This is a genomic window from Acidobacteriota bacterium, from assembly GCA_035529075.1.
GTDB lineage: Bacteria > Zixibacteria > MSB-5A5 > GN15 > FEB-12 > DATKXK01.
Genome location: DATKXK010000003.1, coordinates 1 through 57671, shown reverse-complemented (window position 1 = coordinate 57671; position 57671 = coordinate 1). Strand labels below are relative to the sequence as shown.

General features: G+C 58.1%; 49 protein-coding genes, 1 other RNA gene, 1 pseudogene and 1 riboswitch (1 of these 52 running past the window's edge). Of the genes and pseudogenes, 34 read left to right on the top strand and 17 right to left on the bottom strand.

The window, feature by feature from the left end; all coding sequences use genetic code 11:
• Positions 1 to 39 carry the final stretch of an ABC transporter ATP-binding protein gene (locus VMY05_00605; protein ID HUV29576.1) on the top strand. It extends 1014 nt beyond the left edge of the window, so only the last 39 of its 1053 coding nucleotides appear in the window; its start codon lies beyond the left edge, outside the window; it ends in the stop codon at positions 37 to 39.
• A gap of 31 nt (positions 40 to 70) precedes the next feature.
• Here the strand turns inward: VMY05_00605 and mutM are convergent, their stop codons facing one another.
• From mutM to nadC, 4 genes are all read right to left on the bottom strand, one after another.
• The gene (gene mutM, locus VMY05_00600) at positions 71 to 925 is read right to left on the bottom strand and encodes a bifunctional DNA-formamidopyrimidine glycosylase/DNA-(apurinic or apyrimidinic site) lyase (protein HUV29575.1); all 855 of its coding nucleotides are present in this window, start codon (positions 923 to 925) and stop codon (positions 71 to 73) included.
• 18 nt (positions 926 to 943) lie between these two features.
• On the bottom strand, positions 944 to 1318 hold the full coding sequence (locus VMY05_00595; protein HUV29574.1) for an iron-sulfur cluster assembly scaffold protein: 375 nt from the start codon (positions 1316 to 1318) through the stop codon (positions 944 to 946).
• A gap of 79 nt (positions 1319 to 1397) precedes the next feature.
• Positions 1398 to 2396: a biotin--[acetyl-CoA-carboxylase] ligase gene (locus VMY05_00590; protein ID HUV29573.1), complete on the bottom strand. Its 999-nt coding sequence runs from the start codon at positions 2394 to 2396 to the stop codon at positions 1398 to 1400.
• Positions 2393 to 3286, bottom strand: coding sequence for a carboxylating nicotinate-nucleotide diphosphorylase (gene nadC, locus VMY05_00585; GenBank protein ID HUV29572.1), 894 nt, complete (start codon positions 3284 to 3286; stop codon positions 2393 to 2395). Before nadC ends, VMY05_00590 begins: the two co-directional genes overlap by 4 nt.
• A gap of 45 nt (positions 3287 to 3331) precedes the next feature.
• On the opposite strand from nadC, the gene ilvC reads away from it, so the two are divergent.
• The 11 genes from ilvC (at position 3332) to greA (ending at position 17078) form a co-directional block, all read left to right on the top strand.
• On the top strand, positions 3332 to 4279 hold the full coding sequence (ilvC, locus tag VMY05_00580; protein HUV29571.1) for a ketol-acid reductoisomerase: 948 nt from the start codon (positions 3332 to 3334) through the stop codon (positions 4277 to 4279).
• A gap of 184 nt (positions 4280 to 4463) precedes the next feature.
• On the top strand, positions 4464 to 6740 hold the full coding sequence (locus tag VMY05_00575; protein HUV29570.1) for a TonB-dependent receptor: 2277 nt from the start codon (positions 4464 to 4466) through the stop codon (positions 6738 to 6740).
• 36 nt (positions 6741 to 6776) lie between these two features.
• Positions 6777 to 7835: an HmuY family protein gene (locus VMY05_00570; GenBank protein HUV29569.1), complete on the top strand. Its 1059-nt coding sequence runs from the start codon at positions 6777 to 6779 to the stop codon at positions 7833 to 7835.
• A 417-nt stretch (positions 7836 to 8252) separates the two neighbouring features.
• The gene (locus VMY05_00565; protein ID HUV29568.1) at positions 8253 to 10253 is read left to right on the top strand and encodes a HEAT repeat domain-containing protein; all 2001 of its coding nucleotides are present in this window, start codon (positions 8253 to 8255) and stop codon (positions 10251 to 10253) included.
• The gene (locus tag VMY05_00560; GenBank protein ID HUV29567.1) at positions 10250 to 11068 is read left to right on the top strand and encodes a hypothetical protein; all 819 of its coding nucleotides are present in this window, start codon (positions 10250 to 10252) and stop codon (positions 11066 to 11068) included. Before VMY05_00565 ends, VMY05_00560 begins: the two co-directional genes overlap by 4 nt.
• On the top strand, positions 11058 to 11558 hold the full coding sequence (locus tag VMY05_00555) for an adenosine-specific kinase (protein HUV29566.1): 501 nt from the start codon (positions 11058 to 11060) through the stop codon (positions 11556 to 11558). The genes VMY05_00560 and VMY05_00555 overlap by 11 nt, the downstream gene beginning before the upstream one ends.
• Positions 11559 to 11612: 54 nt before the next feature.
• A complete protein-coding gene (locus VMY05_00550) occupies positions 11613 to 11813 on the top strand; it encodes a transcriptional coactivator p15/PC4 family protein (GenBank protein ID HUV29565.1) in 201 nt (66 codons plus the stop codon).
• Between the two features lie 80 nt (positions 11814 to 11893).
• Positions 11894 to 12361, top strand: coding sequence for an SRPBCC domain-containing protein (locus tag VMY05_00545; GenBank protein ID HUV29564.1), 468 nt, complete (start codon positions 11894 to 11896; stop codon positions 12359 to 12361).
• Positions 12362 to 12474: 113 nt separating this feature from the next.
• Positions 12475 to 12571: riboswitch (TPP riboswitch) on the top strand.
• An 87-nt stretch (positions 12572 to 12658) separates the two neighbouring features.
• On the top strand, positions 12659 to 15181 hold the full coding sequence (locus VMY05_00540) for a TonB-dependent receptor (GenBank protein HUV29563.1): 2523 nt from the start codon (positions 12659 to 12661) through the stop codon (positions 15179 to 15181).
• A 6-nt stretch (positions 15182 to 15187) separates the two neighbouring features.
• A complete protein-coding gene (locus VMY05_00535) occupies positions 15188 to 16579 on the top strand; it encodes a sodium:solute symporter family protein (GenBank protein ID HUV29562.1) in 1392 nt (463 codons plus the stop codon).
• Positions 16580 to 16601: 22 nt separating this feature from the next.
• On the top strand, positions 16602 to 17078 hold the full coding sequence (gene greA, locus VMY05_00530) for a transcription elongation factor GreA (protein HUV29561.1): 477 nt from the start codon (positions 16602 to 16604) through the stop codon (positions 17076 to 17078).
• 25 nt (positions 17079 to 17103) lie between these two features.
• Here the strand turns inward: greA and VMY05_00525 are convergent, their stop codons facing one another.
• On the bottom strand, positions 17104 to 17277 hold the full coding sequence (locus tag VMY05_00525; protein ID HUV29560.1) for a hypothetical protein: 174 nt from the start codon (positions 17275 to 17277) through the stop codon (positions 17104 to 17106).
• A 434-nt stretch (positions 17278 to 17711) separates the two neighbouring features.
• Here VMY05_00525 and VMY05_00520 point away from each other — a divergent pair, with 434 nt between their 5' ends.
• Together VMY05_00520 and VMY05_00515 are read left to right on the top strand one after the other, a co-directional pair.
• Entirely contained in the window at positions 17712 to 18743 is a 1032-nt protein-coding gene (locus tag VMY05_00520) for a cysteine synthase family protein (GenBank protein ID HUV29559.1), read from the top strand.
• A 2-nt stretch (positions 18744 to 18745) separates the two neighbouring features.
• Positions 18746 to 19918 carry a PLP-dependent aspartate aminotransferase family protein gene (locus VMY05_00515; GenBank protein ID HUV29558.1) on the top strand — a complete coding sequence of 391 codons (1173 nt, stop codon included), beginning with the start codon at positions 18746 to 18748 and terminating at the stop codon, positions 19916 to 19918.
• 29 nt (positions 19919 to 19947) lie between these two features.
• Here VMY05_00515 and bshB1 read toward each other — a convergent pair whose 3' ends face one another.
• The 3 genes from bshB1 to VMY05_00500 are packed head-to-tail and all read right to left on the bottom strand — an operon-like array spanning position 19948 to position 23577.
• Positions 19948 to 20688, bottom strand: coding sequence for a bacillithiol biosynthesis deacetylase BshB1 (gene bshB1 / locus VMY05_00510; protein HUV29557.1), 741 nt, complete (start codon positions 20686 to 20688; stop codon positions 19948 to 19950).
• Between the two features lie 52 nt (positions 20689 to 20740).
• Positions 20741 to 22084: an alpha/beta hydrolase-fold protein gene (locus VMY05_00505; protein HUV29556.1), complete on the bottom strand. Its 1344-nt coding sequence runs from the start codon at positions 22082 to 22084 to the stop codon at positions 20741 to 20743.
• Between the two features lie 11 nt (positions 22085 to 22095).
• Positions 22096 to 23577 (bottom strand): outer membrane protein transport protein, encoded by a 1482-nt coding sequence (locus VMY05_00500; GenBank protein HUV29555.1) that lies wholly within the window; start codon positions 23575 to 23577, stop codon positions 22096 to 22098.
• Between the two features lie 644 nt (positions 23578 to 24221).
• On the opposite strand from VMY05_00500, the gene VMY05_00495 reads away from it, so the two are divergent.
• The 8 genes from VMY05_00495 (at position 24222) to VMY05_00460 (ending at position 33325) form a co-directional block, all read left to right on the top strand.
• Entirely contained in the window at positions 24222 to 26570 is a 2349-nt protein-coding gene (locus VMY05_00495) for an SLBB domain-containing protein (protein HUV29554.1), read from the top strand.
• A 328-nt stretch (positions 26571 to 26898) separates the two neighbouring features.
• Positions 26899 to 27963 carry an aminotransferase class I/II-fold pyridoxal phosphate-dependent enzyme gene (locus VMY05_00490; GenBank protein HUV29553.1) on the top strand — a complete coding sequence of 355 codons (1065 nt, stop codon included), beginning with the start codon at positions 26899 to 26901 and terminating at the stop codon, positions 27961 to 27963.
• Positions 27964 to 28125: 162 nt separating this feature from the next.
• Positions 28126 to 29733: a sugar transferase gene (locus VMY05_00485; GenBank protein HUV29552.1), complete on the top strand. Its 1608-nt coding sequence runs from the start codon at positions 28126 to 28128 to the stop codon at positions 29731 to 29733.
• 63 nt (positions 29734 to 29796) lie between these two features.
• On the top strand, positions 29797 to 31260 hold the full coding sequence (locus tag VMY05_00480) for a capsule assembly Wzi family protein (protein HUV29551.1): 1464 nt from the start codon (positions 29797 to 29799) through the stop codon (positions 31258 to 31260).
• A 205-nt stretch (positions 31261 to 31465) separates the two neighbouring features.
• Complete coding sequence (locus VMY05_00475) at positions 31466 to 31885, top strand: OsmC family protein (protein HUV29550.1); 420 nt, start codon at positions 31466 to 31468, stop codon at positions 31883 to 31885.
• 82 nt (positions 31886 to 31967) lie between these two features.
• On the top strand, positions 31968 to 32357 hold the full coding sequence (locus tag VMY05_00470; GenBank protein ID HUV29549.1) for a DUF302 domain-containing protein: 390 nt from the start codon (positions 31968 to 31970) through the stop codon (positions 32355 to 32357).
• 199 nt (positions 32358 to 32556) lie between these two features.
• Positions 32557 to 32757, top strand: a complete 201-nt coding sequence (locus VMY05_00465; GenBank protein ID HUV29548.1) for a zinc ribbon domain-containing protein — start codon at positions 32557 to 32559, stop codon at positions 32755 to 32757.
• 46 nt (positions 32758 to 32803) lie between these two features.
• On the top strand, positions 32804 to 33325 hold the full coding sequence (locus tag VMY05_00460; GenBank protein HUV29547.1) for a thioredoxin fold domain-containing protein: 522 nt from the start codon (positions 32804 to 32806) through the stop codon (positions 33323 to 33325).
• On the opposite strand, the gene VMY05_00455 is transcribed toward VMY05_00460, so the two are convergent.
• Positions 33322 to 34086: a class I SAM-dependent methyltransferase gene (locus VMY05_00455; protein ID HUV29546.1), complete on the bottom strand. Its 765-nt coding sequence runs from the start codon at positions 34084 to 34086 to the stop codon at positions 33322 to 33324. The two genes, VMY05_00460 and VMY05_00455, sit on opposite strands and share 4 nt — an antisense overlap.
• Positions 34087 to 34254: 168 nt before the next feature.
• Here VMY05_00455 and VMY05_00450 point away from each other — a divergent pair, with 168 nt between their 5' ends.
• The 6 genes from VMY05_00450 (at position 34255) to VMY05_00425 (ending at position 40005) form a co-directional block, all read left to right on the top strand.
• Positions 34255 to 34707 carry an NfeD family protein gene (locus tag VMY05_00450; GenBank protein ID HUV29545.1) on the top strand — a complete coding sequence of 151 codons (453 nt, stop codon included), beginning with the start codon at positions 34255 to 34257 and terminating at the stop codon, positions 34705 to 34707.
• On the top strand, positions 34707 to 35663 hold the full coding sequence (locus VMY05_00445) for an SPFH domain-containing protein (protein HUV29544.1): 957 nt from the start codon (positions 34707 to 34709) through the stop codon (positions 35661 to 35663). The genes VMY05_00450 and VMY05_00445 overlap by 1 nt, the downstream gene beginning before the upstream one ends.
• Positions 35664 to 35874: 211 nt before the next feature.
• Complete coding sequence (gene amrB, locus VMY05_00440) at positions 35875 to 37323, top strand: AmmeMemoRadiSam system protein B (protein ID HUV29543.1); 1449 nt, start codon at positions 35875 to 35877, stop codon at positions 37321 to 37323.
• 98 nt (positions 37324 to 37421) lie between these two features.
• Positions 37422 to 38414 (top strand): SDR family NAD(P)-dependent oxidoreductase, encoded by a 993-nt coding sequence (locus VMY05_00435; protein ID HUV29542.1) that lies wholly within the window; start codon positions 37422 to 37424, stop codon positions 38412 to 38414.
• The gene (locus VMY05_00430; protein ID HUV29541.1) at positions 38414 to 38833 is read left to right on the top strand and encodes a hypothetical protein; all 420 of its coding nucleotides are present in this window, start codon (positions 38414 to 38416) and stop codon (positions 38831 to 38833) included. The genes VMY05_00435 and VMY05_00430 overlap by 1 nt, the downstream gene beginning before the upstream one ends.
• A gap of 11 nt (positions 38834 to 38844) precedes the next feature.
• Positions 38845 to 40005 carry an aminotransferase class V-fold PLP-dependent enzyme gene (locus tag VMY05_00425; protein HUV29540.1) on the top strand — a complete coding sequence of 387 codons (1161 nt, stop codon included), beginning with the start codon at positions 38845 to 38847 and terminating at the stop codon, positions 40003 to 40005.
• Here the strand turns inward: VMY05_00425 and VMY05_00420 are convergent.
• Positions 40002 to 40988, bottom strand: a complete 987-nt coding sequence (locus VMY05_00420; protein ID HUV29539.1) for a zinc-dependent alcohol dehydrogenase family protein — start codon at positions 40986 to 40988, stop codon at positions 40002 to 40004. The two genes, VMY05_00425 and VMY05_00420, sit on opposite strands and share 4 nt — an antisense overlap.
• Positions 40989 to 41284: 296 nt before the next feature.
• Here VMY05_00420 and VMY05_00415 point away from each other — a divergent pair, with 296 nt between their 5' ends.
• Entirely contained in the window at positions 41285 to 42331 is a 1047-nt protein-coding gene (locus tag VMY05_00415; GenBank protein ID HUV29538.1) for an NAD-dependent epimerase/dehydratase family protein, read from the top strand.
• Between the two features lie 312 nt (positions 42332 to 42643).
• On the opposite strand, the gene VMY05_00410 is transcribed toward VMY05_00415, so the two are convergent.
• On the bottom strand, positions 42644 to 43675 hold the full coding sequence (locus tag VMY05_00410; GenBank protein HUV29537.1) for a fibrobacter succinogenes major paralogous domain-containing protein: 1032 nt from the start codon (positions 43673 to 43675) through the stop codon (positions 42644 to 42646).
• A 524-nt stretch (positions 43676 to 44199) separates the two neighbouring features.
• Between VMY05_00410 and ssrA the strand changes: the two genes are divergently transcribed.
• Positions 44200 to 44557: a transfer-messenger RNA gene (gene ssrA / locus VMY05_00405) on the top strand.
• Positions 44558 to 44686: 129 nt separating this feature from the next.
• On the opposite strand, the gene VMY05_00400 is transcribed toward ssrA, so the two are convergent.
• Positions 44687 to 45901, bottom strand: a complete 1215-nt coding sequence (locus VMY05_00400; protein ID HUV29536.1) for a serine hydrolase domain-containing protein — start codon at positions 45899 to 45901, stop codon at positions 44687 to 44689.
• Positions 45902 to 46640: 739 nt separating this feature from the next.
• Here VMY05_00400 and VMY05_00395 point away from each other — a divergent pair.
• Positions 46641 to 48107: a serine hydrolase gene (locus VMY05_00395; protein HUV29535.1), complete on the top strand. Its 1467-nt coding sequence runs from the start codon at positions 46641 to 46643 to the stop codon at positions 48105 to 48107.
• 553 nt (positions 48108 to 48660) lie between these two features.
• A complete protein-coding gene (locus VMY05_00390; protein HUV29534.1) occupies positions 48661 to 52569 on the top strand; it encodes a protein kinase in 3909 nt (1302 codons plus the stop codon).
• Here VMY05_00390 and VMY05_00385 read toward each other — a convergent pair.
• Together VMY05_00385 and VMY05_00380 are read right to left on the bottom strand one after the other, a co-directional pair.
• Entirely contained in the window at positions 52533 to 52694 is a 162-nt protein-coding gene (locus VMY05_00385; protein HUV29533.1) for a hypothetical protein, read from the bottom strand. The genes VMY05_00390 and VMY05_00385 overlap by 37 nt on opposite strands.
• Positions 52695 to 52743: 49 nt before the next feature.
• Complete coding sequence (locus tag VMY05_00380; GenBank protein ID HUV29532.1) at positions 52744 to 53229, bottom strand: hypothetical protein; 486 nt, start codon at positions 53227 to 53229, stop codon at positions 52744 to 52746.
• Positions 53230 to 54453: 1224 nt separating this feature from the next.
• On the opposite strand from VMY05_00380, the gene VMY05_00375 reads away from it, so the two are divergent.
• Together VMY05_00375 and VMY05_00370 are read left to right on the top strand one after the other, a co-directional pair.
• Positions 54454 to 54987, top strand: a complete 534-nt coding sequence (locus VMY05_00375) for a DUF4185 domain-containing protein (protein HUV29531.1) — start codon at positions 54454 to 54456, stop codon at positions 54985 to 54987.
• A gap of 166 nt (positions 54988 to 55153) precedes the next feature.
• Entirely contained in the window at positions 55154 to 56119 is a 966-nt protein-coding gene (locus VMY05_00370; protein ID HUV29530.1) for a hypothetical protein, read from the top strand.
• Between the two features lie 109 nt (positions 56120 to 56228).
• On the opposite strand, the gene VMY05_00365 is transcribed toward VMY05_00370, so the two are convergent.
• The 3 genes and pseudogenes from VMY05_00365 to VMY05_00355 all read right to left on the bottom strand — a co-directional run bounded on the left by VMY05_00365 (position 56229) and on the right by VMY05_00355 (position 57671).
• Positions 56229 to 56732, bottom strand: coding sequence for a TspO/MBR family protein (locus VMY05_00365; GenBank protein HUV29529.1), 504 nt, complete (start codon positions 56730 to 56732; stop codon positions 56229 to 56231).
• A gap of 76 nt (positions 56733 to 56808) precedes the next feature.
• Positions 56809 to 57531, bottom strand: coding sequence for a hypothetical protein (locus VMY05_00360; protein ID HUV29528.1), 723 nt, complete (start codon positions 57529 to 57531; stop codon positions 56809 to 56811).
• A 68-nt stretch (positions 57532 to 57599) separates the two neighbouring features.
• Positions 57600 to 57671 (bottom strand): annotated as a pseudogene (locus VMY05_00355) (integrase catalytic subunit).

Below are 57671 nucleotides of genomic sequence, written 5' to 3'. Positions count from 1 at the left end.
TTTGACCCTGATACCGGCCGCAATCTCCTGTGGGCCTGAGTTTCCTGACCGAGAGGGTCCGGCTTGGTCGTTACCGCAACCGCTGGCAGCGGGGACAAAAAGACGCCGACCGTGACCCGATCTTCTCCCGCACGATCGTCGTGCCGCATGAGCGGCACGGCTCGCCCTCGTTGCCGTATACTTTCAAGTATCTCTGGAATCCCCCGGGTTGACCGTCGACGCCTGCGTAGGTGTCGACGGAGGTGCCCATCAGCCGGATGGCTTTGTGCAGCAGTCTCCGGATCTGGCCGTGTAATGTCATGAGCTTTCTCCGGGATACGGAGGTGATGAGGCGCCGGGGATGGATTCGGGCATGATAGAGTGACTCATCGGCATATATGTTGCCGAGGCCGGCAATAAACGACTGGTCGAGCAGGGCGGGCTTGATCATGCGGGCACGGCGATGGCACAACCGGACGAATTGCTCAGCGGAAATCTCCAGTGGTTCCGGCCCGAGTTCCTTAAGCCCCTTCTGCTTGAACAGTTCCTCGTCCGGGAAGAGGCGCAGGCGGCCAAAGCGCCGATAGTCGTTGAAGCGCAGATGCATGCGAGCATTGGACGAACTGTCCCTCTCAAAGTCGAACAGGACCAGGTCGTGCCGGCCCGGCGGTGTGCCGGCCGGAACCCACGTCAGGCGGCCCGTCATCTTCAGATGGATCCAGAGGGTGATGTCGCCCGTCAGGGAGACCAGTATGTTCTTGCCCCGGCGGGTTACGGCGCGGACGGTCCTGCCCGGCAGCAGGGAATCGAAGCGCACCGGCCCCAGCGAGGGGCTGACCACGATTGACGACGGCGGGGCGTGCAGGGTGACGCGCTCGATGGTCTTTCCGGTGATCGTTGCCCGCAGTCCGCGGACGGTCGTTTCTACTTCGGGGAGTTCAGGCATAGGTGGCAGGCGGAGGGCTCAGGGTTGCGTACTCTGTGCCCGGTAGTCTTCTATGGCCGCGCGGACGGCATCCGGTGCCATGTTGGAGCAGTCCATTTTGTCCGGCGGGATACCGTCAAGTGCCCGGGAGACGTCCTCCCTGGTCATGGCGGCAGCCTCGTCCAGCGTCTTGCCGATAATCATCAGCGTGGCCATGGAACTGACCGCGATGGCCACGGCGTTGCCAAACGTCTTATGCCGTGCCTCGGTGATCCGGCCGTCGGCGATCTTGATGTACATTTTCATGACGTCGCCGGTTTCCGGGTTGCCCGCCTGGCCGATACCGTCGGCCTCTTCGATTTCACCCACGTTGCGCGGGTTGTGGAAATGTTCCATGATGCTCTCGTTGTACATGCGGCTATGGTAGCATATCGGGACGCGAAATGCAAGCCGGCCCACACCGGGCGGGGCGGTGAGCAAGGGGCGGGAGTTGTCAGCCGTCAGCCAGCCGCACTTCGCCGGCCGTCACCGGGATGCGTTTCTTCGGGGTCTCTATGATCAGACTGCCGTCCGGGCCGATATCGACAGCCGTGCCGCTGACGGTGCTTCGTCCGGACTTCACGACTACCTGCCTGCCGACAAGGGACGAGTAGCGGCGAATCCGGCCGAGCCGTTTTTGCAGGCCGTGACGAGTGTAGGTCTCGTACTCCTTCTCGAAATGCCGCAGGAAACGCTGGAGCAGTTCCACGCGGCTGACTTTGCGCTTGAGCACGCGCCGGAGAGACGTGGCCGTTTTCCGGAGCTCCTCCGGGAAGGATTGGGCGCTGTTGTTGACGTTGATTCCGACACCGACAATCAGGTGTCCGATACGTCCTCGCTCGGCCGAGAGTTCGGTGAGGATGCCGGCGGTCTTCCTGCCGTTGATGAGGAGGTCGTTGGGCCATTTGATCTGAACCTCGCCCGGGCAATAGTTCGCCACGGTGTCGGCCAGGGCGGTGGCGGTCATGATGGACATGCCGGGGGCGCGTTCGGGTGAAAAGGCGGGTCTCAATACAATAGAGACATAGATGCCGGTACCGGGCGGTGAGTACCAGGAGCGCCCAAGGCGCCCGCGTCCCTTAGTTTGCCGCTCGGCCGTGACGATAGTGCCCTGAACCGCCCCGCGCTCGGCTAACTGCGCCGCGATCACGTTTGTTGACTTGACCGTGTTATACGCGTGCACCGAGGTACCGAGCCACCTGGTCCCGAGACGGTACCGGATTTCAAGCGGTATCATGCGGTCAGGAGGAGCCACAAACGTCACTGCTTTCCTGCCCTTCCTGATGCGGTAGTCGTTCGAGGCCAGCAAATGCAGGGCGGCCTCGATGGTATCCTGATCGAGCCGCAGTCTTTTCTGCAGGGTCGCGAAAGCGACCGGCTGACCGGGTTTGCGACGGATGTCCAGGACCAGGGTGTCGGCGATCTGCTCCAGGTTGGGGCCAGTGGGGATCATTCTTCGGAAAACTGCAACGAGAAGTCGGCTGCCGGCGCCGAGTGCGTAATAGCGCCGACAGAGATGTAGTCCACGCCGGTAGCGGCGATCTGCGCAACGGTTTCAAGGGTGACGTTGCCGGATGCTTCCAGCTTGGCGTCGGGGTCGAGCTTTCTGGCCGTCTTGACCAGGCGGGCAAGCGACTCGATGGCCTGGTTGTCGATCATAATGCGCTTGACCCCGGCCCCGAGCGCTTCCTTGAGCTGTTCCTCGGTGGCAACTTCAACCTCGAGATCGACGCGTTCAGCGCTGCTATTAAACTGCAGCCTGAAACCGGCTGTATCCAGAAACTCCCGGGCTCGCCTGACGGCACCGGCCACGGAGCCGGCTGAGGCGATGTGGTTATCCTTGATAAGAATCATATCGTAAAGGCCCAGGCGATGGTTCTTGCCGCCGCCGTGGCAAACGGCGGCCTTCTCCAGCAGCCGCCAGCCCGGGGTCGTTTTCCGCGTGTCGAGAATCGTGCAGGAAGTACCGGAGATTCTCTCGACGAACGCTCGCGTCATGGTGGCCACTCCGGAAAGGCACCCGAGGAAATTCAGGGCGACTCGCTCGGAAGCAAGAATAGTCTGATTGAACCCGTCGATCTCTGCCACTGTCTGCCCCGGGCAGAACCTGTCGCCGTCGTTCAGGAGGAAACGCACCTTGTTGGCCGAGTCCACGGTTCGAAATACGAGCATGACCGGCTCCACTCCGGAGAGAACGCCGTCCGATTTGGCGATAATCCCGCCCCTGGCCGGGTTTGGCTCCAAGGCGGCCAGCGAGGTGATATCCCCCTCGCGGATGTCTTCCTGCAGCGCGACCCTGACCAGCGCCTGCATCGATTCGTGATATGCGTCTACCGGTAACATGTGGGCACTATTGGAAAAGCTTGAGCGTATGTCTATATTACCGCCGTGATTCTGCCAGACAAGGAAAAAAAACGCGTGGTCATGGTCGGCTACGGTTCCCAGGGCCGGGCCCTCTCTCTGAACCTGCGGGACTCCGGGCTCAGCGTAACGCTGGGGTTACGCTCCGGGTCGAAATCCCGCAGGCGCGCGCGACAGGACCGGTTTGCCTCCATAACCACGATTGGGCAGGCCGTGCGCGTGGCTGATGTTGTCTGCATGGCCTTTCCCGATCATCTTCACGGTCGTGTATTCAGCCGGGACATCGAGAAGAACCTCAGGGCGGGCGCAACGCTGCTCTTCCTGCACGGGATGTCGGTGCATTTCGGACTCGTAAAACCCCCCGCCGCCTGTGATGTCGTGCTGATCGCACCGCACGCCCCCGGGGTGGCTCTAAGGGAGAAATTCCTTACGGACCGCTCTGTCTCGGCCTTCTATGCCGTGGCCCGGAACCATTCAGGCAAGGCCCTGCGCACTGTCTTTGGCTTGGCCGACGCGATAGGGATAAAGCGGAAGCGACTGCTGAAGACCACCTTCGCGGCCGAGGCGGTCGGCGACATTTTCGGCGAGCAGGCCGTGCTCTGCGGCGGGCTGTCGGCCCTGATCAAGAACGGGTTCGAGGTTCTGGTGGAAAACGGGCTCCCGCCGGAGCACGCCTACCTGGAAGTGGCGTATCAGCTCGACCTGATTGTGCGCCTGATCAAGGAACACGGGATTGAAGGTATGTTGCGACGTATTTCCGCTACCGCCCGCTACGGCTCGATTCTGGCCGGCCCCAAGCTGATAGATGGAGCCGTAAGAAAAAGGATGACGCGCCTGTACCGCGAAATCGAATCCGGAACCTTCGCCCGCCGGCTGTCGACTCTCGAGCCCGACCTGATGGCCTCGATTGACAAGCAACTGCTTGCCCTGAGTCACCCCGACCTGGAAAAGGCCGCCAAAAAGTTCTCCCGTTAAGCTGCCACGAGACACCCCGGGTTTCGCCAGAGGGCGGCCCCGACCGGCAGGGCCGGTGACTTCGTGACAAAAGTAACAAAATGCACCTGTTAGACCCATTTTGATGACATCGCGGTGACAAAACCGGCCGATCCTGCCCTACCTTGGGCGGCAATAGAAATCAACTATGAGTCAGGCAGTCATCATGTTTCGAATTCTCTACTTCGCGGCTCTGGCTTGCGGAATCCTTGTCGGTTCGGCTCTGGCCGGTGCTCTGACCGGCCGGGTCCTGGACAAGGAAACCGGAACGGTCATCCAGGACGTGAACGTCAGGATTCTGGAGACCGGCGACGTCGTCCCGACGGACAACAAGGGCGTGTTCCGATTCAAGCGTCTGTCGGACGGCAAGTACCATATTCTGGCCACGCACGTCGGATACGATCCGGGCGACACGCTGGTCGTGCAGGTGAGCGGCGAGCAGACGCTTGAAATTCGGCTCCGGCCGGCCCCGTGGGTTCTCAACGACGTCGTGGTGACCGGTACGCGGTCGCCTCACCTTCTGAAGAACGTGCCGGTTCAGACGGAAGTGATTACCCAGCGTGATTTTCAGAGGACCGGGGCAACGACGGTGGACGAGGCGCTGGCCTCGGCCATTGGTGTTCAAATCAACGAGGACCTTTCGGGGCAGGGAGCGACGATCAGGGGGATTGAAGGGGATCGGGTTCTGGTGCTGGTCGATGGTGAGCGCGCGGTAGGCCGCGTGCGCGGGTCAATTGACCTCAGCCAGTATGCGCTCACCAATGTGAAGAAGATCGAGGTGGTCAAGGGCACCGGCTCCACCCTGTACGGGTCCGAGGCCATGGGTGGCGTAATAAACATCATCACCAAAAAGCCGCCTCGGAGCGACCGCAGGGCCGGCCTGTATCTGGACTATGGTACTCATACCAGCTACAACCCGTCAGCCGAGTTGGAGCTCGGCGGCGAACGGGCGGGGCTCCACCTGGGGGCAAAGCTCTTTTCAACCGACGGTTTCGACCTTGACCGGAGCACGCCGCACACCAACGGCCAGGAACGGATTGACCGCTGGAATCTCAGCGGCAAGGCGAGAACGGAATTGTCACCTCAATGGGGCCTGACGGCCAAGGCCCGCTTCATGCACGAGCGACGGGACTGGATAGAGTCCGAGGAAATCAGGGAGAACGAGATCAGCGATCCGGTGACGTATGTGTACGACGACGAGGAGTCAAACCAGCGCTACGAGGGCTCCGTCACCGTTGATTTCCTCTCCGGCGACAGATACTCCATGAAGACACGGCTTTTTGCCACCTACTATGTCCATAACTGGAACAAGTACAGCGGCCCGTACTGGATTGACACCTCGGATACGCAGGACCTGTACTGGGAGTTGTCCTACAGCTCCAACTACGTGATCGGCCAGAATCACGTAGCCACGTATGGGTTCGACCTGAATTACCAGGACCTGATATCGTCTGAGCTAATCTCCCAGCAGGAGGCTGACCGGTCCGGGGCCGCCTATTTGCAGTACGAATATTCTCCGGTAAAGAACCTCAACCTTCTGCCCGGGATTCGGTACGAGCACCACAGTTCTTTCGGCGGGCACGTAAACCCGTCGCTCAGCGTCATGTACACGCCGCACCGGCAACTGAGGCTTCGCGGTTTCGTGGGCAGGGGGTTCAGGGTACCCTCGATAAAGCAGCAGTACTTTGTATTCGACCACAGTTCCGCCGGGTACATCGTCTACGGTGGGAAAGTGACACTTCCGCCCGACCTTGACGTCGGGGCGGGCAACTTCTCCGACTTGAAGCAGGAGAACTCCCTGAACAGTTCCCTCTCGGCCGAGTTTTCGTACGGTGCCATCGGCCTGCACCGGGTCACGTACTTCTACAATCATCTTGAGGATCTCATTGATTTCATCCTGATCGGCTTTACGCCCAGGTACACGCGAGGCGTGTACGTGTACCAGAATATCGAGACGGCCATAACCCAGGGAATAGAGTGGGAATCTCGTATCCGGCTTTCAGGAGCCATGGACCTCTCGTTCTCATACAACTACCTGTACAATCTCATCCTTGATACCGACAGCACCCTGTATGCGGGGACGGACAGCGCGCAGGTGATCGAGACCGGCAATAAGCTTGTAAATCGACCCGCACACACGTTCAAGTTCTTCCTGACGGCGTTTCACGAGGGCAGCGGCCTGGGCGCGAGTTTCTGGGGTGATCACCAGTCCCGCAAGCTGTGGGTACCGCGCTCCAACACGGGGGGCAACGAGGGCCAGCCGGACGAGTTCGCACCGTCCCGCACGACTCTCAACCTGAACCTCTTCAAACGGTTTCACAACGGCCTGGAAACCTTTGTGAGGCTGGAGAACCTGCTGGGCAAGACCAAGTTCCGCTACGGTTACTGGCCTGGCTTTACGGTCTTCGCCGGGTTCAAATACGATCTGACGGTAACAATCTAACCTGACGTGGTTTCAATCCTAAAGGAGTACTGTATCATGAAGCCCTTCCTGTTAATTCTGACGATGGCGGCGTTGCTGCTGGCCACCGTGGGCTGCTCGGACGACGAGGCCAATCCAACCTCGAGCGGGCTGCCGCAGAACACAACCACAACAACCTGGGACGAGAGCGGCGGCTTCTGGCGCACGAGTGTTGATGCCACCAGCTACGCTGATTTCGCGCACTTCTCGTTTGAGTCAAGGGACACCATCTCCGGCAGCGCGGCCAAAGCCGCGGGCAGCGACTGGGACATTGCGTTCCGGCGTGAAGTAATTAAGCTTGACGGTGGAGCGTCTACCATCGTCGGCGGGGATGCCGTCGGCGCCGACCTCGGCGTGGTCGACTTTGCCGCCGTTACCCTGGCCGACACGGCCGGCGTGACATGGGTCAACGACGCCATTGACTACTTCATTGACAACTGGTACAGCTATGATACCATAAATCACGTGGTGACCGCCAACCAGTACGTGTATTCGATGGTGGACGCCGGCGGGCACAACTACCTCAAGTTCCGGGTGGATTCGATGCCTGATGCAGACAGGCCCCCGACCATGGGAGAAGTGTACATCACCTACCTCTACCAGACGGTGGCAGACCTCAAGGAACTCGACGGTACGGCTGTAAAGGCCATGGTCGACGTGGGCGACAGCGTGGGGTACTTCGATTTTTCCACCGGCCAGCAGGTGTACCCGGCTGACCCGGCTGATTCGCCGGACTGGGACATAGCCTTTGCCTCGTACGACTGTTCCCAGAACAGCGGCCCGAACGGAACCGGTGCCTGCAAGGCCTTTCCGGCCGGAGGCGAGCTTGCTGATTCGACTGACATAGACGTCTTCACGATGCAGCCGAATGCTCCCATGTTCCCTGACATCCCGAGTTCGGCCCTGACCGATTGGTACAACTACAACGATGAGAACCACCAGTTGACCTCAAAGTCGCACGTCTATCTCGTGAAGACGGCCGGCAAGGTTTACAAACTGAGGATTGACAGTTACTACGCGAACAAGTCCGGCCTGCCGGTCAGCGCCAACTACACGTTCATCTGGAAGGCGCTGTAGCGCTTCCGGAGAGCTTTTGAGAACCCCTGCCCGTCACGGGCGGGGGTTTTTTTGTAGCCGCTTGCGGCCGGTTCTGCAAGCCGTTGCGGTGGTTGGTCCGGCGAAAGCTCCGGCAAAGCCCTGTTCAAAAGTTGAACATGATTGCACAGCACCGGATGGGGCGCAGGGGCCGGCGCACGGCTGATTTCAATTCCTTGTACGGCAACCGGTTATGGTTACGGATCGGTGCCCGGAGGGCACGGGGTTTGCTTGTGTCGTCAGTGACATATCGCATAGCTGACTGCGTCGGTTATGTTAGACCATCCCCCGGCTGACCACCGGGGGTTTTTTTTGGCTGTGCCCGAGGTCCCGGCCGCCGGCCGGCCTCAGGAAAAACGTTGACGCCCGTATAGTGCCGGTATAGATTTTGTGACTATTATGGCTGAAAACCTTCGGAGAATCGCCGCCTTCGTGGCGGTCCTTTTGTTTGCGGGGCTGGCGTATTTTCTTTACGACACGCTTCGGGAAAGAACTACGGCTGAGAAGCTTGCCGAGATCATTCACCGGGAAGACCAGCGGCAGCTGGATGACAGGCTGACGGCATACCTTGACAGCGACTCGCCCGAGATTCGGGCGCGGGCGGCGCTGGCGATCGGGCGCATCGGCGGCAGCCGTGCCGGTCAGTATCTCATGGTGCTGCTGAACGATCCCTCGATCGGCGTGGCGTCGACCGCGGCATTCGGGCTTGGCCTGACCGGACAGAAGCAGTACGCCGTGCCGCTGTTGGATGCCGCCCTGGACCTGCCCTCGGCGGTGACCGCCAGGGCGGTCGAGGCGGCCGGTCGACTGTCCGACAGCAGCATGACGGATGTTTCCGGCACCCTGGCCGGGTACCTGACGCATCCCTCGCCGGACGTGCGCGAGGCGGCCTGTTTTGCTCTTTTTCATGCCGGAGCAAGATCTCAAGCGGGCGAAGTCATCGCGCTATTACAACAAGAGCAGGATCCGGCCGTGCGCCTGGCGGCTTTGTACGCGCTGGCCTGGCTGGGCATCGACGAGGCCACCGACATCTTCATCGACTTTCTCGCCGACAGCGATCCCTTTGTCCGTTCGCTGGCCCTTCTCGGGCTGAGCAGTTCGACGGCAGAGAAGGCCGAGCATTATCTTGCTATAGCCATCAACGACGATGACCCGCGAGTCGTGGCTCAGGCGATAGAGGGGTTGAGCATGAAAGGGACACCGTGGGCGGCCGGCAAACTTGCTGACCGGCTGGCCAGGGAGTCCGACGAGAAGCTGGTGCTGGCCCTGGTCGACGGCCTGCGCCGGTGCTCCAGCGACAAGGGCATCGACGCGGTGACAGCCGGGCTTGACTCCAGCTCCTCGAGCAACGTGGTCGCGGCCGTAGTTAAATACCAGGCGGCGGTGCGCAAGGATCGGGCGGTGAACCTGATTGACTCGTTATTGAACGAAGCCCCGGGTCCCCGGGTGCGGGCGGCCTGTGCGGAGGCCTACGGGCTGGTGGAGCACCCCGGAGTGGTGCCGCGACTGGCGATCCTGTTCGGCGACGAAGACCCCATGGTCCGGGGTGCGGCGTTGCAGGTTCTGATGACTCTGGATACGGCTAACGTGCGGTTCTATATAGACAAGGCGCTGAACGACCCGGATTACACGGTCGTGACCCTGGCCGTGAACGAGGTCGGGTCGCGAGAACTCCTGTCCTACCTGCCGGTGTTGCGGGAGATGATATCGCGGGGAGAAGAAGAGGACCTCGATGTCCGCCGGGCTGTGCTGGCAGCCGTGGCTCCGCGTTTGAGTGAAGCCCGGCCGGATACCGCAGCCATGGAGATACTTATCGCGGGACTGCTCGATCCCGATTACGCGGTGCGGAAAGACGCCGCCGAAACCTACCAGACGTACCTGAAAGAAGACCGCTGGCGCATGGTGCCGCCCGCCCGAACGCGAATCTCGAAGCGGGAGATCGAGAGCGCCATCGAGGATTACCGTGTGAATCCCTACGCGGTGATGAAAACGTCGCAGGGGGTGTTCGAATTTGAGCTCTATTTCGACGTGGCGCCGCTCTCGGTGCTGAACTTCATCGACCTCGCCAAGTCCGGGTTTTACGACGGCCTGAGTTTTCACCGGGTCATCCCGAATTTCGTGGCGCAGGGGGGAGATCCGCGTGGCGACGGCTGGGGCGGACCGCCGTACCTGGTCCGTTGCGAGTACTCCGACGAACCATACAGGCGCGGGACGGTAGGTATGGCGACGTCCGGGAAGGATACCGGGGGGTCTCAATTCTTCATTACTTTCTCGCCGCAGCCGCGTCTTGAGGCTCGCTACACCGTTCTGGGACAAGTGCTCGAGGGCATGGACGTTGTCGACCGTCTCGTCGTCGGCGACGTAATTGAAGGCATTGAAATCAAGGAAGGGCAATTATGAAACGACTGATAGCAGCGTTGTTTCTCGGCTCCGTACTTCTTTCGGCGGCGCCGGCTGTCCTGGCTCAAGCGGAAACCACCGGTATCGATCCCGAAGCCATTATCGAGCGCATGCTGGCGGTTGAACGGCAGCAGGCGGCTGCCCTGGACAACGTCGTCCTTGAGGCGGAGTACCTGGAAGGAGAGGAGGAAGAGAACGGCGAGTTTGTGGAAAAGGTCCGCTTTGACAAGCGCGTGTATATAAGGTACCTCGAGGATACGGCCTGGTATCACGAGGAGTACTTTGCCTACTACAAGGACGGCCGGGCGCAGGATTCGAAGGACCTGGCGAAAGAGGCCGCCAAGCGGAAAGAGAAGAAGCGCAAGCGCAAGGCTCGTGACATCTCGTTCCCCATGCTGGCGCCGTTCTATCCGGAGAACCGCGACCAGTACGAGATTGTCTACCAGGGCATCAATACGGAAGAGATTGAATCGTACGTATGTCACCGTTTTACGGTGACCGCGAAAGTCGAGGGGGCCGAACAGATAAACGGCGATTTTTTCGTGGAGGCGGACTCGTTTCACCTCGTGCGGGTCGACTTTTCACCCGCCAAGCTGGTGAAGAAGACCATGTTCAAGCTCAAGCAATTGAACATGTCCGTCGTCTACGGGCCCACACCGGATGGCTTCTGGCTGCCCAGGAGGTTCGATATCGAGGGTGAAGGCAAAGCGGCCTTCTTTTTCGGAGTGAAGTTCGCCGGAACGGAGTACTATCGGAATCCTACCGTTAACGCTGATATCAGCGACGAGATATTCGAGGTTACTGATGACGACTGATTCACCGTTCAGGACGCACGTTGTGAAAGTCGACGTGCCGAAGGGGACCAACGTCATCTTCGGCCAGTCGCACTTTATCAAGACGGTTGAGGACCTGTACGAGGCGCTGGTGTCGTCCTCGCCGACGCTCCAGTTCGGGATTGCCTTCTGCGAGGCGTCGCAGGCGCGGCTGGTGCGTATCGACGGCAACAATGACGATATGATCGCCCTGGCCCAGAAAGCGGCGTTCGACGTCGGCTGCGGCCATATCTTCTTTGTCTACCTCAAGGACGGTTTCCCGATCAACGTGCTCAACCGGATAAAGAACGTTGACGAAGTTTGCCACGTCTACTGCGCGACGGCGAACCCGCTGCAGGTCGTTGTTGCGGCCGTCGGGCAGGGGCGCGGCGTGTTGACGGTGATCGACGGCGACTCGCCGCTCGGCGTCGAGACCGACGAGGATCGAGAAGAACGGGTCAGGTTTCTCAGGACTATAGGCTACAAGAGGTAAGCGGCCGACTCGGCCCGCAGGGCCGGGCCGGACATCTGACAAGGATATTTGACTATGCGGTTTGAATTGGAACGTTCGGAAACGGAACGGCTTGTCATCGAGGACTCCGAGTACAAGGGGCGTCAACTGGTCTCGCTGAGGATATACTTTCTCTCTAAAGAAAACGAGTGGCTGCCGACGAAGAAGGGAGTGACGTTCCGCCGCGACCAGCTTGCGGAAGTGCTCAAAGCCCTTCAGGATATCCAGAACGACTAGTCCGGCCGTTCGGGGTTCGCCCTGATCGGCCCCGGCCGGGCGGTGTGACCGCGGCCCTTGCAATCGCGCGGGAGGCCACCATGGATCGCATCATTCAGGTTGAAACCACGGTCGCAGGTTCGGTTGACGAGGTCTGGCGGGCCTGGACGACGGTTGAAGGGGTGGTTACGTTCTTTGCCCCGCAGGCCGACGTCAGGCTGGAGATCGGCGGACCGTTCGAACTCTACTTTGCACCGTCGGAGCCGCAGGGCTTACGCGGCTCGGAGGGGTGCAAAGTGCTCAGTTACCTGCCGGAAGAGGTGCTTTCGTTCTCGTGGAACGCCCCGCCCTCGATTCCGCGCCTGAGGGAGACCGGCGGGCAAACCCGGGTGATCGTGCAGTTTGAGGAGGTCGGCGAGGGGCGCACGCGGATCAAGCTGAGCCAGCAGGGTTTCGGCAGTGGCGAGGACTCGGATAAGTACTATGAGTACTTTTCGAAGGCGTGGCCGTACGTGCTCGCAAACTGCAGGCGGCGGTTCGAGGAAGGGCCGCTCGACTGGGAAAAGTGACCTTTCGGGCCGCGCGTGATGACTCTCCGCGCGAAGCGAGTGCACGCCCGGGGTCGCGAAAAACCACTTGCGCCGGCCGAGGCCGGCGGCCTAATTGGTGGTCGTAGAGACAGCAGTTCCGTTGGGGGTGGCGTAATAAACACCGCCTGAGATTATACCCCCAGACCTGATCCGGGTAGTGCCGGCGTAGGGAAACGGAGATGTCTGACGCATCCCCCGAGCCAGTAGTCCGGGCTCACCTACCACGTCAGGACGGAATCTTGCGAAACATGAACCGTTTAACGCGAGGTTTCTGTCATGAAACAAACCATCGTAATCCTGGCTCTGCTCTGTGCCGGCCTCCTGTCTTCGGCCGGCGGCGCCGAGTTGAGCGGCACGGTTGTCGCTCCGGACGGCGAGGCGCTCGTGGGCGTTTCGGTCGTCACCGATGTGAGCGGTGTCGCGGGCCAGACCGACGAGCGCGGACGGTACGTCATGGAGGTTCCCGAGACCGTGACGCGCGTGACGTTTTCCGCAATCGGCTACAAACCGCGCCAGTTCCGAGCGGATGATGTCCCCTCGGTGGTGATGCTGGAGACGATGTACTATGAGATCGACGGCATTCTGGTCACGGCCGACCGCGTGCAGTCGGGAGTCGACGCCATTGCCTTTGACAACGTCACCCGCGCCGAGATCGAACGCGATTACACGGTCGCGGAGTTCCCACTTCTGCTCGCGTCGACGCCCAACCTGTTAGCGTACACGGACGGCGGCGCGCCGCTGGGTTACAGCTACCTGAAGATCCGTGGCTTCGATGACAAACGCGTCACGACGTATATCAACGGCGTGCCGCTGAACGACCCCGAAGACCAGGCCACGTATTTCGTCGATCTGCCGGATTTCGGCGCCAACGTCTCCGACATTCAGGTGCAGCGCGGGGTCGGCAACTCGCTTTACGGTGACGCCTCGTTCGGTGGTTCCATCAATATCGTTTCGAGCGTGTTCGACAAAACGCGCGGCGCCCGGTTAAGGACCGGGTACGGGGAGTTCACGTCCGGCGGTAAGTTCTTCGGCCGGCAGATCTCCAAACAATCGGTCGAATACGCCACCGGGCTGGTTGACGGTCGCTGGGCGTTTTACGGACGGTTCTCGCGCCAGTCCTCCAGCGGCTACCGCGAGCAGAGCTGGTATAACGGCTGGTCGTACTATCTTTCGGCGGGGCGGCTCGATCACGGGATGACGACGGAACTTCACGTGTACGGCGGGCCGATCCGCACGCACCTGGCCTACTACGGCGTCGATCGCGATGTCCTGCGCGACAACCGCCTGGCCAACCCCGGGATTGCCGGTTACGAGCTGCTGGAGTACAGCAACGCCACCGACAATTTCAACCAGCCGCACTACCAGTTGCACAACGTTATCCAACTTTCCGAGCAGGTTGTTCTGGCCAACACGCTGTACTACATACGGGGCAAAGGGTACTACGAGCAGTTCAAACCGGGGCAGGATTACATCGAGTACAGCATCGACCCGTCACAGACCGGCGGGCAGACGTCTGGTGATCTGGTTCGCCAGAAATGGGTTTACAAGAACCAGTACGGCTGGAACCCCCGCCTGGACTTCCAGCATGATCATGGGTCGCACGCGCTGGGAGGTTCGTTCTACCTGTATGATTCCGACCACTGGGGCGAGGTCGTCTGGGCCGAGCATATTGACGGCGCCGTAAGCCCGCGCCACCGGTACTACCTGTACGGGGGCAGGAAAGCCGTGGCCTCCCTGTACGGTCAGGAGTATTACCGGCTGACGGACGAACTGGCTGCCCAGGTCACCGCACAGGTCCGGTACGAGCGGTACTCGCTGGACCAGACGCGCATGGGACCGTTCCCGGGTTATGACTTTGACGTCGACTGGCTCTTTTTCTCTCCGAGGGCGGGGCTTGTCTACACGGTTGACGAGCGCCTGAGCCTGTTTGCCAACGCCGCGGTTTCCTCGCGGGCGCCTACCGACGATGACATTTACGACGCCGACAAGCCGGGCGCGTTTCCGTCCCTGGAGATGATCGACTCGGTCGGCACGTACCCCGGCGGCGTCATATACGCGGCCTCCGGTGACGTCACGGCGAAACCGGAACGGCTGTATGATTTTGAACTGGGCGGCAGGTACCGCACCGACCGGTACGCCCTGGGTGTCAACCTCTTCTTCATGGATTTCAAAAACGAGATTCTGGAGTACGCCGGGTCCAGGGAAGGCCGCGACGTGACAATCAACGTCGACGGGTCCTACCATTCCGGCGTCGAACTTACGGGGGTCGTCAAGCTCCTGGACGAGTTGATTGTTAACGGCAACTTTGCCTTCAACTACAATCGCGTCAAGGACTATCTGCTCCAGTATAGGGTCGATTCAGTCACGATTTTGGGTGATACCGTAAAGCTCAGCGAGTCTGTGAACTGCAAGGACAAGAAGCTGCCGAACTTCCCGGAGTACCTGGCCAATGTGCTGGCTGACTATGAGAAGGGCCGGTTGCGGCTGACGTATCACGGCAAGTTGATCGGCCGCCAGTATGCGGACCTCTGGAATATCGAGGATTTCTCGATAGATCCGGTATTCGTGTCCTCCCTGGCTGCATCGGTGAGTGTGGGCGAGTTTCTGCAGCTCGGGACGCTGAAGCTGAACGTGCGGGTGGACAATCTGTTCGACGAGAAGTATGAAGCCGTCGCCTCGTACGCGGAGAACTGGGCATGGCGCCAGCCGGGATCACCCGTGCAGGTTGACGGATGGGCGGCGTACTTTGTGGCCCCCGAACGGTCATTTTACGGGCAGGTGAGTCTGGAATTGTTCTGACGCTTCATGCATGCCGTAGACTACAGCCTGATTGTCCTCTACCTGGTTTGCCTGCTGGGGCTGGGGTTCTACCGGCGGCTGAGCAGGAGCAGTTCGGTGGCCGAGCTTATCGTGGGCGGGCGGGTTCTGACCCTGCCCGCCTTTGTGGCTTCCCTTGTGTCCACGTGGTACGGGGGAATTCTCGGCGTCGGGGAATACAGCTACCTGCACGGTCTGTCCAACTGGCTGGTTTTCGGCGTCCCCTATTACCTGGCGGCTCTTCTGTTCGCGTTGTTCCTGGCCGAGAAGGCGCGGCGGTCGGAGGTCCTGACCATCCCCGAACGCCTGGCCCAGACCTATGACGACAGGACCGCCGTGCTCGGCTCGGTCATCATCTTCGTGATGACCGTACCGGCTGCATACGTGCTTATGCTGGGCGTCCTGTGCGAAGCCCTGTTCGGCTGGCCGTTCTGGGCGGGAGTGGCGGCCGGGACGCTCTTTTCGATAGTGTACGTGTTTCTCGGCGGGTTTCGGTCGGTCGTCCGTACCGACCTGCTCCAGTTTGGGCTGATGTTCGCGGGGTTTATCGTGCTGTTCGCGGTCCTTGTGTCCGGGTACGGCTCGCTGGAGTTTCTGCGCGCGGCCCTGCCGGCCGGCCACCTGACGTGGCACGGGGGCAGGTCCGGGTGGTACATCGCCACGTGGTACGTGATCGCCCTGGCGACGCTTATCGAACCGGCTTTTTACCAGAGGTGTTACGCGGTCAGGGATGCCCGCACGGCACGCACCGGGATTCTGGTCTCCATCGTCTGCTGGATGGTGTTTGATTTCCTCACCACTTCCTGCGGCCTGTATGCCCGCGCGCTCCTGCCCGACCTGGCTGATCCCGTGGCCTCGTTTCCCACTCTGGCGTTGCGCGTCCTGCCGAGCGGATTGCTCGGGTTGTTCGCCCTGTCGCTGCTGGCCACCGTCATGTCGACCGTCGATTCCTACTCCTTTATCGCCGCCAGCACTTTTGGCAACGACATTGCGGGACGGCTGGCGCGCCTGACCGACCGGCAGATCCTGTTCTATACTCGCCTCGGCCTGCTCATTTCCGTGGTACTGGCGGTCGTGCTGGCCGTGTTTTTCCGCTCGGTGGTCGATATCTGGTACACGCTGGGCTCCATCGGCACGCCGGCTCTGCTGGTGCCCGTCTTCTTCTCCTTCGTCGGCCGGCGACGTCTTTCCCCCACGGCTGCCTTTGCCGTCGTCGTGGTCAGTGGCCTGGTCTCGCTTGTCTGGTACCTGTCGCAGTACCTGACGCCGACCGGCAACTACTGGTTCGACCTGCAACCGATATTTCCCGGGCTGCTGATATCGGTAATTCTCTTCTTTGCTCTGGCCGGGCGCTCCACTCCGTCGTTGCAGGATAGGTAAAGCGGTTGTATATTGTCTCGGTATGGTGGAGCCAATATACCTATCAAAAGAAGGCCGTCTCAAGCTTGAGGCCGAGTTGAGACGGCTGAAATTTGAGGAACGCCCCAAACTGGTCGCCGAAATAAAGCGGGCCAGGGCTCTGGGCGATCTTGCCGAAAACGCCGAATACCACGCCGCCAAGGAGGTCCAGCGACTGCTGGAGAGGAAGGTGGCCGAACTCGAGGACAAACTCTCGCGCGTCCGGACGGTTGACGTTGACAAGATTCCGTCTGACAAGGTTTACCTGTTCGCCCGGGTTCTTGTCAGGGACCTTGACCGCGGCGAAGAGATTCAGTATACCATCAGCCCCCCGGACGAGGTGGATGTCGACGAGGATATAATATCGGTCAAGTCGCCGATAGGTCAGGCGCTTCTCGGCCACTCGGTGGGTGACGTGGTCGAGTTTACGGTTCCCGCCGGGCCGATCAGGTATGAAATACTAAAGATCTCGCGAGACTAAGGCAGGTACCAGCGAAGGATTGGACCTATTCTTCTTCTTCGTAGAGGCCCGCTATCGGTTCCTCCTCGTAGTACCCCTCACTCTCTTCTTCCACGTCGATACCGGAGGCGAGGTTAGCGCACTCCAGGGAGCAGAAGTACTCCCCGCCCTGTCGGATGGGCTTTCCGGTGATTCTCTCCAGGCATTGAGCGCAAAACATCTTGTCCCTGACATACAGTTCGGTTCATGCCAAAACACAACTGACGTGCCGGTGGCTAAACCGCACGAAGCGCTGATCGGGCCACCGGCCTCAAATGGCCGATAATACTACGAAAATCGGTTTTTGTTTGTCAAACGGTTTTTGCCGGCGTGCTGTTCAGCGTTTGACCAGAATGCCGCCGCCGCGACCGGTTCGGAGACAAATCGCTTGACAATTCCGGGACCGGCAGTACAATATAGACAGATTAGGGACATATTTATCGTGATGAGCAGAACTACCCCGCATACGGATTGTTGTTGTTGTAGCGCAGGAGTGGGCCGAGCCATGCCCTAAGGTGCCGGTACAGTAATCCCCGGGTATGCAGGGTCCACCTCGGCTGACGATGGTGGATTTTTTTTATCCGAATAATTAACCAGCTTAAGCCAGGTATAGTCATGAGAAAGACCAAACTATTTGGGCGCCATCGAGCGCCAAAAGCTTCTAACGGCTTCTATGCCGACGACATAACAGAGGTGGTCGGCAACACGCCGCTGGTCAGGCTGCGCCGCATGACCAGCCGCCGCGACGTCAAAGCCGCCATCCTGGTCAAGCCGGAATTTCTCAACCCGTCCGGCTCGATTAAGGACCGCATGGTCGTGTACATCCTGAAGAAAGCCGTGGAGTCAGGCGAACTCAGACCGGGCGGGACGATTGTCGAAGCCACCTCGGGCAACACCGGGGCAGCCGTCGCCATGTTTGCCTCCGCCAACGGCTACCAGGCGATTCTGACGGTTCCGGACAAAATGTCCCGGGAAAAGGTGGATACGCTCAAGGCATTTGGTGCCGAGGTCCACATCTGCCCGACCGACATCCCGGCGGACTCGCCCGAGAGCTACTACGAGACGGGCAAACGGCTGCATCGCGAGACCCCCGGCTCTTTCTGGATCGGCCAGTACTTCAACCTGAACAACGCCGAAGCCCACTATCGGAGTACGGGACCGGAGATCTGGCGGCAGACGGGAGGCCGCCTTGACGTTCTGGTCGGCGGCATCGGAACCGGAGGCACCATTTCGGGGACGGCGAGGTTTCTCAAGGAGAAGAAGCCGAACATCGAGGTTGTTGCGGCGGATCCGGTCGGGTCGGTGTACTACCAGTATCACCGGGACGGGACTCTTGTTCGGCCCCGGACCTATCAGGTGGAAGGAATCGGGGAGGATATGCTGTGCCCGTCGATCGATTTTTCGTACATTGACAGGATCTACCAGGTGACGGACGAGGAGTGCTTCCTGGCCGGTCGTGAACTGACGCGTACAGAGGGGATTTTCGTCGGCGGGTCCTCCGGTGCGGCCGTGCACGTTGCTCTGAAGCACGCCGCGAAACTCGAGGCCGACAAGACGGTGGTGGTTATCCTGCCCGACAGCGGCGCCAAGTATATCAGCAAGATGTACAACGACGACTGGATGAAAGAGAAAGGATTTCTGAATTAGACATGGCGGATGAACGCACGCTGAAGAACAGCCGGTTCGAAACCCGGGCGATTCACGCCGGCCGGGTGCCCCAGGACCAGACCGGATCGGTCGCCACCCCGATCTTCCCGAGTTCCACGTATCAGGTAAAGTCTCCCGGCGACGAATCCGGCTACGTTTACTCCCGCTCGGCCAATCCCACGCGCAAGGCGCTTGAGGACGCCCTGGCCTCGCTGGAGAACGGCACGCACGGCTATGCGTTCTCGTCCGGCCTGGCCGCCATCGCCACGGTACTGCACCTGCTCAAGGCCGGCGACCACGTGGTGGCCGTGAATGACCTCTACGGCGGCACGCGCCGCCAGTTCGAGCAGGTGATGCGGAAGTTCGGCATCAGCTTCACGTACGTGGACGGCCGCGACCCGGCCGATTTCGAGTCGGCCGTGACGCCGAGCACGCGCCTATTCTGGATCGAGACGCCGACCAATCCGCTGCTGCACCTCGTGGACATTCCCGCCGTTTCGCGGACGGCCGGAGATCGCGGTATCCTGACGGCGGTCGACAACACGTTTGCCAGTCCGTACATCCAGCAGCCGCTCGACCTGGGCGCGGATATTGTCATGCACTCGGCATCGAAATACCTTGCCGGCCATTGCGACGTTATCGCCGGCGCTCTCGTTGTCAGGAACGAGCAGCTCGCCGAGCAGATCGGCTTTCACCAGAACGCCATCGGGGCCATACTCGGCCCCTTCGAATCCTGGCTCGTCCTGCGGGGCCTGAAGACTCTGCACCTGCGCATGGAGCGGCATTCGCTAAACTCGATGAAAATCGTCGAGTTTCTTGAGACCGTGGGCCAGGTGGAGAAGGTCTATTATCCGGGGCAGGACGGCCGTCCCGTGCCGAACAAGATGCGTCTGCCCGGCGGGATGGTCTCGTTTGAATTGAAAGGCGACTTCGAAACGGTCAGGAAATTCGTCACGTCGACGCGCGTGTTCGTGCTGGCCGAGTCACTCGGCGGCGTGGAATCATTGATCAGCCACCCGGCTTCAATGACGCACGCCTCAGTCCCGGGCGAGGTCCGCCGGCAGAACGGCATCGGCGACAGCCTCGTGCGGCTCTCGGTCGGAGTCGAGAACATCGACGATCTGATCATCGACCTGCGCAACGCCTTCGCGGCCGTGCGGACGGCGACCTCCTGACGGCCCGGTCCGGCCGGAAAGTCCGTCCGTCAGTGTTCGTCCAATGTTGCCAGTGTCAGGATATCTCCCACCACCACCGGTTCAGCCGCGAGAAAAGCCTGGCCGTACTTGCAGCGAACCTGGAGTCCGTGTGAGCGCGCCCTGGCCGTGATACTCTCGAGGTAATCGCGGGATTTCTCCGGATTGAGAAACTGCGAGCGGTGTGCCGAGAGAGCCTTTATCCAGCGGTCGTAATGGGGCGTGATATCCACGACAAAGTCCGGGCAGGTCCCGGGCGGCAGAAAATAGTGGAAGACTCTCGTCACGGTGTGCGGTTCACCGGGCAGACCGACTTTTCTCAAGCCGGCCAGATTGGCGGCATTGAGCGTCAGCAGACCCGCCGCCAGGTGATCCGGGTGTGACTGCCGGAGGCCGTGCCCAACCTGCGGGCAGGGGGCCAGCAGAACGCGAGGTCTGGCGGCCCGGATGACTTCCGCCAGTGCCAGCCGCTTTTCGTAGGCGTCCTCGAGGCGGGTGTCACCCCAGTCGAAGGTCTTGACGATGTCCGCGCCCATGATTCGGGCAGCCTCGGCCATCTCTGCGGATCGTTCGTCGGCCGTGCCGCCGGTGCCCATTTCACCGCGGGTCAGACTCACGATCCCGCAACGGCAGCCGCGCTCGGAGAGATCGATCAGCACCCCGCCGGTGCCGACCTCAACGTCATCCGGGTGCGCCCCGATTGACAGCAAATCGTATGTGTCAGCCTTGGTGTCCACTGTGCCCTGTGCCAAGAAAAAAGCCCGGAGAAAGGGAATCCTCCGGGCCTGTCATCTCTCCTGAGAGTTATTTCTCAAAACACTTCGAGTGGAACAGGAGCATCTGCCGAAGCAGGTCGTAGGCGTACTCGTCGTCCCTCACGGGTTCCGCGTCGAGGCTTGAGTAATCGTACACGTTTACATTGAGACCGTGCACCTGGGTGAGGGTATTAACCCATGATTCGGTCATCTCGTAATAGTTCCATTTAGCGTCCGGAATGCCGTCAGTCATGCCGACATTGCGGCCGATCCAGATGTTGATGCTGTCGAGCGGGCCGTAGCCGACCACGGTGCTCATCTGCGCGTAGATCGAGTCGAGATTGTTGGTCATCCAGAGCGGCCAGATAGAGTCAGCTACCTGTCCCAGTGAGTCGAACGGCAGGTGAAAGTCCCATTTGGATTGCGGGTCCTCGATCTTGCCCACTAGCCTGTCTATCAGAGTCGACGAGTCGGTAATGCTGAACCGCTGATTGATAGTGTAATTGCCCTGATAGTTGTATACCCAGTCGACGAGGGTGTCGTGCGGGGAGAACGCCAGCGAACCGCCAATAAAGAGCCGTGAAAGCGGCAGCGTGACCAGCCCGCGCCCGCTGTCGAATTTCCTGTAGGTGAACGTGTCAATGGGCGCGATGGTCGTATCGATGCCGACAATGCTGGTGTCCAGCTTGCTATAGTCCGCGATGTTCAGTTGTTCTGCCAGGGCATCGTCAAAGAGATCCATCAGGCCGCTGTTGCCGTCGGCGCCGTCGAAGTCCAGCGGGCCGTCGGATACGGTGATGGAGCCGAACATGTCGGGGTGCTTCATAGCCGCGCGCAAGGCGCCATAGCCACCCATGCCGACACCGCCGATGCCCCGCTTGCATCTTAGCGTCTCGATAATGGCCGGTATTCTGGTGGCGAGGTATTCAGTGATCATACGGTCGCCGATAATGCTGTCGGCGCGACCGGCCGGCATGCTGTTGCCGTAGAAGAAGCCTCCGAAAGCGCTGGCGTTGGCCGGGCAGTGGATAACCATGGGCACGATTTCGCCGGCCTCAATCATCTCCTGGGCCAGCTCCAGCAGGCCGGCTCGGAGAAAGTAGAGTTGGTCACCGTTCTGAGGCGGCAGGAGAATGAGCACCGGGACCGGCTTGGATTGCCCGGTCGGCGGGGGCATGGCGATGCTCGGGATATACGTCGATCCCGTCCAGAGCTCACCATCATTGTTTAACTGCAAGGCCAGGTCACGGTCGAACGAATGATCTGACGTTGGCCACACTCCCCATGACTCGTAGGACGTAACGGGAACGCCGGTGCCGCGGTCATCGCAACCAAGAACCGTCAGCAGCGCCGAGACCAGGAATATCGCGAATAGAACTGCGTGTCGTGGCATGGCTTATTCTCCTAGAACCGATAGTTGAGCGACAGGACGGTTTCATAAGTGGCGGCCTTGTAGTCGCCGGGAAAACTGTCATCGAGGCCGTCGTTGTCAACGTCGACCAGCGGCGTCTGAAGGTCCGGATAAGCAAAATAGCTGGTGATAAGCCCGATGTCCCACTGTTCGACATGTGCCACAAACCCGAGGTTGAAGCCGTACTTGTCACCCGTGTCGACGAACTGCGGGATGCGTTCCGCGGTGTTGCGCATGGGGGACTGGTCCACCGAGACGCCGCCGAGGAGGGTCAGGAAGTCGACGGGCTCGTACTTCGCCCCTGCCATGACCTTCCCGGCGTTCTCCCAAACGGCCTTCCGGCTCATGTCTGCCGAGAAGAAATCCATTATGGAATCCACGAAGATACTCTGAGGCTTCGCGAAGTCCGAGTAGGTGAACGCCAGCCCTTCGTACTGCGACCACAGTGTATATTCGGCATCGACGGCTATGGTCAGCCGTTGAGTGAGGTCAAAGGCAATCCCGCCGGCGATCGACGGCGGAAGCGCGAGCTCAGCCCGCATATCGCCGACCAGGGCCAGCACGGTCCCCGAGGCAAACAGGTAGTCGACGGTGTTCAGGTCGCCTGCTTCCTTCTTGACCCAGTTGTTCTTGGGGAGAATGTACATCAGCATGGTGGTACCGTCGATGGTGATGTCGAACGGCAGGCGCGCGTTCACGCCCACGCTGAGCCTTTCGATGGGTTTCCACATCATGCCCGCGGTCAGTCCGAATCCCCAGCCGCTCCCGTCGTTTCGCGTGAGTTCCGGGATGTAATCACGCGGCCGCTCGGCGACGATGCCCGACCGCGGATTGGGCCGTAGAATCACGTCGTTGAACATCAGGTCCGCGCGAAGCAGTTGCAGGCCGAGTCCCAGCGACAACTGCTCGGGAACGAATTCGCGGGCAGCCGTCAACTGGAAGGCAACAACGTCAAGATCGGTAAGGTACTCGTTGTCCGGAAGGTAGGACGATGCCTCCTCGTTATATGAACGGAAGCCGGCCCCACTCGGATCATACAGCTGCCATGATACTGCGTAGTCGAACGGCTGGTACACCGAGAGCCCGAAGACCATCTCGCCCCAGATCGGCATCCGAACAATGAAGCCGGCCGAGGGGTTAAACATAATGTCGTGGCGGTTGAAAAGAGTAGAACCATTCAGGATACCGTTCCTGTACGTGTTGTCCTGATCGTCCCGGTACCAGTAATTGGGGGTCAGTTCGTGACGGTTGTGCAACAGGCCGCCGGTCCCCCCGAGTTGATTGTCCAGGATGAAGGCATACCCCGCCGGATTATAGTGTGCCGCTGTCCAGTCGTTGGCGATCGCGCGGAACGCGCCTCCCATACCCCTGGCATATGTGCCAATGCCGGTGTTCTCAAAGCCACTGGCAGCGGCGGGAGGAGCGAACAGCCCGAGCAGTAGTAGAACCGTGACCGCGAATCTCGCAATTCCCATTACCATCTCCGTAACAAAGATAAAAACGAGTCAATCTTCCTATATCAGCTTCAGAATCGAAAAGGATTCTCTTCCTGTGGAATCCCTCCTGTTACTCCAAACCTGTCCACCATTCCCCGTATGCGAGGAACGAATCCGGACACAGCGTCAAAAAACAGGCCCGCAAATTACAACAGCGGTCTGATCATGTCAAGCGGCAAACAGCTTTTTCTCCGGCACGGCTTCAATAAGCCGATGTCAAACCGGGAGTTAGGAAACGTTTCAGATAAGACGGACCACCTCGCCATATGTGAAGAACTTCCTGGGCCGCAGCCTGCGCGTAAACTTAAGAGAACTAAAAAGAATTGCCACAGTTGGGCTTAGAAATGGGCAACCCCGGCTGCCACACCGGCGCTGCGTGTGATCGAAGCAGCGTCTCCTGCGCGCCGGAAAAATGTTCCCTGGCTCGAGGGAAGCGAATGCTCTTGTACCGGACCGACCAGCCCTCGTGCCGGTGCGCCTGCCGGGTGTAACCGCTTGTGGCCGCGTCAACTCCGATCAACGCGTCGGCCCCGGCACCAGCCTTGCTAAGGAAGTTGGTCAGGATGAAGGGAAACCGCACCGGCGATGTCCTTGCCGGTTAGCTGCCAGTCAGGAAGGTAAGAATGCGAAAACTGCTCATCCTCTTGGTGCTCGTTATCGTGCTGGTCTCCCTTAACTGGTTTCGGGAGTTGATCGCCGGGGACCTGGGTGACCTGAGCGAGAGCGAGAAAGCGGCTCTGCTCGAACGCTACGCAGCTTCCCGGCCCGCTGTTGGCAAGAGCGGCTCCTACCACAGCCCGCGGATATTCGATCCGCCCGAGGGTTCCGGCGCGGGCGCAGCCCGCGTACAGTCGCTCTCCGGGGACACGTTAAAGGAAACCGCCGTCCGGAGTGCCGAAGGCGGCGAGCAGCAAGATCTGCCGCCCTTTGAAGAACTACAGCCGTTCGGGACCGGGATGTTCGACGGGCCGCGGGAGACATTGCCGCCGGACGACATTGCCTCGGATGACAACTACATCCTTGGACCCGGTGACAACGTCATCGTGTACGTCTGGGGGCGGGTTGACAACGAGTACAATCTCACCGTGGACCGCGAAGGCAAGGTGTTCATACCCAAAGTCGGCGAACTGATCGCGTGGGGGAAGACGCTGGCCGAATTCAGAACGCAGGTGCAAAAGTCTCTGTCCAAGGCATATTCCGGGTTCGACCTGACCGTCTCCCTCGGGAAAATACGTTCCATCCGCATTTATCTGACCGGTGAGGTCAAGGCGCCCGGTGCGTATACCGTTTCGTCGCTGACGTCCCTGTTTAACGCGCTGTACCAGGCGGGCGGGCCGAACCTCAACGGCTCGATGCGGTCGATCAGGTTGATGCGGAGCGGGAAAGCGGTGGCCGAGGTCGACCTGTACCGGTTTCTGCTGGAAGGCGACAACTCGCTGGATGTTCGGCTCGAGTCCGGAGACGCCGTCTTTGTGCCGGTGGCCGGTGCGCGAGTGGCTGTTCGCGGCGAAGTGAGACGGCCCGGCGTGTATGAACTGAAAGGTACGGCTACGGCCGGGGACGTGCTGCACCTGGCCGGCGGCACGAACCCGGAGGCGCACCTGGAGCGGGCTATGCTCGAAAGAGTCTCCGGCCAGCGGCAATGGCAGGTGCACGATTTGAATCTCACGGGTCTCGACGACGGCAGCGGGCCTGACTTCATACTGATGGACGGCGACCGGCTGACGGTCTTTTCGGTTTTCAAGGCCAGGAAAAACATGGTTGCGATGTTCGGCCAGGTGAGGCATCCCGGCTACTATGAGCGCAACGATTCGACCCGTGTATTGGAGTTGGTCACACGCAGCCAGCTTCAGGATTATGACGTCTACTACGGCCGTGCCAATCTGTTTCGTCGCCATCCCGACTGGCGCACCGAGGTCATCTCCCTGAACCTTCGCGACATTCTCGACGGCCGCGCCGAGGACATTCTGCTGCAGGATCGTGACTCGCTTCACGTGTATGCGATTGAGGACGTCACCTGGGACCGGCGCATGTGGATATCCGGCCAGGTGCAGTATCCGGGCGAGTATCCGTACTATGACGGCATGACCGTTCAGGATCTGATATTCCTTGCCGGGTCATTCACCAAGAGTGCCCTGCGCCTTCAGGCCGAGATCGCGCGTCTCGATGAGCGTGGCGACGTATCGATCCACTACGTTGACATCGGCGGTGACCCTTCCGGTTCCACCGTGCTCAAGGAGGGGGATCGGGTCTACGTGCGCCAGATACCGCAGTGGAAGCTGCACCGCACGGTAACGGTAGAGGGCGAGGTAGCGTACCCGGGCGAGTACGTGCTGAGCAGCCACAATGAGAGCCTGTACAGCCTCCTTGAGCGGGCCGGCGGGTTTACGCCGCGGGCCTTTCCGAGCGGGATCGTTTTCGAGCGTGCCACGATCGGCCAGTCGCTGGAGCGGTTGCGGATTCCCAGACAACTGGAGAAGTCAAACCCGCTGATCGAGGATTCGCTGGGTCACGTGAAGCCACAAGCAGTGATTGAATATGAGGCGGCCGCCGTGAACCGGATTGCCATCGATATGGATCTCATCCTGGGAACCGGTGGCGGACAAGGAGACATGACGCTTGAGCCGGGCGACCGGATTTTTGTCCCCAGCCTGCCGTCAGGCATATCGGTGCTGGGGGCGGTTGGTCAAAACGGAACCATCAGGTTTCGAGAAAACGAAAGTGTAAAATACTATGTCCGGCGTGCCGGCAACTTCACGCCGCGCGCCGACAAGAAAGCGACACGCCTGATACGGGCCAACGGGGAGGTGTTTGCCGGAAGCAGCACGCTGGGCCGCAAGGTGCAGATGGGCGACATAATCGTCGTGCCGACCAAGATCCAGCGTGAGCGCAATTTCGCGAAGACCCTCGGTACCGTCCTGACTGCGACTACCGGGGCGCTGACGACCGTGCTGCTGGTAACGAAGCTGTAAAGGCACTGCAAGATCATCTCAGAGGACGCTCTTTCCTTTCTCACCTTCCTATCATCGCCGGAGAGCTGGCTCAGCCCTCCGGCGTTTTAATGGAATTTTTTTCCGCCGTGACGGCAAGGGTTGCTCGACCGGTTGTGGCCGGATGAACCGGGCAGGGCCGGGGGCAATCCGGCGTGTGTGAGCAACGCGTTGTTCGACAAGCGGTTGCCGCGTGGTGTGCAGAAAGCATACAGCTTGGCACCGGGATTGCCCCCCACACAGTGGAGGTACTCGCGCAAGGCGCCCGGATGCGCGTTGCGAGTGAAACTGCAAGAGAAAGGATGTAAGAATGGACCAGCCTGCAGTGGTCAGCCATGAACAGACTGACAATATACTGGAGCAGGTCGCGCGCCGGGCCATGGTCGCGCGTTCAAGGGTCCTGCTGTTTCAAGACTTCACGGAAGCCATGACTTCCCTGCTGGGACACGTGAATCGGTTGCAGGACAAGCTGCTGGTGTCAGGGCATGCGGCGCCTGACCTGGCCATTGCCGTGGACCGCGCCGAGTTGACGCTTACCGAGTTGCTGGGTCCGTCACCGTTTGCCGGTGGCCCCCGGCCGGTACTGCAGAACATAGCCCGGGGAGATGAGCTTGTATACGTGGCCAACCCGAACCGGGTCACCGGGGCCAGCTGTGCCCTTTCGGGCCTGAGAGATATCGCCGAGGCGATCCCGAACGGGACTCTGGTAATCGACGAGCATTACTATGACTACCTCGGCATCACGGCGGTGCCGCTTCTGGACCTTTATTCAAATGTGACGGTCATCAGGTCCTTCCTCACGGGGCCGGGTAGCGGATGTGAGGAATCAGGATTTATCGTTGCCCCGAAGGATTTGATTCGGCATCTTAGGGGCAGTTTTGAACGACAGCGGATACCAGCGGCGATCAGGAGCGGCGTGATGACAATGCTGGCGGATGGCGCACCACAAGGCGAGCGGTTGAAACGGCTGCACAGCGAAATGCTGCGCATCGCAACCACGCTGACGCGGCTTGGCGTCCAGAGCCGGATTACGGCGACTGACTTTCTGCTCCTGCGGGTTGCGGACCCCAAACGCGTCGGGAATTTTCTGGCCGCCCACCGGGCGCCAATAGAGAATCTCGACGGTTACCCGGGGTTGAACAACTACGTGCGGTACAGGGTGCAGTCGGAGAGGTTCGACGACGGCTTCCTGCAGGCATTCAAGAAGATGCCTCGGGAGTATTACCGGATAAAAACAATTGACAAACGGGCAGTAACTTATCACGGTTGGGAGCAGGGAAGGTCAGGAAGCCGCGGTGGTACCCGGCTGTCCGATGATCCAGGATCGGGACGTATCCCGGCCAAGCGAGAAACGTCCCGGGGCGCTAAGGAGTAAACATCCCCGGGGTCACCGTCTTGATCGGGGAGATTGCTTTTCTGTCCGGCTATAAAGGTGAAGGGCAGGCCGTGCGGTTGCTGCCGCAGACCGGAGCAGGGATGCTGACAGAGGGACATGGAGACCAGCGCTAAGACAGACAGGAGACCATTTGAATTGCGCGTGGTAGCTGTGAACGGCCGCCACATGGTCAGCGGTGTGCGCCAGCAGCCGTCCGGCCCGGTTCGTGAGCCGGTGCGCCCTGAGATAAGGCAGGCGGGCACGGGTGCTGCGGCAAACACCGATCACACGGTCGCTGGTGCCCGGGGAAATGCGGGCGGCAGGACCCGGCCTTCCATTGGTCCGCGCTGGGACCATATTTCACGACCTATTGCCAGATCGCTCAGAAGGCTCCTCCTGGTCAGTTCGGGCCAGGCCGGCGCGGCGGTGTCGTCGCTCGTTGCGCTCTGGGCGACGGTGGCCGTCAACCGTTATTCGGGATGGTGGATTTTTGAGGCCGTCGCCGGGCTGGTGCTGATCAGGCTCATTTACCAGCTTACCCGCGGGCCGGTTCCCGCCCTGACCCGGCACCGCATAAGGAAACGTTCCCGGTGGGTTCTCGTCGATGAGATGCACGTCAGCGTGGCCTTCGTCGCTGCATGCTTTCTGATGGCGTGGCCGGTTGATTACCTGGGTGTCACCACCTTCGTGATGATCAACCTGGTTTTGCAGCTCGTGGCGCTGCGCTACTCGCGGCGAGTGCTGCGAATGCTTGCGGCGAGAGTATATACCGCCGATGATACGTGCTTTGCCAGGCGTGCGGTGATTCTCGGGACCGGCGTACACGCCCAGCGAGTTGCCGATATGGTGCTGGCCTCTCCCGACCTGGACACCAAGCTGAGCGGGTTTCTCGACTACGGCCGCCGGGGTCTGTGGCGATATCGCGATATACCGCTGATCGGTCACCCGGACCGGCTGGAAGAGATCATTACAAACGGCCAGGTCGACGCCGTGTTCGTGGCGGTCGAGCCGGAGGATATCCCGCGCTCGCGGGACCTTTTCAACACGGCCGAACGCATGGGCGTCAACGTCTTTGTCATGCCCAACGTGTACTACCCGACGGTAGCCCGGATACGTCCTCTGTATGTAAACGGCATGCCGGCCCTGATCTACCAGTCGGCGCCGGAGAGCCGCACGGCTCTGTTTGTTAAGAACGCGCTGGACAAGGCTGCTGCCGCGGTGGGGCTGGTCATCGTGTCGCCCGTCATGATCCTGGCGGCCCTGCTGATCAAGGTGGAAAGCCCCGGACCGGTGATTTTCAAACAGGTGCGCTCGGGGCTCAACGGGAGGTTGTTCAACCTGTACAAGTTCCGGACGATGTGTGCGGACGCCGAGAAAAAGAAAGACGCGCTGGCTCACCGCAACGAAATGTCCGGGCCGGTCTTCAAGATACGCAAAGACCCCCGTGTGACGACTATCGGGCGCCTGCTGCGCAAGTTCTCCGTTGACGAGTTGCCACAGTTCTTCAACGTGCTCACCGGGGACATGTCCCTTGTCGGCCCGCGGCCGCCTCTTCCCTCGGAAGTGAGGCGATACCAGCCGTGGCAGCACCGTAAGCTTTCGATCAAACCGGGCGTGACCTGTCTCTGGCAGGTCAACGGCCGAAACCGGATCGACTTCGATGACTGGATGCGTATGGATCTCGAGTATATCGACACCTGGTCGCTCTGGCTGGACCTCAAGATCCTGCTCAAGACGGTACCGGCGGTCCTTAAAGGAACAGGCGTGTAGGCCGTCCGTATCCCCGCGCTCGCGGTGTCTTGCCCCCGTTGAAGCTTCACGCCGGGAACTGACATGACCGCGTCCCTCATGAAGAAGATTCTGCCGGCCCTCCTGCTGTTCGCCCTCGGTGCTCAACTGTCCCTCGCCGGCGTGCTGCCGACCGGTACCTCGGAATACGAGTTTGTATATGATCGGCTGGAGCGAATCGACGCCCTGACACTGGACAAGTACCACTACCAGCTCGGTCCCTACCGCCTGGACCATCAGAGTTTCGCCTTCGGGCCGTTCCAGCGGCTGGGCGAGATTGAGCCGGCGCGACTGGAGTTGTTCACGTTTGCCGGTGAGAAATTCCGGGCCGCAAGGCGGCATCACCCCCAGAGTTTCGAGAGCCTCCGAGGCGGTATTGCCGGCCGTCCGGTACGCGGGGTTTTCGTGTTCGGGTCATTCGTTCTGGACGAGGCTCTGGCCAGGGACGAGGATTACAGCGGAGTGAAATGGCGCGGTCTGGCCGGCGACGTCAGGCAGGCGTTCGCCCACGTCAGGACCGGCAAACTTGAGATGATGGTGGGGCGGTTTGCCTCCTTCTGGGGGATCCGAAATTCGCTCATATTCTCGCGAGAGCGATGGCTTGACGGTTTGGCCTACACGTTTAGCTGGGGCAGACTGGCCCTGTCGTACCGGCTGGCCCGGCTGGACGGTCTGAGCCCTGACGAGGACGGTGTCGAGCAGTTCGAAAACAGGTACTTTGCGGCTCACCGTCTCGATATACACCTGAGTCGTCGGCTGTCCGTGGGGCTGTTCGAGACGGTTCTGTTCGGTGGTCCGGGGCGCCAGATCGATCTGTTTTACCTCAATCCGCTGATCTTCTTTCATGGTTCTCAGCTAAACGACGGGGCCAACGACAACACGACCGTCGGCGTCGATTTCCGGCTAAAACCCGGGCACGGCCTGAAGCTGTACGGTCAGCTTCTGATCGACGATCTGCAGGTTGACAGCGACACGCCCTCGGATAAAGAGCCGGCCGAGTACGGTCTCGTGGTGGGCGCGTATGCCGCCGATATTACTCGCGGGCTTGACGTTAAGATGGAATACACGCGGGTGACGAACTGGACGTTCAACCAACTGCTGGAGCGTAACCGGTATCTCGTGGGCCGCCGGCTCATCGGCTCGGCCCTGGGCAATGACTACGACCTGGCTTCCGTCGCGGTCATGCGATGGTTCGGCGCGGGAACCGCCGCCGTTGTGCGCCTCTCGTACCACCGTCAAGGGGAGGGCGGCGTGGAGGATGAGTGGACTGAGCCGTGGACGCTGGCCGAGGGGGATTACAGCGAACCCTTTCCGACCGGGGTGGTGCAAAGTACCACTTCGACCTCGCTGGGAATCAAGAGCTTTCTGCTCGACCTCGCCTTCGTTGACCTGGAGATCGGTGTAGACTGGACGAAGAACGTTCAGCACCTCCAGGGCGCCCTGCGCACGATACCGTTCGTGAACGTCACGATCTCCTCCTTCCTGTTTACGTCGCTGAATCTCGAGTAGCGCACACCGAGTCGGCCTGTTCTTGTTTCAATCTCTTTTGCGCCTTTGGTTATACTCGCCGGAGAGCTGGTCGCGGGTACCGGTCGGCGGCGGCGAATTTCCGTGTTCCTTCGGGCGTTGCCTGTTATTATCTTGTCGAGTCCGCGAGAATAGAAGTTGGAGGTTCGGCACTCGGAGCCGGGTTGCGCAAGGAACGGATGGACAAATGGTTACGGCAAAAATGAGCTGGACCGGGGGCATCAGGTTCAAAGGGATTGGAGCCTTCGGCCATGAAATCGTCACCGACGGGGGCAAGGCCGCAGGGGGCAATGAGGAGGGGTACAAGCCGACGGAACTGCTTCTGTTCGGCCTGGCCGGCTGTGCGGGGATCGACATCGTCCGAATCCTGCACAAGCAGCGGCAGGAGTTGACGGGACTTGATATCGAGATAATCGGCCATCAGAACGAGGATTATCCCAAGCCGTTTCATACGATCGAAGTGAAGTTCAAAGCCCGGGGTAAAAATCTCGACCCGGAAAAACTGGCCGGGGCAATAGAGCTTTCCGAGGCCAAGTACTGCGTGGTCAGCCAGACCGTGCAGAATCCGGGCAAGGTGATCACGAGCTATGAGATTCTGGCCGAATAGTCTGAATCATCCGGCCGGTTGCTGCATCTAATGAGAAAAGGCAGAAAGACGGGTGTATTTACCCATACGACGTGAGCAAAGTATGAACGAACAAATTGCGTACGCACTGGAGTCCGACAAGCCGTTTGACACCGTTGTGCAGAACATTGAATCGAACGTGCCGAAACACCAGTTCCGGGTGCTGGCGGTGCACAATGTCCAGGAGACGCTGGCCGAGAAGGGGTTCGAACACGGGCCGCTTGTGATCATCGAAGTATGTAACGCCTCTTTCGCCCACCGGGCGCTGAGCAGGCAGCCGGACGTGGCGCTGTTCATGCCGTGCCGGTACGCGGTGTATGGTGACGGGCCGAAAACGGTGGTGAAGCTGAACCGCCCCGGTATGATTGCGCAGATGATGCCCGACGCCGGCCTGGACGACCTGGCCGCGGAAGTGGAGGAAACGTTGAAGACTATCATGAGGGAGTCGGTCTGACCGCGTTATGCCGAGCCTGATGCGTAACTGGAAACGCACGCTGGTTTTCACGCTGACCGGCGGTGCGCTTGGATTCATCCTCTCGATGCTGTATATTCGATTCGGGTCGACGTGACCGATCCTGTGCTCCCCGACGGTGGTGACGGTGCTGGGAGCAGTGTTCGGGGCGGTCATGTCCCGCAGCGATTAAGGAGCGAGAATGCCTCTCTTTGAATACAGGTGTAATGACTGTGACGGGCGGTTCGAGGAGTTGACGTCGCATGAGACGGTGGCTGCCACTTGCCCGCACTGCCGATCTGAAAACACGACCAGGCTGTTGTCCGCCTTCGCGGCGCCTTCGAGTTCCCGTTTGGGGCTTCCGTCTGCGGGGCCGCCCCGCTGCGGCGGCAGGTTCACGTGAGCGGGCTGACCAAGTCCGCGGTCGCGGACGAGGCAGATTGACGATCATGAGAACGGCACTGATCCTGGCGCTGCTCGGGGTGCTGATGACCGGCTGCGGCTCAGATGAGCCGGGGTCGGCAGAACTCGTGTGGACGGACCTTGCTGAGATGCAGGCCGAGTTTCCCCAGGCACCGCGCCCGCTTTTTCTTTATATCAGCCAGGACAACTGTCCCTGGTGCGAGCAGATGGAGAGTCTGATCCTGCCTCGGCCTGAGATTGTGGCCTATCTGAACGAGCACTACATCCCGGTTAACATCAACCTCGACCGGGATTTGCCGGTTACGATCAATGACCGGCAGTATACCAGGCGCCAGTTGTTCGACCTGCTGAAGATAGAGGGTATTCCGGCGTACTACTTCTTTGACTCCACGGGACAGATTCTCGGCATGATGGATTCCGCCATGCCCCTGACGACGTTCAAGCGGCTGCTCATTTACGTCGAGAACCGCCACTTCATGAGGACACCGTGGGTCGATTTCCTGAAGCTTCCGGAGGCCGACGTCGACACGGCCTGGGGTGTGTTCTAACGGTTGCGCCGGGCCACCGCGCAGATCCGGCAGGTTTCCCGGGACGGTTTGTCAAAGGTAAAGCAGCGGTAGTACGCTATGACGGTGAGTCCCGTCTCGCGAAGCAGCCGCCTAACAACGCGATTGCTGTAGGCCCTCTCCAGGTGCAGTTCGTCGAACCGACGCCAGTTGCGGCCGGCTTTCACAAAAAACGTAGTCGCGCATTCGGCCGATTGGGTCCGAGCGTGATACGCGTTTCTCCATATCCAGGCCACGTCGTTCCTGACACCGCCCCAGATCTGCGAATCCCAGATCAGTTTGAGCCCGACAGGCGTGTTCATATCGAAAACGAACCAGCCTCCGGGCGCCAGGTGACGGTACACCGACCGAAAGGCGGCTTTGAGTTCCCGCTCGTTTTTCAGGTAATTCAGGGAATCGTAAAAACAGGTAACCAGGTCGAACTTTCGCACGCGGCCACCGCCGGTGCCGTCCGGAATCCTGAAACGGGGCAGTGATTGCCGGTAGAGCTTCACGCCTTTGCCCATGAGTTTTCGGCGCGCCTGGCTCAGCATAGCGGAGCTTCGATCCAGGCCGGCCACGCTCAGGCCGCGATCGGCGAGCAGTTCCATGGCGGTGCCGGTGCCGCAGCAGAGGTCCAGCCCGGTTTGTGCGCGGACTCCGAAACGTCGTGCGATTCTGAACGTATACGCGACCATGTCTCGGGAGAACCGGTCAGCTCCAATTCGGTCGTATACGGACGCAAACCGGTCGTATGCATTCACCGGCGTATCTCTCCCCGACACGGGTCCGTCCGATGCGACAGGCCTTTTAGTTGACAGCGAGCGGGGCACGGCCTTCTCATTACGCAAGGTTGTACTGAATATCGACTCCGTTCGCAAGTACTATTGTCGGACTTCCGGGAGCGGGTTCCCGGCAGGAAAGGAGATTTCATGTCGACGATGTTCTGGATCTGGATAACGGCGGCGCTGGTGTTCCTGATAGTCGAGCTTGTCACACCGACCCTGATATTTGTCAGTTTTGTCGCGGGGGCGCTGTGCGCGGGTATATACGCCGAGATCTTTCCGGGCTCGTATTACGTGCAGGTGGCCATCTTTCTCGTGATATCGCTGGCCCTGCTGCCGTTGACGCGACGGCTGGCCTCCAAGATCACCAAGCCTTCACCTCAGGCGTCCAACGTCGACCGCATGATCGGCGGGACGGCCATCGTGACCAAGACCGTGGAGCCCGATGGGGGCGGCCTGGTGAGATATGAAGGCGAAATCTGGGCGGCCGAAGCCGAGGTTCGCATCGAGGAGCGATCCAGGGTGCGAATTGTGTCGGTGGCCGGCACCCGAGTGCGTGTGGAAAAACAGGAACAGTTAAATGAAGAAAGGACAGAATAATGCATGCCGTCGAACTGCTGCTAATTGTTTTCGGGGTGCTGGTATTCGCCGTGGTGATCTCGTCAATCCGGATCATCCGGCCCTACGAGCGCGGTCTCGTGGAGCGCCTGGGGAAGTTCCAGCGGACGCTTGACCCCGGTCTCAACATGATCTTCCCGCTGACCGACCGGGTTATCAAGGTGGACATGCGGGAGGTGGTGATCGACGTTCCGCCACAACTGGTCATCACCAAGGATAACGTCAACGTTGAGGTTGACGGTATCATCTACTGCCAGGTGACGGATCCGTTTCGCTCCAAGTATGAGATTGCCAACTACATTGTTGCGTCGACCAAGCTGGCTCAGACCAACCTGCGTAACGTAATCGGCGAGATGGACCTCGACGAATGCCTTTCGTCACGCGACCAGATCAACTCCCAGCTCCGCGACGTGATGGATCAGGCCACCGACAAGTGGGGCGTCAAGGTGAACCGGATCGAACTGCAGCGGATCGATCCCCCGGCCGACATCACCGACGCCATGAGCCGGCAGATGAAAGCCGAGCGCGACAAGCGCGCCACCATCCTTGAAGCCGAAGCGACCCGGCAGGCGGATATCACGCGTGCGGAAGGTCACAAGCTGGCCCAGGTTCTCGAAGCCGAGGGTGCCGCCGGGGCGGTGCGAAAGAAGGCCGACGCCGAGATGTATCGGCAGGAGACGGTGGCCAAGGGTGAGGCGCAGGCCATTCTCACCGTTTTCGGAGCCATCCACGAGGGCAGGCCGGACAACGAACTGATTACGCTGAGATACCTCGATGTGCTGCCGCGCCTGGCCGATGGGAAAGCCAGCAAGATCTTTCTGCCTTACGAAGCCAGCGGAATGATCTCAGCCCTGGCAGCCGTAGTGGAAGGCGTCAGCAAGGATCGCGGAAAAGGTCACCCCGGGCCGTCGGCATCGCCGACCGAGGCAACGAGCTGAGAGAACCGCCGGCGGCAGGCCGGCGAGGCGAAAGACAGGAGGCCGGATACGGGTATCCGGCCTTTTTCTATGCCCGGCCACGTACGGGGCGCCCGCTGAGAAGGCGGCCCGATGACCGAAAGGTGTTGCTGCTCCGCCGCGCCTCCGATTGACTTTTGACTGCACGTGCCGTAGCTTGCCGGCAGGGCTCATGGAGTGAGGTCAGGTAACCATGACGGAGATTAATCGGAGCGAGATCAGGAAGCCGGCCGTAGCCGGAGCGTTCTATCCCGGTAGCGCGCTGGAACTCACCAAATCGATTGCAGCCATGTTTGCCGAGGTGGGCAAGGTGCCGCTGGAGGGACGTCCCATGGCGCTGATCGTACCCCACGCCGGATACCCGTACTCGGGCAAGGTGGCGGCCAAGGCTTACAAGCTGCTCGAGGGAGAAGAGTTCGATACGGTGGTGATAGTATCGCCGTCGCATACAGTTTTCTTCAAGGGTTCGTCGGTCTTCGGCGGCGGCGGCTACCAGACGCCGCTGGGCGTGATGGAAACGGACCTTGCCCTGGCCGAGAAGATCGCGTCCATCAATCCTTCGTCGGTTTACTTCTCTAACATGGGGCATGCCACCGGAATTACGCGGGGCGAACATGCTCTCGAGGTGCAGTTGCCGTTCCTGCAGATTGTTCTGCCGAAGACCCGGCTGGTTGCAATAGTGATGGGCGATCAGGAGACGGACTCCATCAGGGCGCTCGGGGAGACGCTCGGCGCGGCGTTGCAGGGAACCAACACGCTCATGGTGGCTTCGACCGACCTGTCTCACTTTCACTCGCAGGAGACGGCCAAGCGGCTGGATTACACCGTGCAGAAGGTGATCGAGCAGTTTGACGCGGACGCCCTGACGCGCACCCTGCACTCAGGAAAAGGAGAGGCTTGCGGGGGCGGTCCGGTCGCAGCGGTGATGCATGCTGCCCGGAAGCTGGGCGGCAGCCGCGTGCAATTCCTCGACTACAACACTTCAGGTGCCACTACGGGCGACTATGACGAGGTGGTCGGGTACCTTGCGGCGGCCGTTGTCGCCGGAGAGAAGGCCCGGACGGTTACGCGGGTCATTGGAAGCACCGCCGCCAGGCCGCCGGAAAAGCGGGTTCTGTCCGATGAAGACAAGGCGACTCTGCTGAAGATTGCCCGTGAGGCAATAGAAGCTCGGCTGCAGGGACAGCCGTACCGCCCGGAGCCCCACCCCAATCTCGAGGAGAAGAACGGGGCCTTCGTCACGCTGAAAATAGGAGGCGAACTCAGGGGCTGCATCGGACAGATACGCGCCCGCGACCCGCTCTATCTGACGGTTACCGACATGGCCGTCGCCGCGGCGTTCGAGGATCCGCGGTTTCCCCCGCTGGCCGCCACCGAGTTGGACAGCCTGGAGTATGAGATCTCGATTCTTTCTCCGCTGGAGAAGGTGCGGGACGTCAACGACATCAAGATCGGCCGGGACGGCCTGATGATAAAGCTCGACCTTCATTCCGGCCTGCTGCTGCCGCAGGTGGCCACAGAGCATGGTTGGTCCGTGACTGAGCTTCTTGAACAGACCTGCCTGAAGGCGGGCCTGCCCAAGAACAGTTACAGGGACAAGTTTGCCGAACTCTACAAGTTCAGCGCCGAGATTATCCCCTGATCTGTAAAGAGGGTCAGCCGTCCGGCGCGCCTGTGCGATCCATCGCGCGTTCCTGATAACCACTTGTAGGCGCCGTCTCAATTGCCTACCTTCGGGGCATGCCCGAGGGGAAACCAAGCGTCCTGATCACCGGTGCCAACGGATTCATCGGTTCGGCCCTCTGCCGGAGGTTCCTCTCGTCGGGGTATGACGTTGTGGCCGGCGTGAGAGAGTCCGCCGACCTGACCTTCCTCAAAGATCTGCCCGTGCGCTACCGTTACGGCGATGTCACCGACGCGGCCGGGCTTCCCGAAATGGTCGGCAGTGTCGATTACGTGGTCCACAACGCCGGAATCGTGAAAGCCCGCAACCCGGCGGCGTTCTTTGACGTCAACGCACGCGGGACGGCCAGGCTGTTTGACGCCATCGCCGCGCACAATGCAGAGGTAAAGAAGGTTGTGTACATGTCGTCTCAGGCGGTCGGCGGCCCGTCTTCGGCCGGAAGGCCGGTGGCCGAGAGCGATCCGCCCAACCCGGTGACGGCCTACGGTCGGTCCAAGGCGGAAGGCGAAAAAGCGGCCCTGTCGTACAGGGACCGCCTGCACGTGGTCTCCATACGCCCGCCGGCGGTGTACGGTCCGGGCGATACGGAGATGTTTGCCTTGTTCAAAGCCGTGTACTGGCACCTGAAACCGTACATTGGAGATCTTGACCGGCGAATCCAGCTCGTGCACGTATACGATCTCTCACGGGGGGTCGTTCAAGCCGTTTCGTCCAGGACGCAAAGCGGCGCCGTCTACCACATCGCGGAAAACCGTTCGTACACCCTCAGGGAGTTGACGGCCGTGCTGGAACGCGCATCGGGCCGGCGGGCGCTGCCGCTTCGTCTGCCGTCGGGGGTCTTCAGACTTGCCGCGGCGGTCTCGGAGTTTGTTTTCAAGCTGGTCGGAGCCACGCCCATGGTGACACGGGACAAGACACGCGAACTGCTAGCCTCGTGGCAGGTCTCGACCGAGCGGGCGCGGGTGGACCTTGACTTCGAATCGGCCATCCCGCTCGAGCAGGGGGCAGGAGAAACGTATGGCTGGTATCTCAAACACGGATGGCTCTGATGTACTCACAGGGACTTTTGCTCTATTGTTTTGTTTTGTCGAGCCTGTACCTGCTTATCGTGTCCGTCGTGCTCCGGTACGTTGAGCGGAAGCTGCAGTTGACGCAGGGGATCGCAAGCAGCCTGTTGGAATCGACCGGGCTCGGTTGGGCCGCCATAAATTACGTTATGGAAGCGCTGTTCTTCGCGGTCATTCCCACCCTTGCCTACGGGTTCTTTTATCTCATCATACCCTTGTCGGGTATCCGCGCGGGGATGGCGGCCAGCCTGTTCGCCTTCACTCTCGGCGCAATCCCGGCCCTTATGGGCCTGTCAGTGAGGATAAAACTACCCATGCCGTATATACTGTTCATGCTCCTGTCGTTGCTTATCAAGCTCGGCGGTTCGTTGAGCATTATCGGATATCTCTACTCGCTGTGAAGGAACCTGCCATGAACGTGACAGAAGAGCCGTTCGCCGCCGCCAGGCGACTGTTTCCACATACTGACCGGATTGTCTATTTCAACTCCGCCTCCTACGGCCCGTTCTGCACGCCCGTGAAGAAGGCCATCGAGGATAACGTCGAACTGCGCGTCCGGGCGGAACAGGACGATACGCACGATGCCTTTACGGTTCAGGATGAGCTGCGGTCGGCGTACGCCGGAATGATCGGCGCGGAGGCACGGCAGATCGGCATCGGTCTGAACACCTCGTTCGGGCTGAACATCGCGGCGTTCGGGCTTCCGCTCAATGCGGGGGACGAGGTACTGGTGTCGGATATTGAGTTTCCGGCCGTGGTGTACACGTGGAAGGCGGCGGCCGAGGCCAGGGGGCTTGTACTCAGGTTCGTGAAATCGCGCGAGCGCGTCTTTGACATGGCCGAGTTTGAACGCGCCGTTACTTCGCGCACGCGCGTGCTGTCGCTCTCGTGGGTGCAGTTCTTCAACGGGTTCAAGAACAACCTGGCCGCGATTTCGTCCCTCTGCAAAGAGCGCGGGATCTACCTCGTGGTCGACGGTATCCAGGGGATGGGCGTAGAGCCGATCGACGTCGGACAGCTCGGCCTTGACGTTTTCACCTCCGGGTGCCAGAAGTGGCTGCTGTCACCGCAGGGGTGTGGTTTTTTCTACCTTTCCGATGAAGTGCGCGACCGCATCACGCCGCCGTTTATGAGCTGGCTCGGCGTTGACTGGAAGATGGATTTCAGCAACCTGTTCCACTACGACCGGCCGTACTTCGACTCCGCCCGGCGGTTGGAACTGGGCTACTACGCCGTGCTGAACATTCTTGGCATGCGGGCGGCCGCGAGGCTGTTTGAAGACCTCGGTATCCGTAACATCCAGCAGCACAACTACGCCCTTATCGATCGACTGGCCGACTATATTCGAGGGAATCCGTACTACACGATTACGTCGTCAATGGCCGCTCAGCACCGCTCGTCGATCTTCACCTTCACCTGCCCGGACGTCGAACGGCTGCACAAGGATATCCTCAGGCGCGGGATCGTCCTGGTCAACCGTGAGGGGTCGATCCGGGTTTCCGTCCACCTGTTCAACGACGAGAGTGACGTCGATAAACTGATCGGCGTTCTGGATGACGTTTCGCGCCGTTAGTCGATCACGATAACGGCGGCGCCGGAAAAGCGGCCCTGGCGGAGGTCCTCCAGCGCCTGGTTGGCCCCGGCCAACGGATAGGCGTGGGTTTCGGTTTTTACCGGGACCGTCGGGGCCAGGGCGAGGAACTCTTCACCGTCACGGCGGGTAAGGTTCGCCACCGAGCGCACGACTCGTTCTTCCCACAGGATGGAGTAGGGGAACGACGGGATATCGCTCATGTGAATACCGGCACAGACGACCGTCCCTCCTTTGGCGACCGCGCGCAGGGCGGCCGGTACCAGCGCGCCTTCCGGGGCGAATATAATCGCGGCGTCAAGGGGGGCGGGCGGCGGCATGTCCGAGGCACCCGCCCAGACCGCCCCCAGCCTGGTGGCAAACGCCTGGCCGGTGCTGTCGCCGGGTCTCGTGAACGCGTAGACCTCACGCTTCTGGTGCCGGGCCACCTGGATCAGGATGTGAGCAGAGGCACCGAAGCCGTAGAATCCCACCCGCGTTGCGTCACCGACCATGCGCAGGGCCCGGTAGCCGATCAGCCCGGCGCAAAGCAGCGGAGCCGCCTGCAGATCGGGATAACCCTCGGGGACGGGGAAACAGAAGCGCTCGTCGGCCGCGCACAACTCGGCAAAACCGCCGTCGATCTGGTACCCGGTGTACCGGGCGTGGTCGCAGAGGTTTTCCCGGCCGGTACGGCAGTAATCACACTGCCCGCAAGACCCGCCGAGCCAGGGCAAGCCGACCCGGTCTCCCGGCGCAAACCGACCGCTCCCCCGGCCAACGTCAATGACCGTGCCGACAATCTGGTGTCCCGGGATGACCGGCAGTTTTGGCTCCGTCAGGTCACCGTCGACAACGTGCAGATCGGTGCGGCAGACTCCACAGGCGTGCACGCGAAGCAGGAGTTGTCCCGGCCCGGGAACCGGGTCCGGCAGTTCGACCAGCCTGAGCGGTTGGCGCGGGGTTTCCAGGATCATTGCTTGCATTTATCAAGTCCTCTTCCGGTCGTGGTCATTCGGCTGCCGGTATTTCTCAGGCTATCTGTCTGTCTCGCATATTTCAAGAGCTTTCTTGCGGGTCCGCCCCGGGGGCGCTCCGGGAGGAGGCGTCGCCCGGGGTTATGAAGCCGCGTGTCGGTTTGACATTTGACTCCCGCTTTCCAAGTATTTTAATTGAACCACCTGCTCGTGGGCGCGGTTACGCCCATGCCGGTACGCCGGATTCGGCAGGAACTTTGCCTGCCGGCAACCAGTACTATGTAAGGTCGGTAAGCAGTAGAGCCATGACGATGACGTCGGACAAACGCAGGATTCTGATAACCGGGGCCTCAGGCTCGCTTGGCCAGCAACTGGCCTACGAGTTCTCCCGGTCGGGCATCAAGCCGGTGGCCCACGTGCGGTCGGGTTCCGATACTTCGTTCATCGATTCCCTGGGTCTGGAGAAACGCCTTGCGGATCTGCGCAACCGGGAAGAGTTGGAACGGCTGGTGACCGGCATGGAAGTGGTGATTCACACCGCCGCATGGGTGGATTTCCGACGGGATAAGGCGACTCAGTTCGCCGGGATCAATACGTTCGGGGCGACCGGGCTGTACCGGGCGGCGGCCAAGGCCGGCGTCAAGCGATTCGTGCACGTTTCGACCGTTGCCGCCGTGGGCGCGACCCCCCGGACTACATCGGAGAATATCATCCAGCCAAAACGCCTCGTCAACGAGAGCCATGCGTTCAATCTCGGGCACCTTCGGATACCTTACATCCTGAGCAAGCATGCAGCCGAAGTGGAACTGGCGTCACTGGCAGAGTCGAGCGACACGGAGTTGGTCACGGTCAACCCGTCGATAATCATCGCTCCCTCGCGCAGCGGCGATGATCGCGCCAGGGCACTCAGGCTGTTTAATCGAGTCGTCGTGCCCGACCTGCGAAACTGGGTTAACCTGGTGGACGTCCGCGATGTTGCGCCGGGTGTGATTGCCGCGCTGGAGCACGGCCGCCCCGGTGAGCGGTACATCCTGGCCGGCGACAATATCACGGCGCAGGAAATTGTCCTGGCTGTCTCCGCCATCCTGGGCAAGGCACCCCCGCTTGTCCGGCCGCCACGGGCCCTGCTGGACGTTGCCGCGAGGCTGTGGGTCATGTTGGTGCGCCTGACCGGACGTCACAAGATCTCGTTTTACCCGGATCTGGTAAAACTGATCGACTTCGACTGGGCGTTTTCCTCTATGAAAGCGCGACGAGAACTGGGTTTCAGGCCGCGGTCAATTCATACTACGCTTGACGATCTCCTCAATGACGGATTCATCGACAGCTACGCCAAACCGGCTTCCGGATAGCGGTCGTCGGCATCGGTGGCCTCTCGCAACGAAGCGATCGTGGCCCGGTTGCGGGAGTGGCGACATCCGTTCGAATTGTCGACGGCGGCCGGAGCGTGGGTCGAGCAGTACAACGAAACCTACCTGTATTCGGCGCTGCGCTACAAATCGCCGAACCGGATGGAAGCAACCTATGGCCCGACCACGAGGAGTTTCTTAGACACCGCTTGCCAATGGGGGAGCCTTACAATCGGCAATTCATCGTACTTTGCCATTTTCAAAAATCAAATTCGATGGGGCTACGCCCCATACCCCAAAGAGTCAAATAGTCAATTAATCCCGGACGAAACGAACAGAAAAACCGTGGTGCCTACTGTAGTTGACGTTACGGAGGACCTGCGAACCGCCGTAATTCAGGCCTCGGGTCCACGCGTAGCTAAAACTGTACTCCGTAGAGGACCAAATGTAGGCGGAGCTACCCAGATTGCTGAAGGTACCATTCCAGCTGCGGTACCCGCCTGGCAACGCGGTGAAACCGCTTTCATTTGTTGCGCCGGCGTTAGGGCTTATCCAATGCGATGTGCCAGCTTCTTTTAACTTGTCGCCTTCATCAGTACCGCGCCAACCAAAAGCATCCGCCTCAGCCTGGCTCATACCAAGATACATCTCCAGTTGCTTCCATTCCTCATCCGTCGGCACATGCCAACCCGCTGGCGCAATGTTACGGCTGTCATCTACTGCATACCAGTTGTACAACCTCCCATAGGTAGCAACATTAACTGGGTTATTATCATATTCGCAGTAGGCCCCGGTGCTAAGACCGGACCATGTGCTGCCGTCGGTCACGTTCGGAATTTGGTCGCCGTTGCGATAATGGGTTACCTTCAAGTTCTCTGCCATCCAGACCTGCGTCCCTATTGTCACAGTTTGATAGACATTACCGTCTATATCCGTTACTGTACCCGAAGAAGCTGTCGTCGTGAATGGTTGAGCACTGCCATAGCCCGTGCCAGCGCTGTTTGTGGCATAGGCCCTGACATAATAATCTGTACCAGCAGTCAAACCACTGATGGAACTGGTAAAACCGCCCGTACCCGAACCATCGCTAGTCTTGCTGTCAGTAACCGCGGGCGTTGGGCTCGTGCTCCAGCAGACCCCGCGAGCCGTTACTGCCGCTCCACCATCCGACGTAATGTTACCACCACTCTGAGCTGTAGTTTGTGTTATGGCGCTGACAGTAGTAGTGGTAAGTACCGGCACGCTGATGTCAGGTTCCGTACCTTTGTCATCTCCGCAACTCAATAATACGGATAGGCACAACAGGACAGAAACCGGCACAAAGCAGTTGGGGTAGAAATTCTTCATGGTTGTCCTTCCAGAGATGAAGTCGAATACGCTCAGGATAATATCGCCGCACATTCCTTGGAAGTCAAGCTGGACTTGTGACTGACAGCTGCGAATTCAGGTAGCCAAAGAAAACCAGACAATTCAGGTCTGGATAGAGGAGTTAATAGAAAACAACGTCAGGCCGGGTTCCAGGAGGCGCCAGACTACCTGAGAATGTGGCAGAGCTCGTCGCAGAGGCCATGCAAATCGTTCGAGGGACCAGGGCGACATTGCTCAACGCGGATTTATCATCGGAAACGGCCGAGAATGATAGCGAGAAAGCCCGCACCCCACGGGGGGCTGTTTTGGCCGTGCAGAGGATGCTCGACTCGCTGTTACTGGCGCCCGGCCGCTCAGGGTTTGAAACCTGGGAGGGCGACAGTACGTTCAAGGGATGGGTAGGCTTGCGATAAGCCGGCCGATATAGTATATTAGTAACGGTTCTTTGACATGTGAAGAGGCGGTTTCTCTTCGCTGTCCCGCACGAAACTGATCTTGCCTATGGGGGTGACCTGGTTTCGACGGGTATAGTGGGGGGTTGCCAGCGTGCCGGGGTTGTCTGGGTCCCCGTTATCAAACCGGGCAAAACCAGCAATTGGCGAATACAATTACGCCATGGCTGCCTAGTATCTAGCGCAGCCCGTTGTACCTGGACCTTTGTCTCCAGGGCCGGGATACAGCGTCGCTAAAGGAGGCTCGGCTCTCTGACGCCTTTAAGGAGAGCTTAAAGTAAAAGGCTGGCGGTAGTCGTGGCCCGTCTTCCGGCAGCGGCTATCGCGAGAAAATAAAGGAAGGCTACGCACGTAGAGGGCGGCTTGACATTATACTCGGACGGGGGTTCGATTCCCCCCACCTCCATTTGTTATAACCTAATATAAACCAAAAGCTTGCAGCGACATGCAAGCCGGATCATTTGCTTATACCCCCCACCGGTTGGCTATATCGCTGAATATCATGCAATAACTTACGACGATCACAGTCACGATTTGGTCACAGCGCACGGGGCTTACCTCGCCTGCACTCATCAACAACCTTAAGGACTTTTGGGATTAGGCGGAATGGAAGGGCACCGGCGGTAGCTTGATTGACGGTCCCGGAGAACATAACATCAAGTTGCGGGCAGTAGAACAACCAGGAGCCGGTCGAGCCAGTGTGACCGACAACAGCTGGAGCCGGGTAAACCGGCCGAAGATATCTAGGTAATTTTCCCAGCAGGCGAAGAAGCGGATCGTGAAAACGCATCAGTCCTAAACCATATTCAATAGGCCATGAGGGTAAGCGCGCGGCTGCTCTGTCCAGTGGAATGCCAAAGCGAACCCAGCCCTCTTGCATAAGGGAAAGCGTTTCAGGGTTGGCGAAAACCTCACCCCTGATGAGAGCACGCAGAAACTTCAAAGTATCCTCAACTGTACTGTAGACCGCCCACGAGGAGTGCAGCATGAGAGGAATATCTAGAGGCTCTTTGTCATACATAATCATTGCTGGCGCGGGGGTCGAAACAGTCGGCCCCGATTGACCCGCAAGCCACGTGTGATGCATATTGAAAGGTTTGAATAAAAACTCCTCATGTACCTTATGCAACGGCTTACCTGTCACAGACTCTATAATGGCTATGAGTAATATGAAATTAGTGTCGCAGTAACGCGCCTTTTGCCGCTTCAACCCCAGAGATTGGGGAGCGAAGTGAGGGGAAAGCTGATCACGTACAATGTATAGAATATCTTGTATGCCCAGTGACATATCGCCGTAACGGACTAAACGTTCAAGGAGGCTTGAACCGGCTTTCGGTCTATCTTCCAGCCAGTCTCCAAGACCAGAGGTATGGCTCAAGAGATGCCTGATTGTGATGATGTTGGTGTGGTCCTTTCCGCCCCACCTATTTAGACCGCCGATGAGGTTTTCCGAAAGATAGGCAGAAATCGGTTCATCCAAAACGATGCTACCTTGTTCATAAAGTTTGAGAATGGCTGTCGCGGTCAGCAATTTATCAATGCTGGCAATGAAGTAAGGAGTATCTGGCTGCATCTGTGGTCCACCGGGTCTTGCCTCTCCAGCTGCTCCCATCCACTGAAAAGAACCGTCACCACTCTTAACTGCTAAGACAGCATGCGGTATTTTCCCCTTAGAAACTAGGTTGTGCAACAGTTTCTGCAACTGCTCACACAGAATGTCATCGGCCTTTGTCATAGCGTTCAATATGTTCACGATCTGTCGATTTATCCACTATTAAGGCGGGGTGGTCAGACAAGTGCCGCCAAGTTGATTGATTGCAGGCCGGAACCTGCTAGTAGATTCTACCAGTCCCCATAAGCAATATTGAGCCAAGGGAAGCATGGTAGCCAATTCAGCAGAAAAGGCCACGATAGATCTATGGAAAAGCGGTCACAATTTGGTCACAATACGGTGGAAGTCCTTGTGCCACAACGCGAGTCGGGGGTTCGATTCCCCCCACCTCCATTTGTATAATCCGTTACAAATCAACAAGTTACAAGTCGGGCGGGGGTATTGTACCCCCCACCCGCTTTTGTAAGTCTATATCCTTCAATAGAATCAAATAGCGCCACTCTGCCCTGATCGCAAAAACCCCGGTTGGTCATGCTGGTTTTTTTGAATAGCGTATGGAGTCTATTCCATCATTTGACGCGGGACCACCTTTACTGGTGCCCGCTGAGGGGCAACTGTTTTCGATAGCTTTCGTAATGCAATAATGAAGTATCAAGATTCCCGAGAAGTGGTGGCCGGGAAAGGATTATCATAATTCCGGGAACGACTTTCCTTGTTCGTACGACTTAATCAAAGCACTTTACGAAAAGATAGGTTTTGTCAAAGTTGAGACCGAGGTTTTACCAACGAAGTTCAAGTGAGGCCGCAAGGCGATGAGAAGAGAAGCGTACTTTGCCTGGTGAGGAATCAAATGCAATCAATAAAAACAGAAGGAGCCAGTATGACTGGGACTGGAGTATTAATATTGAGCCGGACTGGCTTTACGATTTTGGTGTGGCTGATTGGCGCAACGTTGGCTTTCGGCCAGGCCGATGTTCGCGAGAGAATTGAGGAGATTGTGAAGGCGGAGGAGGCCTGGGACCTCTTCTCCGGAGCGGTCCTGGTCGCCAAAGATGGTGATATTGTATATGCCAGGGGGGTTGGTGAGGAAAATAAAGAGTACCGAATACCTAACACGCTGGAGACCAAGTTCAACATAAGTTCGATACAGAAAACGTTTATTTCGACCGTCATTATGCAACTCTGTCAGGAAGGGCTGATATCTCTTGATGATCCCTTGACGAAGTTCTACCCCGAATGTCCGTGGAAAGCGGCCAACGAAGTTTGCGTGCGGAATCTGCTCAATCACAGTACAGGGCTCGGTGACTATCGTGATGATGCGGAATACCGGGCAAATGCGGACAACTACTCCAGTATCGATGATGTGCTTCCGTTAGTATTCAGATTGGAAGAGCCGGTTAAATATGTTCCCGGTCAGCGGCTCAGGTATTCAAATACTGGTTTCCTACTTGCCATGGGCATCATTGAAAGAACTGCTGGCAAGAAGCTTCAGGAAGTTCTCAAGGAGCGGATCCTGGCGACTCTGGACATGAACAATACCGATTTCCTAATCAGCGGGGAATTGCTAGAGCACCGCGCCACGGCCTACCGGCTAGCAGATGACGGCGAGTCATATTTGCGGGTCCTGGACGAGCCGTCAGCCTATACCGGTGGAGGCATCTACACCTGTGCTCTCGACCTGCTAAAATTCGACCAGGCCTTTTATGGTGAAGAATTGCTGAGGGAGGAAAGCAAGGATATCATGTTCACGGCGTTTGAGGATACCCCGTTCGGTCTTGGGTGGATCGTCGTTACATTCGGTGGTACCAAAGTTATTTATCACGGTGGGAATTCCGGCGGTTTCAACTCTGAGCTACGGCGTTACCCTGAGAAGGGCTATACGATAATTGCACTTTCCAACTATGAGGGAGCCGCAACTGAACTGGCTAACAAGATAGACTGTATGCTGCTGGGACTTCCTTACACCATAGCATCAGAGTACGATAGAGACTATCGACGGGGCATGCTCTGTCAGGACAGAGGCAACTATAGCGATGCAGTGACCTATTTCGAGAAAGGAGCACAGACAGATCCGCCTTATATGCCGTCTCTTTACCAGGCAGCCCGGACCCGGCTCTTAGGTAAATTTGAGCAGGCTCGGGCGATAGAGTTGCTTGACCGATATATCGAGTTTGCGGATAGTACAACGAACCCCTCGGCAGCTGCGGCCTGGTGGCGAAAAGGTGTCGCATATGAGCAGATGGGTGAGATCGAAAAGGCAATAGGATGTCACGAGAAATGTCTTGAACTGAATCAGGGGTATTCCGATGCGCAGGCAGCATTAGAAAGGCTAAGTAAGTCGAAGTAGCGCTTTACATCACAATGCGCAACTTCGTTAGTGTGTCCTGTAAGGACCCAAATAAACGGTCACAATCTGGTCACAATAGGGTGTAAGCCATTGTGCCGCAACGCGAGTATGGGGTTCGATTCCCCCCACCTCCATTAAGATAACTCGATACAATTCAACAGCTTATAAACCGGACGGGGGTATCATACCCCCCACCCCTGCCTCTGTAAGTCTATATCCCCCAATAACACTGAATAACGTAACACCATTTTGGAGACGATTTGGTCACACTGAACACAGATAACATAGTCTCACATATAAGCCTATTTGTGCTTTACTTAGTGATTGATATATTGTTATATTTGTGGCACATAAACTATCAGTAGAATCGAACTGGAATGAAGAAGGAATCTAACGCACATACCAAAGATCGAATGATTCACATTCGATTGGATGATAAGACTCACAAGCGATTAAAAATAAAGGCTGTCCAGGAGGATACGAGCATCCAGAAACTGGTTGAAGACTTGATTCTAAGAAGCTTTTTGAAATCCCGAATGAAGGAAGGGCGGTAATGGCTGATTCTGACAATGATCGGACACAATCATTTGTAGCCCTGACTAAGGGAACGAAGGTGTTGCATTACCGGATTGTCGAGAAGATCGGCGCCGGTGGGATGGGTGAGGTGTACTTGGCCGAAGACACTGATCTCGAACGAAACGTCGCTCTCAAATTCATGCCTGCTCACGCAGCATCGAATGCCGATATGCGCGCGCGGTTCACGCGTGAAGCTAGAGCGGTGGCTGCGCTGAACCATCCGAACATCGTTACTATCCACGAAGTCGGCGAATTCAACGGGAGGCCGTTCTTTGCTATGGAGCATGTGCCGGGCGAGGCGCTGCGTACGGTCATCAAGCAGGGCAGACTATCTACAAACGAAGCAATCCGTCTGGCGATGCAGATCTGCGAAGGTCTGCATGAAGCTCACTCAGCGGGTGTTGTCCATCGCGATATCAAACCGGCGAATATCATAATTGATACCAAGGACCGGGCGCGCATTCTTGACTTTGGTCTGGCGATGGTCTCAGGTGAGGATAGACTGACCAAGACCGGCTCGACACTTGGAACAGTCGGCTACATGTCGCCGGAGCAGATAGTAGGTAGAAACGTTGACCATCGTTCGGACCTGTTTTCGGTGGGCGTGATACTTTATGAGATGCTGACTGGTCGTCGTCCTTTCGAAGGGGACAACGATGCCGCCGTCGTCAAAGCGATTGCCGATTCAACACCGGAACCAATCGCCCGATTTAAGTCCGGCGTTACGGGGGAACTTCAGCAAATCGTTGATCGAGCTCTGGAGAAGAATCTGGAGACCCGCTATCAAACGGCATCGGGCATGCTGGCCGATTTGAGACGGCTGGTATCCTCGGAGAGCGTGGCGATTCCGAAGAAGAAAGTGCCACGGCTTGCCTGGTTGGCAGGCATTGCGGTGCTGATCATAGTTGTCTGGGGCAGCCTGCAGCTTACGTCGTGGCTGAGTCCCTCGGCGGTGGCCGCGAAATCTATTGCCGTGGTGGATTTTGATAACGTCGGCGCGGCGGAGGATGCCTATCTAGCCAGCGGATTGGCCGAGGATCTCTCAATTAAGTTGCGGCAATTGGAGGGAGTCCAAGTTGCCAGCAGCGCCGATATCCGTCGGTTGGCCAAAGAGAACTTATTGCCGCGGGAGATAGCCTCACGTCTGAAAGTTCAGTATGCTCTGGGCGGCTCACTTCTTCGCCAGGACAGCCTGGTCAGAATCAATGTCGAGTTGATCGACAGGGAGTCGGGCAAGGTCGTTTGGTCAGATCAGATCAATAAGCAATTTACCGAGATATTCCAATTTATGGATGAAGTGTCATTGAGGATTGCTCAGGCTCTCGAAATCCGGCTGACTCCTCTCGAAAAGGCTGCGATGGCAGTCAAACCGACCGATAATACGGGGGCGTATGACCATTATCTCCGGGGGCGCCACTATTATTACAACATTACGTTCAGGGACAATGAGCTTGCCGAGCGGGAGTTTGAACGAGCCCTGCAAAGTGACCCGGATTATCCCTTGGCACTGGCCGGCTTGGCAGATGTGTTTGTACAGCGGTACAAGGAGCGTTTCGATTACGACGAGTATTGGCTGGATTCGTCTGAGGTCTTAATTGAGAAGGCACTATCTCTTCAATCGAATCTTGCCGAGGCTTACGAATCGCGGGCCGAACTATATCTTCAGGAAGACAACATAACTGGCGCCATCGAAGCGTCCGAGAGAGCACGGGATCTGCGGCCGGATTGGGATGAACCGTACGTCCATCTCGGGGACATTTACTATCAACAAGGTCGATTGAGAGCAGCCGGGTCTATGTATGATACAGCTCTGAGCTTCCGGCCAAGCGTCGATGCATTCTGCGGGAAGGGCAACGTGTATCAATCGATGGGTCTCTATGATTCTGCATTCGACGCCTTTCGGTCTGCCGAGAGAATCAATCCTGGACATGATCGCCCCTATATCGACTTGGGTGAGCTAGAGGAAGAGAGGCACAGTGGAGAAAGCGCCGACAGTCTATATCGTCTCGCCATCTCAGTGAGGCCAGATCATTCAACCGGATATGTCAAACTAAGTGATAAATTGTTCTACAGAGGCAGTATAAGAGAATCCGAAGATCTTCTCCGCGACTTTGTGAAAAGATACCCTTACAATTGGGAAGCTTATGAAGAACTTTATTACTACCTAGTATGGGTAGAGGATTACGCCGGCGCAATGAGCGTTATCGAGGAGGCGGTACAACGTAACCCAAATCGTGTCTGGCCTTATCTTCTGCTGGCCAGATCATATGCAGAAAGACTATCCCAAGAATCTTCCTCTGAGGGAATCGGAGATACGCCGGAGAAAGCAATACTGGCGGTCGAACGGGCCGTAGCATTGCGGCCGAACTCAGGGAGGGTGCTGGAGTCAGCCGGCTCGGTATATACGGCTCTGAATCGCTTTGAGGATGCCATGCGGTTCTATGATCGGGCAATGAAGGCTAGACCAGGATCGAATATTCTCCCTGCTTCCATCGCACTTTCGTTTTATAGAGAGCGGCAATACGAGAAAGCTGCGGAATTTGCCATCGAGGCAACGCGGCGAGCACCCGGAGTCGCGCGTTACTATTACTTCCTTGGGCAGCAGCTTGGGCCACTCAATAGACGGCAAGAATTCTTGGACATAATGAAACGAGCCGCGGCAGAATTCCCTGACAATGCCGCAATTCTCTATTATCTGGCTCAAGAACTGTGCATAGCAGGCTCGTATGACGAGGCCATCGCTGTCTATCGACGATCCCTTGCCCTCAAAGAAAGCCACGAGATACTGACCCGCCTGGCATTTGCGCAGTGGTTAACGGGCGACTCGGAGTCGGCTCTGGACAACTTCCGCAAGGCCAGGGACTCCTGGTCGTCGGCCCACTGGATAGTCGCAATTCTACGCTCTGAAGGTCGACATGATGAAATCCGAAGGTATCTTGACAGCATGAAAGTACAATCGCCTGACTATAAATCCGGGTTGGACCACTGGGCCGAAGTTGCACCCTCTTACTACCAGTCGATGCGTCAATATGATGAAGCGCTGGCTGCTTATGCTCTGTATCTCGAAAGTGGGGAAGCGACCCGTATGGCGGAATTTATAACTGACATGGCATATTGCTACAGACAGAAAGGGGAGCTCGATAGCGCAAGATTCATACTCGAGAATCTCGCTTCGACCGCTGCCGCAATTGTCAAACCTGATATATTGATGGATATCGCGCAGCTGGAGGCAATATCGAGACCAGACCTGACTTCCGCGCTGCGACTGGCGGAGGAAGCCCAATCCGGATTGATCCCACCAGATATGGCGGCGACGGAGCGACTGATGCTCCTTCAGTATGCCAGTGGCCAGACCAAGGAGGCCGTGAAGTCGCTCGGACAACTGACTACCCGTGGCTCATGGACGACCTATTGGGGATCGATCCATTACAGGAGGGCCCAGATGGCGGCGGCAAACGGCCTAAGTGATTCTATCCCTTACCTTGAAGACGCCATCCGAAGTTTGACTTACCTGGCGCGGGGGGATTACGGTCTTGGTTCACTTGCATATATGGGTGAGGGGATATTGCCATTTCGTGCTTTGGCGTTAGCCAGAGCCGAGAGACGCAATGAGGCCATCAGCGAAATCAGGCGATCCATCAAGTTGGAACCTGAAAATGCCCAAGTTGCATACTGTGCAGCATGCCTCTATTCCGTCTTAAGTGATACGACCCAAGCGCTTCATTGGCTGCAGACAGCGGTAGAGCGCGGCCATCTGGTACTCTGGTGGGCGAAGGTCGATCCCGACCTTGATCCACTCAGGGGATTGCCGCGCTTCAAGGAGATCATGAACGACTGGGATAGCCGCATTCAGGCAATGGTAGCACGTTCCGGAAAGATGGAATGAGTAACGACCACAGAGATAACGATCGCACGGAATCGGTGGGTGGTTTTGGCGAACTTCCTGATCGACTCCCGATCGAGCGTCTTGGTCACGACCTGGCCGCGATACAGTGCAATCAGTCTAGCCACCCTGACTCTCCATCTTTATGTCGTACGGCCTTGTCTCAGTAGCCTGACCCTACTTTGAATCCACCGGGGTGTAGAGAATCTTGTGGCCTGCAATAACCCTCACGTTGCCATCCGACAGGAACTCCCATTGTGACTCCGTGTCATGCACACTTCCGTCGGGCCATACCTGCTGGCCAAGAAAAATCAGGACTGAATCCTGCAAGCTTACGGTGCCAGTGCCCACATATCCGTTTGACGTCATCGCTAGGAAAGTGACCAGGTTCTTTGCCCGATCAAAGTAGTATATATTTCGTCGTGTCATATCTGAGCTGCTTGACGATCCGCTCATCTGGACAGCTGCACCGTCAATAATCGGCTCCCAATTCATATAGAGAGTCATTGATTCATCAGCGTCTTCGAAATGACCTTCCCACTGTTTGCCGATGAGATCTTCAAAGATGCTCAGGTTTGTGTCCAGTACCGGACCGTTGGCCATTGCACTAGTCGACGCAAAGATAATCACACATGCCATTGCTATGCAGTTTGATTTTAGCATAACTCTCATTCCTCATGTAGGGTCTATTCCAGCCTTAAATACGACGAGACCGCTGCCCGAGTTCCGTGTTTTCCCCGGTCTATCCGAATATTCGAGTTGCATCTGGTCTGACTGGCTGGCCGAACATTTGGCGGACGGCGTTAATAACAGCCGGTACTCTTTGCGATCCCACACTAGATATGTGCTGAAGAACAGATAGTGTTTCTGAAAGAGAGCCCAGAAAAAATGGTCACAATACGGTCACAATAGGGTGTAAGTCCTTGTGCCACAACGCGAGTCGGGGGTTCGATTCCCCCCACCTCCACCAACTTTGTTGGTCTTGCCAACGATACTCCACCAATGATCAATGGCGTCTCAGACTGAGTCGTCAAGATAAGGGAAGTCCTTTTGACACCAACTTTGTTGGTTTTGCCAACGATTCTCCGGCGATAGCCTATATAGTACCAGACTGAGTCATCGCGTTAAGCGAAAAAGCTTCGGACAGCGGCGGGGGAACACCTCAGGATCGTTTGTCAAATGCAGTAACATCGAAATATCAAATATGGCATTTTTGGTTGTCAGGTTTCTCGCGATTGTATTTCTTAGAATCGGAACCCGACCTACTAAGGCTGATGATAAATGATGGTTATGACCTCTAAGTCACTCTGGATCCTTGCCGTTTCGGTGTTGCTGTTGTCCGTAGTTCCTGTGAACGTGGTGGCCGGTGAAGCCCCCGGGTACAGTCGGGCATTCACCGGCACTCCCTGGGACGCTGGTCAACGGATGTTCTATGCCGACTCTCGTTGGCGCGGTGGCGACTGTGCATCTTCGGTCGACCTGGGTGACGGCCGCGTACTCTGGTTATTCGCTGACAGCTACGTCGCCGTTGCTCCGCCATATGTTCGAGACTCCTGTTGTGTCACCATGATCCGCAATTGTCTGGGGATTCAGACAGGCTATGATCCGTCAACAGCTGGCTTCAAGGTATACAGGCGAGGTACAGAACAGACCCCGAGCGCCTACTTTCCACACGATGACACTAGCTGGTACTGGCCAGGTAACGCTGTGAGGATTGACAGCTCTTTGCTAGTCTTCCTAATGCATCTCTGCCCCAGTGATTCTGGACTTGGCTTCAGGGAGTGTGATGACTTTCCTCATGCCGCTTTCCTGGTGGATCACATTGGTGGGGATCCGCTAGAATGGACTATTACGTGCTTGACCCTTCCGGAGACTCAGTTTGGAATCATGCTCGGAGCAGCCCCCCTTGTTCGTCAACCCTATGTGTACTTGTTGAATGTGGACGTCCAGGATCCGAGTGATGCGTCGATGTTTCTTTCTCGCTGGCATACCGACAGTGTGCTGATCGGTTCAACAGCGGCCATTGAGTGGTGGGTGGGCGACAGTTCCGCCTGGGTTCTCGATGCAGAACTCCGTTCAAAGCCGCCAGCGATCTTTGCCGACGGCGCAACGGAGCTGTCTGTAGTCTATGACGACATAAATGAGTGCTATGTGGCCATTCAGACTGTTGGATTCGGTGCTGCTGATGTCATGATGCGCACCGCACCCGCATTAACCGGGCCATGGTCGGAGCTGCAACTGGTATTTGAACCGCCTGAAAAGCCGGTGCCAGATGTCATGATTTATGCGGCCAAGGCTCACCCTGAGATCGTGGGGGCCGACCTGATAATCACTTACAACACCAATGGACCCATTGAGACGATCATTGCAGACACGAATATCTACTATCCGAGATTCGTTAAGCTCAACTGGAAGCAGTGAGCACAGGCGCAGACAACAGCATTTGTACCAAGGTATACTCACTTTTACGCGTGAAAAACGGTCACAATTTGGTCACAGTTGACCCTGCCCCAGTTTGGGTTGCAATGTAGAGCGGAAATACTTGTCTTACAAAGAAAGCTCATTACTGGATTGAGGATTCTGGTCCATGACGGCTGACGAATCACATGATGATCGCGAAACGCCCTTGGCGGCGCTTGCAGGGCTGCTTGAGTTGTTTCGGCAGGGGCATATCATTAAGCTGGACGCGGAGCGGAGAGGAATGGAGTTGCACACCGGTTCGCTGACAGAGATGTGGAATAGAAAGTTCCCTGGTTTTCCGAGCAAGTATTTCCCCTACACATCCTTTTGGGGTCAGCACTTCCGCGGTCGGCGAGACGCTTACTTGAAGAACATCATTGTCCAGCTGCTATCCGATCGCGATTCAGCCGTCACAACTATCGTCAATCCTGCATGTGTCGCTGGATGGCATGCAAGTGATCTCGCTTCACGGCTCACACGTGTCAGGGTCATCGGAACAGATATCGACCCACGTTGGAATCGGATTTACCAGCTTGTGAGAGGCTTTCGCTTTCCTGAAAACTACTCATTCGTGAAAGATAGTATCTTCACACCGCAATTGAGTGTGCAGCCAACGGCCGTTGTGTTTTTTGGAGCGTGCGGTGCTGTTTCGGATGCGGCTCAGGATTACGCCATAAACTCTCAAGCCAGGTATCTAATGTGTCGGACCTGTTGTCACGACAACATCGGTGGAAACGTCTCAGTCATAAAGCGCTTTAACAGCGTCAACCGCTTCTTCAGATTCAAGAACTGGGTCTATGGGAGAATGAGAAGCCGTGCCAAATACGCCGGCTATTACTTCTCGGACAAGTACTCTCGCAATACCTATCCCAGAAGTGAGACTGGCAGGAGTGTGAGCACCCCAGATGAGTTCCAGGCGGTTGCGAGACATTCTGCCGACAGTGATATCTGCAGAGCGATTATCGATCTGGACAGGTATTTATACCTGGTGGAAAAGGGATTCAGTGTACTATATCAGGGTGAGCTATTCGTCGCGGAAAGAAGAGTAAAAGGTGAAAAAAAACGGTCACAAAATGGCCACAATAGGGTGTAAGTCCTTGTGCTGCAACGCGAGTATGGGGTTCGATTCCCCCCACCTCCAATATATTAGGTCTACGTTTACTATATTTGCATGGTAGTCGAAATGCCGTGAGAGCTTGCCATCAACCGCTCTTATTTAATTGCCAGATAGAGTAGTTCAAGAATGCGGCGAATGATACCCAGGCAAGATACGGCAAGAAAAGCATGCCAGCGGTGGTGCTCACTCGCCAGAAGGCTATCATAGTTACAAGTATCATCGACCATAACGCCAAGATTTCTGCAAACGCCAATCCCGGCCTCTGCATGCCGAAGAATATCCATGACCACATTCCGTTAAGCACAAGTTGCACAACGAACAGTGTCAGGGCGAGACTTGCCCCAGAAAATCCTGCCCGTCTCCAAACTAACCATGCAGCAACGCCCATGCTTAAATAGAGAATTGACCATACCGGCCCGAAAAGGTACCCCGGTGGCGTCCATGATGGCTTCTGGAGTTGAAGATACGACTCACCCGGTGTGAATCTCGAACCAACCCAAGCTGTAAGAAAACAGAGGCCCACCCATGCTAACAGGGCAATGATCTGACCTGCAGGGCTCGTTTCAGACGTTTCAGAGAGCTTGATCATGGTCTTTTTCCTCCGATTGCCAGCACGTGCTGACTTTCCACCGACACACCAAAGTCTGTGACTTCATCATTGCCTATCAGAATCTCCAGGTCGCGCCTAACACCAAATAATTCACTAGTGCAAAGGTGTAAACCTCAGCGTTGTCGGCGCCCCCTTCAAGAAGGCGATAACCAATATTGAATTGCAGATTCTTTGAGGTGCTTGCGGTTAGCGCCAGAAGAGCATCCTCCGCCCGTCCTTGTGGGGCGGCCAAGGCGTCGCCATCAAGAAGAACTCCAAAGCGCGAACTGATCGTCCACTGGGCTCGGAAGTTGATCAGCGGCACGAAACCGGTATTGGTCTTCTCAGCTTTCTGCCCGCCACCTTCGACGCCAATCGCGGCATCTCTGATCTTTCCAGTAAAACCGATTCCAAGGCGCAATCTATCGCGACGATAGAAATCGTAGCGATACGTCAGTCGATACGAATCGAATCTGTACTTCGCTTTCACAAACGTGTTGGAGGCAAATTCACCTCCTGCGAACTTGAGGTCCTTCTCCAGTCTGCCTTCCGCGTTGAAGGTCAGGGGTGCAATCAGTATAGACAGGCTGTGTTTGTCGCCAAACATGCGGGAAAATCGTGCCCGCCAGAATACGGTTTGGTCGATATCAAGATCGCGCGAGAGCGAGAACTTCGTACCGGTATTCCCGGGGATTCGCACATTATTGTACCCGCTGACAGCCAGCCCGGTCTCGGCGTCAATTTGCCACCTTGCCTGAGCCGCTACCGGAAAGACTAGTCCAACCAGTAGCACCACCAATGACGTGCCCCCGGTTGTTGTACCACTTCCTAAGTTAGTCCTATCATAACATTTTTGTCAAGCTGGTTGGGTGGTTGAATCGCTTCGGGAGCCGGCGGACGATACCTGAGCGAACTGTGCGGACGCCTGGTGTTGTAGTG

Excerpts from the sequence above, each read along its gene's own strand:
- VMY05_00550 (HUV29565.1), top strand. The coding sequence starts at position 11,613 with ATGCGGTTTGAATTGGAACGTTCGGAAACGGAACGGCTTGTCATCGAG.
- VMY05_00370 (HUV29530.1), top strand. The coding sequence starts at position 55,154 with ATGACGGCTGACGAATCACATGATGATCGCGAAACGCCCTTGGCGGCG.
- mutM (HUV29575.1), bottom strand. The coding sequence starts at position 925 with ATGCCTGAACTCCCCGAAGTAGAAACGACCGTCCGCGGACTGCGGGCA.
- VMY05_00395 (HUV29535.1), top strand. The coding sequence starts at position 46,641 with ATGACTGGGACTGGAGTATTAATATTGAGCCGGACTGGCTTTACGATT.
- VMY05_00470 (HUV29549.1), top strand. The coding sequence starts at position 31,968 with ATGAACGAACAAATTGCGTACGCACTGGAGTCCGACAAGCCGTTTGAC.
- VMY05_00505 (HUV29556.1), bottom strand. The coding sequence starts at position 22,084 with ATGCCACGACACGCAGTTCTATTCGCGATATTCCTGGTCTCGGCGCTG.
- VMY05_00480 (HUV29551.1), top strand. The coding sequence starts at position 29,797 with ATGACCGCGTCCCTCATGAAGAAGATTCTGCCGGCCCTCCTGCTGTTC.
- VMY05_00435 (HUV29542.1), top strand. The coding sequence starts at position 37,422 with ATGCCCGAGGGGAAACCAAGCGTCCTGATCACCGGTGCCAACGGATTC.
- VMY05_00450 (HUV29545.1), top strand. The coding sequence starts at position 34,255 with ATGTCGACGATGTTCTGGATCTGGATAACGGCGGCGCTGGTGTTCCTG.
- VMY05_00420 (HUV29539.1), bottom strand. The coding sequence starts at position 40,988 with ATGCAAGCAATGATCCTGGAAACCCCGCGCCAACCGCTCAGGCTGGTC.
- VMY05_00425 (HUV29540.1), top strand. The coding sequence starts at position 38,845 with ATGAACGTGACAGAAGAGCCGTTCGCCGCCGCCAGGCGACTGTTTCCA.
- VMY05_00380 (HUV29532.1), bottom strand. The coding sequence starts at position 53,229 with ATGCTAAAATCAAACTGCATAGCAATGGCATGTGTGATTATCTTTGCG.
- VMY05_00570 (HUV29569.1), top strand. The coding sequence starts at position 6,777 with ATGAAGCCCTTCCTGTTAATTCTGACGATGGCGGCGTTGCTGCTGGCC.
- VMY05_00555 (HUV29566.1), top strand. The coding sequence starts at position 11,058 with ATGACGACTGATTCACCGTTCAGGACGCACGTTGTGAAAGTCGACGTG.
- VMY05_00375 (HUV29531.1), top strand. The coding sequence starts at position 54,454 with ATGCTCGGAGCAGCCCCCCTTGTTCGTCAACCCTATGTGTACTTGTTG.
- VMY05_00410 (HUV29537.1), bottom strand. The coding sequence starts at position 43,675 with ATGAAGAATTTCTACCCCAACTGCTTTGTGCCGGTTTCTGTCCTGTTG.
- VMY05_00515 (HUV29558.1), top strand. The coding sequence starts at position 18,746 with ATGGCGGATGAACGCACGCTGAAGAACAGCCGGTTCGAAACCCGGGCG.
- VMY05_00460 (HUV29547.1), top strand. The coding sequence starts at position 32,804 with ATGAGAACGGCACTGATCCTGGCGCTGCTCGGGGTGCTGATGACCGGC.
- VMY05_00575 (HUV29570.1), top strand. The coding sequence starts at position 4,464 with ATGTTTCGAATTCTCTACTTCGCGGCTCTGGCTTGCGGAATCCTTGTC.
- greA (HUV29561.1), top strand. The coding sequence starts at position 16,602 with ATGGTGGAGCCAATATACCTATCAAAAGAAGGCCGTCTCAAGCTTGAG.
- VMY05_00535 (HUV29562.1), top strand. The coding sequence starts at position 15,188 with ATGCATGCCGTAGACTACAGCCTGATTGTCCTCTACCTGGTTTGCCTG.
- VMY05_00560 (HUV29567.1), top strand. The coding sequence starts at position 10,250 with ATGAAACGACTGATAGCAGCGTTGTTTCTCGGCTCCGTACTTCTTTCG.
- VMY05_00525 (HUV29560.1), bottom strand. The coding sequence starts at position 17,277 with ATGTTTTGCGCTCAATGCCTGGAGAGAATCACCGGAAAGCCCATCCGA.
- nadC (HUV29572.1), bottom strand. The coding sequence starts at position 3,286 with ATGTTACCGGTAGACGCATATCACGAATCGATGCAGGCGCTGGTCAGG.
- VMY05_00595 (HUV29574.1), bottom strand. The coding sequence starts at position 1,318 with ATGTACAACGAGAGCATCATGGAACATTTCCACAACCCGCGCAACGTG.
- VMY05_00500 (HUV29555.1), bottom strand. The coding sequence starts at position 23,577 with ATGGGAATTGCGAGATTCGCGGTCACGGTTCTACTACTGCTCGGGCTG.
- VMY05_00540 (HUV29563.1), top strand. The coding sequence starts at position 12,659 with ATGAAACAAACCATCGTAATCCTGGCTCTGCTCTGTGCCGGCCTCCTG.
- VMY05_00545 (HUV29564.1), top strand. The coding sequence starts at position 11,894 with ATGGATCGCATCATTCAGGTTGAAACCACGGTCGCAGGTTCGGTTGAC.
- VMY05_00590 (HUV29573.1), bottom strand. The coding sequence starts at position 2,396 with ATGATCCCCACTGGCCCCAACCTGGAGCAGATCGCCGACACCCTGGTC.
- VMY05_00430 (HUV29541.1), top strand. The coding sequence starts at position 38,414 with ATGTACTCACAGGGACTTTTGCTCTATTGTTTTGTTTTGTCGAGCCTG.
- VMY05_00365 (HUV29529.1), bottom strand. The coding sequence starts at position 56,732 with ATGATCAAGCTCTCTGAAACGTCTGAAACGAGCCCTGCAGGTCAGATC.
- VMY05_00520 (HUV29559.1), top strand. The coding sequence starts at position 17,712 with ATGAGAAAGACCAAACTATTTGGGCGCCATCGAGCGCCAAAAGCTTCT.
- VMY05_00445 (HUV29544.1), top strand. The coding sequence starts at position 34,707 with ATGCATGCCGTCGAACTGCTGCTAATTGTTTTCGGGGTGCTGGTATTC.
- VMY05_00465 (HUV29548.1), top strand. The coding sequence starts at position 32,557 with ATGCCTCTCTTTGAATACAGGTGTAATGACTGTGACGGGCGGTTCGAG.
- amrB (HUV29543.1), top strand. The coding sequence starts at position 35,875 with ATGACGGAGATTAATCGGAGCGAGATCAGGAAGCCGGCCGTAGCCGGA.
- VMY05_00475 (HUV29550.1), top strand. The coding sequence starts at position 31,466 with ATGGTTACGGCAAAAATGAGCTGGACCGGGGGCATCAGGTTCAAAGGG.
- VMY05_00490 (HUV29553.1), top strand. The coding sequence starts at position 26,899 with ATGGACCAGCCTGCAGTGGTCAGCCATGAACAGACTGACAATATACTG.
- VMY05_00495 (HUV29554.1), top strand. The coding sequence starts at position 24,222 with ATGCGAAAACTGCTCATCCTCTTGGTGCTCGTTATCGTGCTGGTCTCC.
- VMY05_00415 (HUV29538.1), top strand. The coding sequence starts at position 41,285 with ATGACGATGACGTCGGACAAACGCAGGATTCTGATAACCGGGGCCTCA.
- VMY05_00565 (HUV29568.1), top strand. The coding sequence starts at position 8,253 with ATGGCTGAAAACCTTCGGAGAATCGCCGCCTTCGTGGCGGTCCTTTTG.
- VMY05_00390 (HUV29534.1), top strand. The coding sequence starts at position 48,661 with ATGGCTGATTCTGACAATGATCGGACACAATCATTTGTAGCCCTGACT.